Origin of the sequence: Nostoc sp., assembly GCF_036919575.1 — a bacterium.
GTDB lineage: Bacteria > Cyanobacteriota > Cyanobacteriia > Cyanobacteriales > Nostocaceae > Nostoc.
Window position 1 is genome coordinate 1 of record NZ_JBALBY010000109.1, and the last position, 57,671, is coordinate 57,671.

Annotated in this window: 52 protein-coding genes (1 of these 52 running past the window's edge); 29 read left to right on the plus strand and 23 right to left on the minus strand. The window is 41.9% G+C overall.

Annotated elements, in window-relative coordinates:
- The coding region (locus V7K27_RS28065; RefSeq protein WP_334951649.1) for a hypothetical protein at positions 1-212 on the plus strand (212 nt) is incomplete at its 5' end.
- Between the two features lie 97 nt (positions 213-309).
- Here the strand turns inward: V7K27_RS28065 and gor are convergent.
- The gene (gene gor / locus V7K27_RS28070; protein WP_334951650.1) at positions 310-1,686 is read right to left on the minus strand and encodes a glutathione-disulfide reductase; all 1,377 of its coding nucleotides are present in this window, start codon (positions 1,684-1,686) and stop codon (positions 310-312) included.
- Between the two features lie 559 nt (positions 1,687-2,245).
- Complete coding sequence (locus V7K27_RS28075) at positions 2,246-3,526, minus strand: FecR family protein (RefSeq protein ID WP_334951652.1); 1,281 nt, start codon at positions 3,524-3,526, stop codon at positions 2,246-2,248.
- Between the two features lie 714 nt (positions 3,527-4,240).
- On the opposite strand from V7K27_RS28075, the gene V7K27_RS28080 reads away from it, so the two are divergent.
- Positions 4,241-5,542, plus strand: coding sequence for a hypothetical protein (locus tag V7K27_RS28080; RefSeq protein WP_334951787.1), 1,302 nt, complete (start codon positions 4,241-4,243; stop codon positions 5,540-5,542).
- Positions 5,543-5,600: 58 nt separating this feature from the next.
- Here V7K27_RS28080 and V7K27_RS28085 read toward each other — a convergent pair whose 3' ends face one another.
- From V7K27_RS28085 to purL, 4 genes are all read right to left on the minus strand, one after another.
- Entirely contained in the window at positions 5,601-6,089 is a 489-nt protein-coding gene (locus V7K27_RS28085) for a pentapeptide repeat-containing protein (RefSeq protein WP_334951653.1), read from the minus strand.
- A 169-nt stretch (positions 6,090-6,258) separates the two neighbouring features.
- Positions 6,259-6,825, minus strand: coding sequence for a Uma2 family endonuclease (locus V7K27_RS28090; protein ID WP_334951654.1), 567 nt, complete (start codon positions 6,823-6,825; stop codon positions 6,259-6,261).
- 288 nt (positions 6,826-7,113) lie between these two features.
- The gene (gene purF, locus V7K27_RS28095; RefSeq protein WP_334951655.1) at positions 7,114-8,613 is read right to left on the minus strand and encodes an amidophosphoribosyltransferase; all 1,500 of its coding nucleotides are present in this window, start codon (positions 8,611-8,613) and stop codon (positions 7,114-7,116) included.
- Between the two features lie 395 nt (positions 8,614-9,008).
- The gene (gene purL / locus V7K27_RS28100) at positions 9,009-11,384 is read right to left on the minus strand and encodes a phosphoribosylformylglycinamidine synthase subunit PurL (protein ID WP_334951656.1); all 2,376 of its coding nucleotides are present in this window, start codon (positions 11,382-11,384) and stop codon (positions 9,009-9,011) included.
- A gap of 269 nt (positions 11,385-11,653) precedes the next feature.
- Between purL and V7K27_RS28105 the strand changes: the two genes are divergently transcribed.
- The gene (locus V7K27_RS28105) at positions 11,654-11,851 is read left to right on the plus strand and encodes a DNA-binding protein (RefSeq protein ID WP_334951657.1); all 198 of its coding nucleotides are present in this window, start codon (positions 11,654-11,656) and stop codon (positions 11,849-11,851) included.
- Positions 11,851-12,246, plus strand: coding sequence for a type II toxin-antitoxin system death-on-curing family toxin (locus tag V7K27_RS28110; protein ID WP_334951788.1), 396 nt, complete (start codon positions 11,851-11,853; stop codon positions 12,244-12,246). Before V7K27_RS28105 ends, V7K27_RS28110 begins: the two co-directional genes overlap by 1 nt.
- A gap of 580 nt (positions 12,247-12,826) precedes the next feature.
- Here the strand turns inward: V7K27_RS28110 and V7K27_RS28115 are convergent.
- The gene (locus V7K27_RS28115; protein ID WP_334951659.1) at positions 12,827-13,312 is read right to left on the minus strand and encodes an allophycocyanin subunit alpha-B; all 486 of its coding nucleotides are present in this window, start codon (positions 13,310-13,312) and stop codon (positions 12,827-12,829) included.
- Between the two features lie 72 nt (positions 13,313-13,384).
- On the minus strand, positions 13,385-13,564 hold the full coding sequence (locus V7K27_RS28120) for a hypothetical protein (protein WP_334951660.1): 180 nt from the start codon (positions 13,562-13,564) through the stop codon (positions 13,385-13,387).
- Between the two features lie 21 nt (positions 13,565-13,585).
- Here V7K27_RS28120 and rlmD point away from each other — a divergent pair, with 21 nt between their 5' ends.
- Positions 13,586-14,992 carry a 23S rRNA (uracil(1939)-C(5))-methyltransferase RlmD gene (gene rlmD, locus V7K27_RS28125; RefSeq protein WP_334951661.1) on the plus strand — a complete coding sequence of 469 codons (1,407 nt, stop codon included), beginning with the start codon at positions 13,586-13,588 and terminating at the stop codon, positions 14,990-14,992.
- Positions 14,993-15,382: 390 nt separating this feature from the next.
- A complete protein-coding gene (locus V7K27_RS28130; RefSeq protein WP_334951662.1) occupies positions 15,383-15,832 on the plus strand; it encodes an ATP-binding protein in 450 nt (149 codons plus the stop codon).
- Positions 15,833-15,919: 87 nt separating this feature from the next.
- On the opposite strand, the gene V7K27_RS28135 is transcribed toward V7K27_RS28130, so the two are convergent.
- Complete coding sequence (locus V7K27_RS28135; RefSeq protein ID WP_334951663.1) at positions 15,920-16,201, minus strand: DUF6439 family protein; 282 nt, start codon at positions 16,199-16,201, stop codon at positions 15,920-15,922.
- A gap of 132 nt (positions 16,202-16,333) precedes the next feature.
- On the opposite strand from V7K27_RS28135, the gene V7K27_RS28140 reads away from it, so the two are divergent.
- The 3 genes from V7K27_RS28140 (at position 16,334) to V7K27_RS28150 (ending at position 18,504) form a co-directional block, all read left to right on the plus strand.
- Positions 16,334-16,696: a hypothetical protein gene (locus V7K27_RS28140; protein WP_334951789.1), complete on the plus strand. Its 363-nt coding sequence runs from the start codon at positions 16,334-16,336 to the stop codon at positions 16,694-16,696.
- 102 nt (positions 16,697-16,798) lie between these two features.
- Positions 16,799-18,190, plus strand: a complete 1,392-nt coding sequence (asnS, locus tag V7K27_RS28145; protein ID WP_334951664.1) for an asparagine--tRNA ligase — start codon at positions 16,799-16,801, stop codon at positions 18,188-18,190.
- 83 nt (positions 18,191-18,273) lie between these two features.
- Positions 18,274-18,504, plus strand: a complete 231-nt coding sequence (locus V7K27_RS28150) for a DUF2281 domain-containing protein (protein WP_334951666.1) — start codon at positions 18,274-18,276, stop codon at positions 18,502-18,504.
- Between the two features lie 80 nt (positions 18,505-18,584).
- Here the strand turns inward: V7K27_RS28150 and V7K27_RS28155 are convergent, their stop codons facing one another.
- Complete coding sequence (locus tag V7K27_RS28155) at positions 18,585-19,382, minus strand: Rpn family recombination-promoting nuclease/putative transposase (protein ID WP_334951667.1); 798 nt, start codon at positions 19,380-19,382, stop codon at positions 18,585-18,587.
- Positions 19,383-19,617: 235 nt separating this feature from the next.
- Between V7K27_RS28155 and V7K27_RS28160 the strand changes: the two genes are divergently transcribed.
- A complete protein-coding gene (locus tag V7K27_RS28160) occupies positions 19,618-20,100 on the plus strand; it encodes a chemotaxis protein CheW (protein WP_334951668.1) in 483 nt (160 codons plus the stop codon).
- A gap of 83 nt (positions 20,101-20,183) precedes the next feature.
- Here V7K27_RS28160 and V7K27_RS28165 read toward each other — a convergent pair whose 3' ends face one another.
- Positions 20,184-20,747 carry a DUF2854 domain-containing protein gene (locus V7K27_RS28165; RefSeq protein ID WP_334951669.1) on the minus strand — a complete coding sequence of 188 codons (564 nt, stop codon included), beginning with the start codon at positions 20,745-20,747 and terminating at the stop codon, positions 20,184-20,186.
- A gap of 260 nt (positions 20,748-21,007) precedes the next feature.
- On the opposite strand from V7K27_RS28165, the gene V7K27_RS28170 reads away from it, so the two are divergent.
- On the plus strand, positions 21,008-21,181 hold the full coding sequence (locus V7K27_RS28170) for a hypothetical protein (RefSeq protein WP_334951670.1): 174 nt from the start codon (positions 21,008-21,010) through the stop codon (positions 21,179-21,181).
- 130 nt (positions 21,182-21,311) lie between these two features.
- Here the strand turns inward: V7K27_RS28170 and V7K27_RS28175 are convergent, their stop codons facing one another.
- Positions 21,312-21,728, minus strand: a complete 417-nt coding sequence (locus tag V7K27_RS28175; RefSeq protein WP_334951671.1) for a response regulator — start codon at positions 21,726-21,728, stop codon at positions 21,312-21,314.
- 199 nt (positions 21,729-21,927) lie between these two features.
- Positions 21,928-24,108 carry a polyphosphate kinase 1 gene (gene ppk1, locus V7K27_RS28180; RefSeq protein ID WP_334951672.1) on the minus strand — a complete coding sequence of 727 codons (2,181 nt, stop codon included), beginning with the start codon at positions 24,106-24,108 and terminating at the stop codon, positions 21,928-21,930.
- Positions 24,109-24,421: 313 nt separating this feature from the next.
- Here ppk1 and V7K27_RS28185 point away from each other — a divergent pair, with 313 nt between their 5' ends.
- The 3 genes from V7K27_RS28185 to V7K27_RS28195 all read left to right on the plus strand — a co-directional run bounded on the left by V7K27_RS28185 (position 24,422) and on the right by V7K27_RS28195 (position 27,831).
- Positions 24,422-25,975, plus strand: coding sequence for a sensor histidine kinase (locus tag V7K27_RS28185; RefSeq protein ID WP_334951673.1), 1,554 nt, complete (start codon positions 24,422-24,424; stop codon positions 25,973-25,975).
- Between the two features lie 209 nt (positions 25,976-26,184).
- On the plus strand, positions 26,185-26,673 hold the full coding sequence (locus V7K27_RS28190; protein WP_334951674.1) for a DUF2267 domain-containing protein: 489 nt from the start codon (positions 26,185-26,187) through the stop codon (positions 26,671-26,673).
- Between the two features lie 468 nt (positions 26,674-27,141).
- A complete protein-coding gene (locus V7K27_RS28195) occupies positions 27,142-27,831 on the plus strand; it encodes a hypothetical protein (protein WP_334951675.1) in 690 nt (229 codons plus the stop codon).
- Between the two features lie 320 nt (positions 27,832-28,151).
- On the opposite strand, the gene V7K27_RS28200 is transcribed toward V7K27_RS28195, so the two are convergent.
- Complete coding sequence (locus V7K27_RS28200; RefSeq protein WP_334951676.1) at positions 28,152-29,279, minus strand: tetratricopeptide repeat protein; 1,128 nt, start codon at positions 29,277-29,279, stop codon at positions 28,152-28,154.
- A gap of 104 nt (positions 29,280-29,383) precedes the next feature.
- Positions 29,384-30,007, minus strand: a complete 624-nt coding sequence (locus V7K27_RS28205) for a sigma-70 family RNA polymerase sigma factor (protein WP_334951677.1) — start codon at positions 30,005-30,007, stop codon at positions 29,384-29,386.
- A gap of 382 nt (positions 30,008-30,389) precedes the next feature.
- Between V7K27_RS28205 and V7K27_RS28210 the strand changes: the two genes are divergently transcribed.
- Positions 30,390-30,986, plus strand: coding sequence for a glyoxalase-like domain protein (locus V7K27_RS28210; RefSeq protein ID WP_334951678.1), 597 nt, complete (start codon positions 30,390-30,392; stop codon positions 30,984-30,986).
- 327 nt (positions 30,987-31,313) lie between these two features.
- Here the strand turns inward: V7K27_RS28210 and V7K27_RS28215 are convergent, their stop codons facing one another.
- From V7K27_RS28215 to V7K27_RS28235, 5 genes are all read right to left on the minus strand, one after another.
- Positions 31,314-32,954, minus strand: a complete 1,641-nt coding sequence (locus V7K27_RS28215) for an iron uptake porin (protein ID WP_334951679.1) — start codon at positions 32,952-32,954, stop codon at positions 31,314-31,316.
- 128 nt (positions 32,955-33,082) lie between these two features.
- Complete coding sequence (locus V7K27_RS28220; protein ID WP_334951680.1) at positions 33,083-33,712, minus strand: Crp/Fnr family transcriptional regulator; 630 nt, start codon at positions 33,710-33,712, stop codon at positions 33,083-33,085.
- A gap of 387 nt (positions 33,713-34,099) precedes the next feature.
- On the minus strand, positions 34,100-34,768 hold the full coding sequence (phoU, locus tag V7K27_RS28225; protein ID WP_334951681.1) for a phosphate signaling complex protein PhoU: 669 nt from the start codon (positions 34,766-34,768) through the stop codon (positions 34,100-34,102).
- Between the two features lie 28 nt (positions 34,769-34,796).
- Positions 34,797-36,119: a sensor histidine kinase gene (locus V7K27_RS28230; RefSeq protein ID WP_334951683.1), complete on the minus strand. Its 1,323-nt coding sequence runs from the start codon at positions 36,117-36,119 to the stop codon at positions 34,797-34,799.
- Between the two features lie 53 nt (positions 36,120-36,172).
- Positions 36,173-36,925: a response regulator transcription factor gene (locus V7K27_RS28235; RefSeq protein ID WP_334951684.1), complete on the minus strand. Its 753-nt coding sequence runs from the start codon at positions 36,923-36,925 to the stop codon at positions 36,173-36,175.
- A 712-nt stretch (positions 36,926-37,637) separates the two neighbouring features.
- On the opposite strand from V7K27_RS28235, the gene V7K27_RS28240 reads away from it, so the two are divergent.
- The 3 genes from V7K27_RS28240 to V7K27_RS28250 all read left to right on the plus strand — a co-directional run bounded on the left by V7K27_RS28240 (position 37,638) and on the right by V7K27_RS28250 (position 42,016).
- A complete protein-coding gene (locus V7K27_RS28240; RefSeq protein ID WP_334951685.1) occupies positions 37,638-38,621 on the plus strand; it encodes a hypothetical protein in 984 nt (327 codons plus the stop codon).
- A 53-nt stretch (positions 38,622-38,674) separates the two neighbouring features.
- Entirely contained in the window at positions 38,675-39,754 is a 1,080-nt protein-coding gene (locus V7K27_RS28245; protein ID WP_334951686.1) for a hypothetical protein, read from the plus strand.
- 567 nt (positions 39,755-40,321) lie between these two features.
- On the plus strand, positions 40,322-42,016 hold the full coding sequence (locus tag V7K27_RS28250) for an alpha/beta hydrolase (RefSeq protein ID WP_334951687.1): 1,695 nt from the start codon (positions 40,322-40,324) through the stop codon (positions 42,014-42,016).
- A 1,246-nt stretch (positions 42,017-43,262) separates the two neighbouring features.
- On the opposite strand, the gene V7K27_RS28255 is transcribed toward V7K27_RS28250, so the two are convergent.
- Together V7K27_RS28255 and V7K27_RS28260 are read right to left on the minus strand one after the other, a co-directional pair.
- Positions 43,263-44,597 carry an HlyD family efflux transporter periplasmic adaptor subunit gene (locus tag V7K27_RS28255; RefSeq protein WP_334951689.1) on the minus strand — a complete coding sequence of 445 codons (1,335 nt, stop codon included), beginning with the start codon at positions 44,595-44,597 and terminating at the stop codon, positions 43,263-43,265.
- A 69-nt stretch (positions 44,598-44,666) separates the two neighbouring features.
- A complete protein-coding gene (locus V7K27_RS28260) occupies positions 44,667-44,834 on the minus strand; it encodes a hypothetical protein (protein ID WP_334951690.1) in 168 nt (55 codons plus the stop codon).
- A gap of 714 nt (positions 44,835-45,548) precedes the next feature.
- On the opposite strand from V7K27_RS28260, the gene V7K27_RS28265 reads away from it, so the two are divergent.
- From V7K27_RS28265 to V7K27_RS28315, 11 genes are all read left to right on the plus strand, one after another.
- The gene (locus V7K27_RS28265) at positions 45,549-45,848 is read left to right on the plus strand and encodes a hypothetical protein (protein ID WP_334951692.1); all 300 of its coding nucleotides are present in this window, start codon (positions 45,549-45,551) and stop codon (positions 45,846-45,848) included.
- Between the two features lie 82 nt (positions 45,849-45,930).
- Positions 45,931-46,212 carry a hypothetical protein gene (locus tag V7K27_RS28270; protein WP_334951694.1) on the plus strand — a complete coding sequence of 94 codons (282 nt, stop codon included), beginning with the start codon at positions 45,931-45,933 and terminating at the stop codon, positions 46,210-46,212.
- A gap of 84 nt (positions 46,213-46,296) precedes the next feature.
- The gene (locus tag V7K27_RS28275; RefSeq protein WP_334951696.1) at positions 46,297-46,578 is read left to right on the plus strand and encodes a hypothetical protein; all 282 of its coding nucleotides are present in this window, start codon (positions 46,297-46,299) and stop codon (positions 46,576-46,578) included.
- 88 nt (positions 46,579-46,666) lie between these two features.
- On the plus strand, positions 46,667-46,948 hold the full coding sequence (locus V7K27_RS28280) for a hypothetical protein (protein WP_334951698.1): 282 nt from the start codon (positions 46,667-46,669) through the stop codon (positions 46,946-46,948).
- A 72-nt stretch (positions 46,949-47,020) separates the two neighbouring features.
- On the plus strand, positions 47,021-47,299 hold the full coding sequence (locus V7K27_RS28285) for a hypothetical protein (RefSeq protein WP_334951700.1): 279 nt from the start codon (positions 47,021-47,023) through the stop codon (positions 47,297-47,299).
- A 461-nt stretch (positions 47,300-47,760) separates the two neighbouring features.
- On the plus strand, positions 47,761-48,015 hold the full coding sequence (locus V7K27_RS28290) for a hypothetical protein (RefSeq protein ID WP_334951702.1): 255 nt from the start codon (positions 47,761-47,763) through the stop codon (positions 48,013-48,015).
- Positions 48,016-48,126: 111 nt separating this feature from the next.
- On the plus strand, positions 48,127-50,271 hold the full coding sequence (locus V7K27_RS28295; RefSeq protein WP_334951703.1) for a peptidase domain-containing ABC transporter: 2,145 nt from the start codon (positions 48,127-48,129) through the stop codon (positions 50,269-50,271).
- A 1,558-nt stretch (positions 50,272-51,829) separates the two neighbouring features.
- Positions 51,830-52,702 (plus strand): SDR family NAD(P)-dependent oxidoreductase, encoded by an 873-nt coding sequence (locus V7K27_RS28300; protein ID WP_334951704.1) that lies wholly within the window; start codon positions 51,830-51,832, stop codon positions 52,700-52,702.
- Between the two features lie 395 nt (positions 52,703-53,097).
- Positions 53,098-54,612, plus strand: coding sequence for a glycosyl hydrolase family 57 (locus tag V7K27_RS28305; RefSeq protein WP_334951705.1), 1,515 nt, complete (start codon positions 53,098-53,100; stop codon positions 54,610-54,612).
- A 476-nt stretch (positions 54,613-55,088) separates the two neighbouring features.
- A complete protein-coding gene (locus V7K27_RS28310; protein WP_334951706.1) occupies positions 55,089-56,246 on the plus strand; it encodes an FIST signal transduction protein in 1,158 nt (385 codons plus the stop codon).
- Between the two features lie 7 nt (positions 56,247-56,253).
- A complete protein-coding gene (locus V7K27_RS28315; RefSeq protein WP_334951708.1) occupies positions 56,254-57,333 on the plus strand; it encodes a sensor histidine kinase in 1,080 nt (359 codons plus the stop codon).
- A 231-nt stretch (positions 57,334-57,564) separates the two neighbouring features.
- Here the strand turns inward: V7K27_RS28315 and V7K27_RS28320 are convergent, their stop codons facing one another.
- Positions 57,565-57,671: the 3' end of a sensor histidine kinase gene (locus V7K27_RS28320; protein WP_334951710.1), read on the minus strand. Its footprint extends 1,252 nt past the window's final position; only the last 107 of its 1,359 coding nucleotides appear in the window; its start codon lies off the right edge, out of view — the gene reads right to left on this strand; its stop codon occupies positions 57,565-57,567.

Here is a 57,671-nt window from a genome sequence, read left to right on the forward strand (position 1 = left end):
TTCCGAGTTCAAAGGCTGAAGTTCCGAGTTCAAAGGCTGAAGTTCCGAGTTCAAAGGCTGAAGTTCCGAGTTCAAAGGCTGAAGTTCCGAGTTCAAAGGCTGAAGTTCCGAGTTCAGAGGCTGAAGTTCCGAGTTCAGAGGCTGAAGTTCCGAGTTCAGAGGCTGAAGTTCCGAGTTCAGAGGCTGAAGTTCTGAGTTCAGAGGTGGAATGAATACGAAACTTACCTTGACAGAGCTAGACTTTGGAGTTTGAAGTTATAAGTTTCTTTCTTAAACTCATAACTCATAACTCCTAACTCCTAACTTTTATTACCGCATTGTGACAAATTCCTCTGCGGCTGAGGGATGGATACCGACAGTGGTATCAAAGTCTTTTTTGGTTGCGCCCATTTTAACTGCGATCGCCACACCTTGGATAATCTCTGCTGCATTTTCACCAACCATGTGAGCGCCTAGGACTTTATCAGTGTTGCTATCAACTACCAACTTCATCATTATCTTCTCTTGCTTACCAGTCAAACTATGGTACATGGGGCGGAAGCGAGTGAGATAAATTTTTACGGCATCACCGATTTTTTCCCGTGCTTCGACTTCTGTCCAGCCTACTGTTGCGGCTTCTGGGTTAGAAAATATGGCTGTAGGTACAGTTTGGTGACTGAATTCACGGCGGTTATTCCCGAATTCACTATCGGCAAAGGCGCGGCCTTCACCAATGGCTACGGGAGTTAAATTAATTCGGTCAGTGACATCCCCAACCGCAAAAATATGCGGTTGACTAGTTTGACTATATTCATTGACTGCGATCGCACTTGTGGTAGGATATCCAAGCCCTTCGATAGAACTAGCGACAACATCAACCCCAGCGTTTTTTAAACCTAGTCCATCTACATTGGGAGTTCGACCGGTCGCAACTAAAAACACGTCGGCAATTATTGGTTTTTGGTCGTCCCCGGATAAAGTCAGTTTCAACCCTTCTGGTACGCGTTCAATTGTTTTTACCACATTATTCTTAATCAGCCGAATTCCGTGGTTTGTCATGCCCTCTTCGATTTCTATGCGAATGTCATCATCAAACCCGTTCAAAATCTTTTCACCTCTGGTAATTTGTGTCACCTCAGAACCCAAACCGCGCATAATACAGGCAAATTCTGTGCCAATATAACCAGCACCAATAATAACTATGTGTTTTGGTTGTTCTTTTAGATGAAAGATTTCGTTAGAGGTAATGCCATATTCCATCCCTGATAAATCTGGCTTTACAGGATACCCACCAACAGCAATTAAAATTTTGTCTGCTGTAACTTTGCGTCCATCAACTTCTACGGTGTGGGGGTCTACCAATGTAGCGCGACTAGGAATTAGTTCCACTCCCGCTTTTTCTAAAAAGCTGATGTGTAGTTGCGACAGTCGCCGAACTTCCTTATCTATAGATGTAATGAAATATTCCCAGTCAAACTCTACATTACCCACTTTCCAGCCATAGCCTGCGGCGTCACTGAACAGTCCAGGAAAATGAGAACCATAGACCATGAGTTTTTTGGGAACGCAACCGCGAATTACACAAGTGCCACCAACTAAATCATATTCAGCGATCGCTACTTTTGCCCCATAGCTAGCCGCCCGTTTGGAAGCCGCCAAACCTCCAGAACCCGCACCAATTACAAACAGGTCGTAATCAAAAGTCATAAATTTATGTATCTCTTTAGTAACAAGTTAGTTCCTGGGAACTTACACAGAATGCAATTGAACTATATAAGGATATCCGGTAAATCCTGTGTAAGTCCTGTCCTTGAATTAATCTAGCGTTAGCAGATGCTATCTCGTCGTAGGGAATATCACTTTTTGCTTTGGTGGCTGTAAAGGCAGTAGTTAAATAATTCGTAATTCGTAATTCGTAATTCGTAGAGACGCGATTAATCGCGTCTGTACTTTTGTGACGGGGATTTAGCCTGTCCTCAACAATGAGAAATCAACTGATGAGACTTTCTAATACAAGTTACCTCAGCAGTTTGATGTGGTTGATATTTCCGAATAGTCTGAAAGCAATACTGCTCGGTTTTTGGTGCATAGTCATTTGAGATCCCCCTTAGTCCCCCGATAAATTGGGGGAAAAATAAGGCATTTTTAGCCCCCCTTTTTAAGGGGGGTTGGGGGGATCGACTCAAAACCTACGCAGTATTGAGTCTGAAAGGGGTTGCTATTCCCGTTTCAGTGGGCGGTCTAGTACTTCGGTTCTGGGAGAGTTTCAGGTGGTTGGACGCACGACTGGAGGAATTACTGGAGTAATGACTGGAGGAATTACTGGAGTAATGACTGGAGGAATTACTGGAGAAATAACTGGAGGCTCGACTGGAGGAATTACTGGAGGAATTACTGGAGGCTCGACTGGAGGAATTACTGGAAGAGTGACTTCGACTGGAGGAATTACTGGAGGAGTGACTGGAGGAATTACTGGAAGAGTGACTTCGACTGGAGGAATTACTGGAAGAGTGACTGGAGGAATTACTGGAAGAGTGACTGGAGGAATTACTGGAAGAGTGACTGGAGGAATTACTGGAGGCTCGACTGGAGGAATTACTGGAAGAGTGACTGGAGGAATTACTGGAGGATTTACCGTCCTACTAGCGTTATTTTTCCCAGGACGCTGCTGAGTATTTGACAGGACTTGTCCTGCGTCTTCAAAGGAATTTAATAGGGAATTATCTTCAATAGGGTGGACTGGGGAATCGTTTGTAATAATGTGGTTGGTGGAGGAAGTTGAAGGACTAGTAGTTAGGTCTGCAAAAGATGGGTTTTCAACTACTCCCTGACCTGTTATTGGCGACTGTGCATTCAAAGCCGCAGCAGTTTCAGCTTGAACGCTAGCGATCGCTGGGTCGGACTTAGGCGTATGATTTTGTTTAGTCAAATCAAATCCCCGAACCAGATCGCTCATTTGATAAAAATTTCTGAGATCAAAATCGTATAAGCCCTGAAATTTGCCTTTAACTATAACCATCATCTGTCCTGCTTGCAGCACCTGAGTTTGAGAAGCTTCCTGATTAGAAACTTCAATGCCGCTATTTGTCAGCGCACCCACAATCGTGGTATCTGTTTGTTGGTTGTAGCGTACAAATAATGCTGAACCACGAATTGCTGCTGCTGCACTTGGCGTTTGTATGCGTGTTTGCCCCCTTCCAGGTGGGATAAGCAGCAATGCGGTTCCGTTTGATAGTCTAAAGCTGCGAGTCTTTGGTAAAAATTCAAATATTGCCTGTTCCCCAACTCGTGCCAAAGAGCCGTCATTAAAACGCAAGTCTGCGAGGGAAGCTCGACCAGTTGACAACCCATCCCCAGGAATCATTGCATCTGATTTGCGTGCAGGACGCTTCTTCTGTCTATCTCTGGGTATCAGTTGTACCAAGTTGCGGAGGTTCTGAATCTCTGCTCGCGTCAGAGGAGTTATGGCATTTACCCGATTTGGCAAAGGCAGTACTATAACTCCCCATAAACCAATCACTAATAGTGGAAAAGATTTATGAAACATAGTTTGAGAATTTGTGAACTTCAACTAATACCAAAAAAGTTAACGGTTTAAGCTATTGCTAATTGTTAGAGTAAGTTTTTTAGGTAAAATTGTTTGAATTTTAGTTGACATTTAATACATAAAATAGATAACAATTGAAGAAGAATTCAGAAGTCAGAATTCAGGAGCGGAGCCGGAGACTTCCGAAAGCTCCGGTCAGAATCAATCAGTCGGGGATTCAGCGCTGCATTGCGGTCTTGGGGTCTCCCCCGCCGCAGGATGCGCGAAGCGCTGTAGAGGAGCAACTTTGTAAGACAGACCCGGGACTCTCTTGTTGACCACTAAATTTTAAATTTAGTGGGGGTGCAAAAACGCCGATTATTCATCCGCCAGTCGTACAGAATTCATTCTGAATTCTGACTCCTGACTCCTGAATTCTGTTCGATAAACTATGTGTTTAGTTTATTTAAGTTTTTGTTCTGAAACTTACATTGTGTGCAATCAAGTCTGTGTCAGATTTCAAAGTTAGTAAAGTTCAGCAAAAATTGGATCGGAGCATCTCAATTTTGCAAAAAAATCTCGGACAAAATCCGAAAAGCAGCAATTTGAGTTTGTAGTCTAAGTATATACCTACAAAGCTAAAATAGATGCACTCAATTGTATATTCTGAGTCGGAACTTCCGATAAAGCTTGTAGGTCTACATTTGCCAAACGCGATCAATGCGATCTAACCAGATGCGACTCAAGAACTGGAAGAATTTGTTTTTTTGTATTTTTTTAGCGTCCAGTGGTGGAAGTTGGTGTTGCATTAGAGTAGATGCGGCAGAATCTGCAAATACAGATATTTGGCGTCCTCAAAATTTAGTAAGCACACAGTTAAATTATCAGCAGTTATGTCAGAAGTTCGAGCAAGAGGCAATTAACTCTTTGTGCAAGCAGGCCAGTGAGTCGCATCCTTTAGACTCGCAGATGCCGTTAAATCTGGCACAGCAAACACGAGAAATAACTCAAGCCCCAGGCACAACCGAAAAACCTGAAGATACTCAAAAGCAAGATGACCCGCCACAGCTAGAATCGCAGCCAAGTAATTTGCCTACATCTCCTCCAGACTCAAAAGAGCAACTATTAAATGCACCTGAGATAAATTACTCTCAAAGGCTAGAGAGGCTAATACAGCTGCTACGATCGCCAAAACTACCACCTGAGTCTTATAGCGATCGCGAATTGGGGTTGCGTGTGCGGTTACTACCCTTAGAACAGCAGCCACTCCCACCAACACAACAACCTGTAGTTCAGTTTAAACCCATAGGCTCTTTACAAGCCCGTGTAGGCTACTTCCAGACAAATAACATTTTTTCCTCAAATCATAGTCCAATAGAAGATGGTTTCATTATTTCTGGACTGACGTTAGCCTCTGCATATTTCCCTTTAGGATCTAAGACTTATTTAAACGGCTCAATTGATGGCAATCTGATTCGTTATCTAAATCAGTCACAATACCATTACAACCAAGTAAGATTCAATCTCAGTATTTACCAGCAGCTATCCCAGCGAATGTACGGAGAAATCAGTTGGAGCAATCAACAGTTATTTTATGCCAATAACAGCGATCGCCTGGATAGCTTTAAAGCAGGCGATCGCTTTTTAAATGAGAATTCCCTGGAACTGTCTTTGGGACGACGAGATCCCTTAACTCCAAAATTAACCCTAGATAGCTTTTACGAATTGAGTATAAATTTTGCTGATCCCCTAAGTCGTAATCGAATAATCAATTCCTTTTGGGTTTCTCTAAACTACTATTTGCAAAAGCCTCTCCAAGTTGGTATTGATTATCAGGGGAACTTCTCGGACTTTACACAGCGCGATCGAGAAGACCAATTCCATCGGCTATTCGGGCACTTAAATTACCAAATATCCGATACCACTAATATGAATGTGCAGGCTGGAGTGAGTTTAGGTAGTTCAACTGACGAAAACATTGACTTTGATGGCTGGTTCTTCAGTATTAATTACAATTTGCAATTAGGTCAGTTTTGATAAAAGTTAGGATTTTTATTTCAGTTTATTTTCTCAACTAGCGAGGGGAGCGATCGCATTAATTATTTCTAATACTTCCATCCCACATGATGGTGTGATCAAGAATAGCATCATTGACATCACCATCAGTACTACCCGTCAAGTTAGCATAGCTGAGGTTAGCCCCATCAAAAATAGCAGCCTCCAACTTGGCGTAGGAGAGATCAGCCCCAATCAACAGAGCATTCTCCAAAGAGGCGCTATACAGGTCAGCCCTATTTAGGTCAGCACCACTGAGATTAGCCCCACTCAAATCCGCACTCAGATGACTATCACTGAGATTAGCCTGTCTGAGATCAGTATTAATCATTTCAGTACCCTCGAAGTGAGTACCTACCAAACAAGCCCCACTGAGGTTGGCATCCATTAGGTTTGCACCATCCAAGTAAGCTCTACTCAGATTAATACCACGCAAGTCGGTTCTACTCAAGTTAGCGTTACTCAAATCAACTCTAGTAAAATCTCTATCTCCAGCAGCATAACGCCTGAGCAATTCCTCAGCATCCATACCTGAACTCCCGCATTAATTAATAACATCGGCTCACAAGATGATCTCTCCTCCAGAAGACTTGTCGCGTACATCTTTCCAAACCTCATCGGGATCTTTCACCTGTGTCCATCACTATTTATTAAAAATTGTGAATAGTAAGAAATTACGGCAATTCTGCGAACTTGTATTAAGTAAATAAAAGTGCGATCGCACAGTTAAAATCAGGTAATATCGGTGAACTCAATTCATCACCATTAAACAACGTAGCAACTAACTTTAAACTCGCTTGTTCGCGTCGATATACTTCCACCTGTTGCTTGCGCCAATCCACAATCCAATATTCTCTCACACCTCTTGCTGAGTAAAGCTTTAGTTTAAGTTCCCTGTCCCGCTTTTCATTTTCACTACCATCAGATAGCACCTCTACAATCAGTTCTGGCGCACCAGTCAAATGCCCGGCCTCGTCTAAAAGTAGGGGCAATCTTTCATTGCTAGCCCAGACAACATCAGGAATCACATTATCATTATCGCCAAAAATTATGCCTGGAGCAGTCACAACTTCTCCCAAACCAGTAGTCTGTGACCAATTATCCAAGGAAGTGCTAATTCTGACACAAGTTTTTTGATGATTCCAGTGAGGCGCTCTGGTCACAAATAAATCTCCGTCAATAATTTCATAGCGATTTCCGTTATCTGGAAACAATTCTAAGTCGGCGGTAGTCCAGCGCACTCTCTCAGATATCGGCTGGTTCATAAATCATCTCTGTTAGAGTATTTACCTATTTTAGCCTGAGTGGAAATTGAAAATTAGTTAATAGTGAGGAGTGAGGAGTTAGGAGTGGGTAGAGACGCGATTAATCGCGTCTGAGTTAGGAGTGAGGAGTTAGGAGTTATTATTCACTCTATGCTCCCCTCATTCCCCAGTCCCTAGTACAGCACGGCGTAAATAAGCCGCTCATTTTTAATGCCTGAAACCCTTGCTAAAACTTAATTACGAATTACGAATTACGAATTACGAATTACGCAAAGCGCTACTAGCTCCCTACACCACTACCTTTTCTAAGATCAGCTTAGAACGCTTGACTTGCTGAGGAATCGCTACGGGATAATCTCCGGTGAAGCAGGCAGAACAGAAACTATTGGTGTCTTCTCGTGTCGCTTCTAGCATTCCGTCCCAACTGAGATAGGCGAGGCTGTCTACTTCCAGTTGCTTGGCAATTTCCGCTACTGACTTGGTAGCAGCAATTAGCTGATCCTGAGAATCGGTATCGATGCCATAGAAGCAGGGATGAGTTACAGGCGGAGAAGAAATTCGCATATGTACTTCTACTGCACCAGCTTCACGCAAGGTTTTAACGAGTTTACGGCTGGTAGTACCCCGTACAATCGAGTCGTCTACGATGATCACTCGTTTACCTGCTAGCACATCTTTGAGGGGGTTGAGTTTCATGCGGATACCTGACTCGCGCATCATTTGCGTTGGTTGAATGAAAGTTCGCCCAACGTAGCGATTTTTAATCAGTCCTTCGGCGTAGGATACACCAGAAGCTTGGGAAAATCCGATCGCAGCAGGTATACCAGAATCAGGAACACCAAAGACAATATCGGCATCTACAGCAGATTCTTTAGCTAGTTGCCGCCCTAACCGCATTCGGTAGCTGTACAAACTCTCGTTGTGCATGACGCTATCAGGGCGGGCAAAGTAAATCATCTCAAAGATACACAATTTCCGCTCGGATTGTTGACTCCAATGATAGGAAGCCAAACCTTCTTCAGTAATCCAAACTAATTCTCCTGGTTCTACGTCTCGCAGGTATTCGGCTCCAATGATGTCTAAACCACAAGTCTCGGAAGCCAAAACGTAACGGAGTGGATTACCAGCCAAAGTGCCAATTACTAGGGGGCGAATGCCATTGGGGTCACGGACACCCATAACACCAATGGGAGTGCCAATGACTAAACTAAAGGCTCCTTTGCAACGGTGAAATGCTTGAGTTGCACCTTCTAGCCAATCTGCGCCAGCATTGACGGCTTCTGCGATCGCAAAAGCGATCATTTCTGAGTCTGTTGTTGTGACTAAGTTACATTTATTCTCAACCAACTCTTGACGCAGTTGCACAGTATTGACTAAATTGCCATTATGTGCGAGTGCCAATGAACCTAAACGAGTTTCCAATACTGCGGGTTGGGCATTAACTTTGCGGCTAGAACCTGTGGTGGAATAACGAGTGTGACCAACAGCAAGGCTACCAGGTAACTGATCCAAGATGGATTCATTGAAAACTTGAGACACCAAGCCCATATCTTTATGGAGATGTACTTGTGTACCCTCAAAGGTGGCAATACCAGCTGATTCTTGACCCCGATGCTGGAGGGCATACAATCCAAAGTAGGTCAGTTTAGCAACGTTTTCTCCTGGGGCGTAGATGCCAAAAACACCACAAGCTTCTTCTGGCTTGTCAGACTGATTTTCATGACTATTGATTGGGTTGTTGGTCTGATCGGGGTATTCATCCGAAGTGACAGAATGAATAGAAATCATGCTAGCTTTGCTCCTGGTGGGGGGGTCAATCAATTTTGGATTTTAGATTGACGATTTTGGATTGATCGCACCATAGTAGGGATGCGGCTTGGGATTTGAGACTGGCTATTTTAGATTTGTTTCGCCCACTAGGAGCAAGACATGAACCAGAAGCAACGCCACCAATCCAAAATCTAAAATTCCAAATCTAAAATCGGTAGTCAAGTCACTGGGATTATCTGGATAGATGGTGGTAGAGTTCTTAACAAATCTTTAACCATCTATTAAAACAGTACCGTAATTATGCTCAGAGACGTTAAAAAAAGAGTTAGGAGTTAGGAGACGCGATTAATCGCGTCTGTACTTAGGAGAGACGCGATTAATCGCGTCTGTACAGGAGTTATGCTTTATTATTCCTAACTCTTCACTTTCAACTCCGGCATGGCGAGACGTCTGGCGATCGCATGGGAATAGCGATCGCTGATATCTTCGATACTAACTTTGATTAAGGCTTGATTATCAGTGGTGAAAACCCCCAAATCCGTCTCAAAATTAGCAACAGTACCTAGTTTTTGCCATTCTTGACCGAGATGTTCCTGTAAATATGATTCCCAAATTTCTTGTTGTGCTGATGCTACAGAAACTAAAATTCTGGCACCACCTTCGGCAAATAGCACCTCATCGAGGCGGTTTAACTGCGTTGGTGCTATTTCTAACTTGATTTCGGCACCAAGGTTGCCAGCAATACAACATTCGGCTATGGCGATCGCCACTCCTCCCTCAGCACTATCATGGGCTGAACGTACCCAACCATTACGAATTCCTTCACGACAAACTTTCTGGACACGGCGTTCTAAGTCAAAATCTACCCGTGGCGGTTTTCCGGCAACAGTACCGTGGATAGTGGCTAAATACTCCGATGCTCCTAAACTGATTTGGGATGTCAGAGGTAATCCCAGAAGATAAATCACATCGCCGGATGCTTGCCAACCTTGACCACAAATTTTGGTTATATCGGGAATTAAGCCCACCATACCGACAACAGGAGTGGGATAAATGGGTTGTGGAATGCCTTGAGAATCGAGGGTTTCATTGTACAAAGAGACATTTCCGCCTGTAACTGGTGTTGCCAATTCTCGGCAACCTTCCGCCAAACCGCGACAAGCTTCTGCTAATTGCCAGTAACCAATCGGTTTTTCTGGAGAGCCAAAATTCAGGTTATCCGTTACCGCCAGAGGTTCTGCACCCACACAGCTAAGATTGCGTGCAGCTTCTGCCACCACTGCCTTAGCTCCTTCGTAGGGGTCAAGATAAACATAACGAGGATTGCAATCTACTGTGGCAGCAACTCCTGATTTTAGATTTTGGATTTGGGATTTTAGATTGGGGATTTGTTCTAGGGGGCGCAAACGGATAACAGCTGCATCTGCACCACCTGGGAGTATTACTGTATTATTTTGTACTTGATGGTCATACTGACGATATACCCAATTTTTAGAAGCGATCGTGGGTGTATCGAGCAAAGTTAAGAGAATATCATTCCAGCTTTGCAGGTGTCCTTGGAGTTCTATTCCAGCAGTTGTGCAATCAGGTAAGGAATCAGCAGTCCATTCCCAAGCTTGACGCGCATATTCTGGCGGTTCTGTCAATAATTCCCGGTGATATAGTGGCGTATTCTCCGCCAAAGCTTCAGCAGGAATTTCTGCTGCAATTTCACCCTGGAAGAAAATCCGCACGATCGGTTCAGCGATAACTGTACCAGCAACAACGGCTTGAAGTCCCCAACGGTGAAAAATATCGATTAATTCCTGCTCACGCCCCTTGTGAGCAACAAACAGCATTCGTTCTTGAGATTCCGAAAGCAGATATTCATAAGGAACCATCCCCGTTTCTCTGACGGGAATCTTATCTAAATCTAGTTCAATTCCCACACCGCCTTTAGCCGCCATCTCTGAGGTAGAACAGGTGATCCCCGCCGCTCCCATATCTTGTGCGGCGACAACTGCACCTGTCTTAAATGCCTCCAGACAAGCTTCAATTAATGACTTTTCCAAAAATGGATCGCCCACTTGCACAGCAGGGCGATCGTCTATTGACTGTGAACTCAATTCTGCACTAGCAAAACTCGCGCCTCCCATACCATCGCGCCCGGTGGTGGAACCAACATACAGCACGGGGTTGCCTAAGCCAGATGCTCCAGATTTGACGATTTCTGCTGTTTCCATCAACCCTAGTGCCATAACGTTCACCAGAGGATTACCAGAGTAAGCAGAGTCAAAGTAAACTTCGCCGCCAACGGTGGGTACTCCAACGCAATTACCATAATGGGCAATTCCTGCCACTACGCCTTGGAACAGCCTTTGCGTTTTGGCATCTTCTAGGGAACCGAAGCGCAGGGAATTTAATAGAGCAATGGGACGCGCACCCATTGTAAAAATATCTCTGAGAATGCCTCCTACTCCAGTTGCTGCACCTTGAAAGGGTTCTACAGCTGAGGGGTGGTTGTGGGATTCAATCTTAAAGGCTAGTTGGAGTCCGTCGCCCAAGTCTACAACACCAGCATTTTCACCAGGCCCCACGAGGATGCGATCGCCTGTCGTGGGAAACTGTTTTAATAATGCGCGTGAATTTTTGTAACAGCAATGCTCTGACCACATCACCCCAAACATTCCCAGTTCGGCTTTGTTAGGATGGCGTCCTAAGCGACGGACAATTTCTTCATATTCTTCTGGCTTTAAACCTTGTGCGGCGATTTCTCCACCGGAAAAGGCTGGTTTTGAGGTTGCAGTCATGGAAGTAATGCACTCTGGGGGGACAGAGCATTATTCTATCGATTTCTTAGTCACTAGACTTCTTGCATAAATCAAAAAAAGAAGCCCACCCCGCCTTTAACTTACGTCAAATTCTCCCCTCCCCGCAGGCGGGGAGGGGCTGGGGGTGGGGTGTTAGGGACTTTTGCAAGAGGTCTACTTTCGAAATAACCTTATTGACGCGGTTACGCCTAGAGGTTGACATTTTTCGAGTGCTAAAGTAATGGTATCTTCAAGCTTCATATTTGATCATGAACACCATTACCATCAAAATTCCCGATGAGCGTTTGTTGAAGCTGCAAGAAACTGCCAGTAACCTTGGCGTATCAATAGAAGAATTAGTGCTAATGGGTATTGAAGAAGTACTAAATAAACCAAACGCATCTTTCAAAGGTGCGATGGATTACGTACTCAAGAAAAACACTGAACTTTACAAGCGGTTGGCGTGATGCGCTATCTCACCCTAGAAGAGGTGTTGGAACTCTATCATCGCATAGTTGAGCAGTCAGGTGGATCGGCAGGTATTTCCAACATAGGTGGATTAGAATCAGCGATCGCTCAACCACAAATGACATTTGCTGGTGAGGAACTTTACCCTACAATAGTTGAAAAAGCTTCTGCGCTTGGTTTTTCCCTAATTAAAAATCATCCTTTCATCGATGGTAATAAACGCATTGGTCACGCGGCGATGGAAGTATTTCTAGTGTTGAATGGTTTTGAGATTAACGCAGCGCTGGACGAACAAGAGCAGGTAATTTTACAGGTTGCATCTGGTGAGTTAGGACGAGACAAGTTTACTGAATGGCTTCGTAATCGGATAGTACCAAAGCCAGACTTTCTATAAGTCATCTGAAAATAGGTTTGTGTTTAGGCGATGCCTACGGTGGTAACAGAGCTTTGTCGAAGTGCGGCAAGCTACGCACTTCTACTTTTCTGTAAATTGAAGCGCCATGTTTAAAGATAATTTGACTAAGTAATTTAACTGCAATTTATGAGACTATACCTTGCGGAAATATACTGAAACCCAGAGATTATTTGAGTATATGCAGTTTAGCTGTCACAATCAAGTGACGAGAATCACACTTATGTATGATTAGGATCGTCTCCCTGCGATCGCTAACTAGTGATAATTAATCATAACTGAACTCTAGCCGAGTCATTAATAGGGAACACACTTAATTACCGACAGCCTTAATCAAGGACTGTCGGTTTTTTGTATCTACATCTCATTTGAGCAATGCCCAATGCCCATAAAATTTCCCCACAACTGGTTGATAACTTGACAGAGATTTTGCCAGAGTCACTACCAAATGTGGGGAAGGTATGATCAAATTGGGGATCTTATGCCTAGCGAGTGCTAAGATATTGCACTCACTCTAGTAGACCGGAAGTATACTCGGAGAACAGCACACACTTTGTATCTATTAAGACATCGCTTGAATGATGTAATCAAAGTAAGGTGCTGCTTGAGCAGAGTCTTCCGCACTGAGTAAGCCAAGGGAGGCTGTTTTGAGGGAATTGATCGCCTCTACCATTCCAGGCACGGGAACGCCCAATGAATTGTACATTTCTCGCACGCCAATCAAACCAATTTTTTCAATTGGCTCTTTGTCACCGGCAAGCACGCCATAAGTAATTAGACGTAAGTACCAGCCAAAATCACGGATACATAGAGAGCGTTGGCGTTCTCCGTAAGCATTACCTCCGGGGGAGATAAAGTCAGGACGCTTCTGCCAAAGTTGTTTGGTTGCTTCCTGAACTATCTTTTTTTCGTTTTCGGCTAAGGTAGCCGCAATCCGTGTCCGTTGTACGCCGGTTTGCAAAAAGTCTTTGATATTTTTAAGTTCGCCACTGCTGGGATAACGCAGTTCGTCGTCGGCTTGGAGAATAACTTGGCTAATTACAGTCATGATGATTGAAATCACCTGAAATATTATCTGTTAGTTTAGCGAGTCGGAGGTACACAAGTGAAGAGATAGGAGCTACTTATGTATTGAACTTATCTGTTTGGGGGGAGTGGGGAGTGGGGAGTGGGGGAATGAGGGAGATGGAGGAGATGAGGGGGATGAGGGAGATGAGGGAGAAATAACCAATGCCCAATGCCCAATGCCCAATGCCCAATGCCCAATGCCCAATGCCCAATGACAAATGACAAATGACAAATGACCAATGACAAATAACTAATGACTAAAATAATTTGGCAACAGGGTGAATTAATTGAAGTGACGATCGCTAATCTGAGTGATACTGGTGATGGTGTGGGACGCGCTGATGAGCGTGTTGTGTTTGTCCCGGATGCTGTACCAGGTGATCGCGCGATCGTCCGCTTGGTACATGTTAAACCCAAATACGCCCACGGGAAGCTCCAGCAGCTATTGTCACCATCCCCTCACCGGATTAGACCTAGTTGTATTGTCGCTGACAAGTGCGGTGGTTGCCAGTGGCAGCATATTGATTATAGTTACCAGCTAGCAGCCAAGCAAAATCAAGTTATCCAAGCAATGGAGCGCATTGGCGGTTTTGTCCAACCACCGGTAGATGCGGTACTCGCCGCCCCTTCTGCTTTAAATTACCGTAACAAATCTACATATCCTCTAGGCATATCGGCAACAGGACAGGTACAAGCTGGATATTACCAAAAAGGTAGTCACCAATTAATTAACTTAAATCAATGTCCAGTCCAAGACGCCCGATTAAATCCTTTATTAGCCGAAGTTAAGCAGGATATTCAACAACGGGATTGGCAAATTTACGACGAACAGCGTCACCAAGGGAAAATTCGCCATCTCGGTTTACGCATTGGCCGACACACTGGGGAAATGTTGCTGACTTTGGTGGTGAAGGACTGGAATTTATCAGGAATTGAAACTCAAGCCCAGGAATGGTTAAAGCGCTATCCCCAGTTAGTGGGAGTGTCGCTCAATCGTAATAGCGATCGCACAAATGCTATCTTTGGATCAGAAACCCGTTGCATCGCTGGAGTCCCACACCTGCGTGAAAATTTTGCTGGACTGGAATTTCAAGTGCGCCCAGATACATTTTTCCAAGTGTATACAGAAACAGCAGAGGCACTATTGCAGGTAATTCAATCAGAACTCAATCTTCAAGGGCATGAGTTGCTAGTTGATGCCTACTGTGGTATTGGGACTTTAACTTTACCCCTCGCCAAAAAAGTACGTATTGCTAGAGGATTAGAAGTGCAACCAGCAGCAGTAGACCAAGCTATTTTGAATGCCCACCGCAATGGAATTGATAATGTGACATTTCAAGTTGGGGCAGTAGAAAAATTGCTTCCCAAAATGGACACAATACCAGATGTAGTAATACTCGATCCGCCACGTAAAGGGTGCGATCGCGCTGTCATCGACACTTTACGGCAATTGAAACCATCTCGGATCGTTTACGTCAGCTGTAAAGTATCTACCCTCGCCCGTGACCTGAAATTGCTTTGTCAAGATGGGCAATATACTATCACACGGGTGCAACCTGCTGATTTTTTTCCTCAAACTGCTCATGTTGAAGCTGCCGCCTTTCTTGTGCTATCAGATTTGGACAAGGGTAGTAATTCCTTTAAAAAAACTGAAATTTGAAATTTTTAGTCTACTGCATACTAAAGATGCTAAAATTAAATTAAGCTAAAAATAGAAATTCATTTTGTTTAAAGAAATTCAAGTTGCATAGGCTCTTAAAAATGTGAAATTGGATTGTGTAAATGACAAATCGGCAATTAACTAGAGTATGCCAATACTCTATTAAATTACTAGTATCTTTTTAAGATGCTGACCTCATTATCAAACTTATTCCAGCCGCTATATATCTAAGCAATCCCAACTCATAGATAAAGCCAATGCTCCCTAGCATTTTCAAAATTTAGTTTTAAAGACGCAAGTTTGAAGGCAGCATGACCACCTCAAGTTTTATCAGGGTGCCTGTAATAGCAAACTGATGTCTAGCTAACTGAAAGCTATGGGGTTTCTCTTGTGATTACTATTTCACTCCGTCCAGTTGGACGCTATTGGGGCACTATTAGTTTTGCCTCAACCCTCTATCTTTGTCCAATATTAGATTTATTGTTGGCAGAAATCCCAGCAAAGTTACAAGCAGAATTGCGGTTAGGACTTCAAGAAGCCCTAGTAAACGCCGCTAAACATGGCAATAATCTTGATCCCAGTAAAACAGTTGTAGTGCGTTTTTCCTTAATAGATAATCAATATTGGTGGATAATATCAGACCAGGGTAGCGGCTTTACTCCTTCATCTAGTAGTGATGAAGAGTCAACAGACTATCTGCCACCAGATGAGGCAGAAAGTGGTCGTGGTTTATCTCTTCTCCATCAAATTTTTGATCAGGTGCAGTGGAACCGCAAAGGCACAGAATTGAGGCTTTGTAAACAAATGGAAAATCGCCGGGGATTATCTCTGCGGCGATAAAAGGAGAGTGGGGAATGGTGAGTGGGGAGTGGGGAAAGTTATTAGTTGATTGATTTTTTATATTCCCTATTCACTACTCCCTACTCCCTACTCCCTACTCCCATGAGTCGGACAGGGAGGCGCAGAAATAGAACGATCTAACCAACCAACAGCTTGTTCTAATCTAGCTTGAGCTTCTTGTGGCTGATTCTTTAAAAGATACACAATCGCTGCTGCCACTTGTTCATTAGCGCGGGAATTGCGGTTAGACTTGAGGCGATGCCAATCGTTAGGGGAGATACTCAGCCTTTCCATGAGGACTTGAGCTATTTCCAGAGTACTAAGTTCATTCAGTTGACTGGTTTTCGGCAACTGGGTAGATTGAGACATAATTATGATTCCTTGGTCTTTTGTCCTTGGTCTTTTGTCCTTCGTCTTTTGTCCTTTGAGAAATTACCAATGACTAATGACTAATGACTAATGACAATTGGTTCACATTTAATCTTAGTTTACTACTTGTACATGAAGCCGTCTAAACAATCACAACCGCCAGGGGAAAATCCCGAACCAGATTTTGAACAAGAACTGGAAGAAGTAGAGCGATCGCTCCTATCCTTAAAAGAGCGGTATGATCAAGTGCAACGCGATCGCCAACAACAGGCACAATGGCAACAGCATCGGGATCAACTGAAACATAATAAATCTCAGACACCAGAAATCAAAGCAGAGTTACGGCAAATTCAACAGCAGTTGGAAATGCTAGAACAAAACTTAGAAAGCCAGTTATTTTCTTGGCGTAGCCTCAAAAAACCTTTCTGGCAAGTCGTCCGCTTTGGTGGAATGGGCGTTATCATAGGCTGGATATTAAAGTCTTATGCTGGGTAATCTCAATTTTGGATTTTAGATTTTGGATTTTAGATTGGGTTAAATCGTTAAGATTATTTAATATCCGTACTCCATACGTTGACGAAATACAAGTTGTAAAATATGGTAAATCGACGGATTGCAGAAATATTGCGAAGTGGTCAACCTGATGAGTCCCTCCAAGTTCAAGGCTGGGTGCGAACGAAACGCGAGTCCAAAGGGTTTGCTTTTATTGAAGTCAATGACGGCTCATCACTAGCTAATTTGCAAGTCGTCATTAATCAGGATTTGCCAGATTACGAAGCTACATTAAAAAAACTGAATACAGGTGCTGCTGTTGAGGTGACAGGGGTATTAGTGGCTTCTCTTGGTAAAGGACAGCGAATTGAGTTGAAAGCCGAGACAGTGAAAGTTTACGGAGAAGCTGATCCCGATACATATCCCCTGCAAAAGAAACGCCATTCCTTTGAGTTCCTGCGAACCATTGGACATTTGCGATCGCGTACTAATTCCTTTGGTGCAGTTTTCCGCGTCAGAAATGCTTGTTCGACAGCAATTCACCAATTTTTCCACGAAAGAGGCTTTTTGTGGGTACACACACCGATCATCACTGCTAGCGATTGCGAAGGCGCGGGTGAACTGTTCAGCGTTACCAGTTTAGATTTAAAGAATATTCCGCGCACAGAAAACCAAGCAGTAGATTACAGCCAAGACTTTTTTGCTAAACCCACATATTTAACAGTTAGCGGCCAGTTAGAAGCGGAAGTTATGGCGATGGCGTTTTCTAACGTCTACACTTTTGGCCCTACCTTCCGTGCAGAAAATTCCAACACCTCCCGCCACTTAGCAGAATTTTGGATGGTTGAGCCAGAAATGGCTTTTTGTGATCTAGAAGGCGATATGGATTTAGCTGAGGCGTTTCTCAAACACATTTTTAAATATGTATTGGAAACTTGCCCAGAAGATATGGAATTTTTCAATGAACGCATTGATAAATCTGTGTTAGCAACAGCCGAAAATATTATTAATAATCAGTTTGAACGCTTAACTTATACAGAAGCGATCGCACTTTTAGAAAAAGCTGATGTTAAATTTGAATATCCTGTAAGTTGGGGTTTAGATTTACAATCAGAACACGAACGCTACTTGGCTGAACAATTATTTAAAAAGCCTGCGATCGTTACAGATTATCCAGCGCAAATCAAAGCTTTTTATATGCGCTTAAACGACGATGAAAAAACTGTACGTGCAATGGATATTCTTGCACCTAAAATTGGCGAAATTGTTGGCGGTTCCCAGCGAGAAGAACGTTTAGAAGTTTTAGAACGCCGCGTGTTAGCGCAAGGATTAAACCCAGAAGACTTGTGGTGGTATCTCGATTTGCGTCGTTATGGTACTGTTCCACACGCGGGTTTTGGGTTGGGTTTTGAACGACTCGTACAATTTATGACTGGTATGGGAAATATTCGTGATGTGATTCCTTTTCCCCGTACACCGCAAAGTGCTGAGTTTTAGTTTACATTTTCTACCTGGCAATTGGAAATAGCCAGGTCTTTGACTATTGTGGATAAAGAGAAATCCAACAGAATATATTTATCATGAGTCTACAAGACCAAACCATTGGTAAAATCCGGCAAATGCCAGAATCTTTAGTTCAGGAAGTGAGTGATTTTATAGACTTCCTATTAATGAAGCATACCAGTAATAACTGGGAATTATGGCTTCAATTTAGTGAGTCGGTGGAAATAGTGGAATCAGATTTTTCTGACTCTTTATCTAATTTAGAAGATTATGAAGAACGCTTGGCGCGTGGGGAAATTCAGTGGTAGATATCACATAAAAACTTTGAAACCCGCGATCGCGGGTTTTGCTTATATAGCCACGTATTTTATAAAGCGATTAGTTAAAATTAAGATTTTTGAATCTCCTCTTGTAAAACTTGAATTTGCTCAATAGGTAATTCAGTAACTTGAGCAATTTGTTCTAAACTCATTCCAATTCGCAACAAATTTAAAGTCAACTTTCTTGTTGTTTCTGCTTTACCTTTGGCTTCACCTTCTACTTTGCCTTTGGCTTCGCCTTCTTCTAGGATTTCTTGATAAATGACTGATTCGCGCATAATCTCACTCCTAAAAATCTTCTTAATTACATCTTTCTTTAACACCAGACCTGCTAGAATGCTACTGGCAGCAGCTATATTTCTTTGTAGCTGGCGATCGCTAATTGCTTCAACTGCTTTGGCTACTTGAGTTAATACCATTGTAGGATCGTTTGTCTGACTTAGCACGGCAAAGGGTAATAAACCTGGAATGCTCATAAACCTGTCTGTCGGTTGTTCCCACAGACGTATTACCTCAAACTGATGGTAAGTGTTGTTTAATCTAAAACTGTTTTCCCTGACTAATTCTGAACTTGTTTTTCTCAAATAGATTACTATTTGACGCATTTCTTTGTTAGGAAAGCGGCGATAAACCCTAACCCGATAATCTAACATCCGAAAGGGGATAGCTTCATCAGGGTCGGTTTGAAATTCGGTATGTAGAACTAAATCATCAGATTGCAATAAGATTAATGAATCGGCGCGAATTGGTTCAGTTGATAATTCAGTAGGGCTAAGTTCTGTTAATTTAATCGGTGAACCTAGTAACCAAGTTGCTAAATCATCTTTGAAGTTTTCGGCAATGAATTTACAGATATTGTCATACATGGCAGCCTTAAAGAAAGGGTATATATAGCAATCCTAAATCATTCGTGAAAAGTTAGATCCCCGACTTATCAAAGAAGTCGGGGATCTGGACACTGAGAATTTTCACAAATCAGATAGGATTGCTATAGTTTTTAGAATATGCGAATATACCTGCAATAAATTTTCCATCACCGTAGGGTAGGCGTCTTGCATAGCCGACAAGGAATATAAAAGGTAGCACTGGAGGTGTAAATTAATGTTAATGTTACTTCTCAACATCGGGAATGAGCGTTATGCCATAGAAAGCCGACAGGTTGTAGAAGTAATACCACTTGTCCTGCTCAAAACTTTGCCCCACCAGCCTGAGTATATCGCTGGTGTTTTTAACTATCACGGACGCATTGTACCAGTAATCGATTTATGTCAGTTGATGCGTGGCAAATCCTCTTGTGAGTACCTGAGTACTAGGATTGTATTAGTCAATTATTGGGGGAGTAATAATCCAGAACTTGAGGCTTCCTATCTTTTGGGTTTGATGACAGAACAAGTTGTAGAAACATTACATAAGTCTGAGTCTGAATTTGTTAATTCCAATATCCAGATAGATACAGCGCCATATTTGGGCAAGATAATTGTAGACGAGCAAGGGATGATTCAGTGTCTTCGCATTGAGTACTTATTCTCAGAAGCACAGCAAGTCAATTTCTTGCCAGAAAGCGATCGCAATACTGGATTTTAGATTGGTCTAAAGACTCAATAGCCGAGGCTTTAATTCAGTGGTCTTAAATCAGTGGAGAGTTCAGGAGCTACGACTGATTTAAATTATGAATTATTAATCACTTTTTGAGTATTGATCAGCGCTAGCTCAACTGTATTTTCAGATGGCTGCGTTATTTGAATTTCTAATCCAGGTCCAAAATAGTTGGTCATTTTTTCCTGCTTTTTTTGCCACACATCAATTGGTATTAGCGGCGAATCAAATTCTAAAATTAGGGCATAGCCCCCATTAACTTCTGTTTCTCGCAACCCTGTGACTGTTGGCCGTTCCTGGTCTGTGGGACTCAAACCTAGAAAAGAAAGTGTTGTATCTAGATGAGCATCTTGACCGTAGCGATATCGGGTGATGTCTTGGCGAATTTTATTTTGAGTCTCAGTTGCTTGCTGCTGGCGCAGTATCAATGCTGACGGTGATGTAGTTTCGCTAAATGGTACTGGCTTAAGTTCATTAGCTTTCAGCGCCAGCCCTCCCAACAATAGAGGAATTCCGTAAAAAAATCCGACAAGATTGAGTGTGGCATTATTAGCAGCATAGGCGACAAAGCCAATGATGGTTAAGATGCCGCCGATAGTTAAACCGAGTGTTCCCAAAGAGATTTGGCGTAGCATGAGCTTAAATTAGTATAAATTATTAATACCTCAGTTTTATTATCATCGGCTATGACTAACAAATTAGGGAAGAATATTAACTTAAGTCAGTAAGTAGGTGGTATAAATAAAAAAATACTTAGATACCCGACTTCTCTAAGAAGTCGGGTATCTATCTCCTGAGCGTTTGATGTTTAATTAGGTTGAGCTACTTAGTGCCCCAGAATGTTGGATTTTGAGTTAACTTTAAATTTAGAGGTAGTTAAAGATGGGAAAAAATAATGGATATACAGACTATAAAAGAACGAATTCTCGCAGTTCAAAGTAAACGCGAGTACCTGTTAAGTCTACTGGAACAACCAAACCTGGGAACTTTGAGAGTTGACGTAAATCAGGCTTTGGAAGAACTGGATGAATTAATTGATGAATTTAGACGCACCATTCCGGTAGCGTAGAAATTATCAAAAATTGCGTCGGTTTAACCGTCAACTTCAGGCGATACCGACGCCACTCAGTATTATCACGTCCTCAAATCTCCAGAATTGAACTAAGCCTTAATTGGCGATCGCAACATAGCTGTATTATTTATCCTGGAACTGAAGCATCTCCTGCACGCTGACCTAACTGCCTAACTAAGGCAATAAGTTCGCTTGTAGGTATATCTTTCTTGCAAACGTCATCAAAGCTAGACATTGCCTTTGTCCCCTGAAAATTTACGTCTTCCACTGAGGAGTAAGCAAGTATTTGGGTGTTCGGAGATATAGCTTTAATGTGACTAGACGCACTCCAGCCATCCATGACTGGCATTTGTAAATCTAGAACAATTACGTCAGGATGGCAACGTTTAACCATTTCTATAGCTTCTTCACCATTACTGGCTAAACCTACTACTTGAATATTTTCTTGGCAAGAAAAAACCAATTGTAAGGTTAAACGAGTCAGTTCGTGGTCATCAACTACTAGAACACGCAAGGTAGAAAGCTCACAGGATAACATTAACATTGAGGGGAAAGACAAATTTATTCAGAATAACCTCTCCAGTTTATGGGAATAAGTGCCAGCACTTACTCTATCCTATGGTTGAATAACTTGTGTGAACCTAATCTTTGATTTAGTGGTTAACTTTCGTAGTGGCGAGTCCCAATCCCCCACTAATTGATTCTGAATTCTGAATTCTGAATTCTGAATTCTGCATTCTTCTTCAATCAATCAGGTTTGAGGCTACACCACTTGAGCGTAATGCCATATTCATGAGAATTTTTTGGGAATTAGCTTCTGGAGAATCATCATAGGGACGCCGTTGAATGTAAGTGCCATCGGCTTGTAATTCCCAAGCTTGGCGATTATCTGCGAGCATAATTCCCATGATTTCTTGCAAATCTTTAGCAATATCCGGGTCTTTAACTGGAGTAATTACTTCTACTCGGCGATCTAGGTTGCGGCGCATCCAGTCGGCACTGCCGATATAGATTTCCTCCTGTGTGTTGTTATGAAAATAAAAAATGCGAGAGTGTTCTAAAAAGCGACCGATAATGCTGATTATGTGAATGTTTTCACTAATGTCTTTGAGTCCTGGACGTAAACAGCAAACGCCCCTGATAATTAAGTCGATTTGCACTCCGGCGCGGGAAGCTTCATATAAAGTGGCGATAATTTCCGGATCGACTAGGGCATTCATTTTGGCAACAATGCGTCCAGTAAATCCATTTTGAACATTTTCGATTTCGCGGTGAATTAGTGCCAAAAAGCGATCGCGCATATTCACAGGTGCAACCAGCAACTCTCGATAAGACTTTTGCAGAGAGTATCCTGTCAAGAAATTAAATAAATCTGTGATGTCAGCACCCAATTCTTCACGGCAACTGAACAATCCTAAATCTGTATACAGCCGTGCGGTTTTGGGGTTATAATTACCAGTGCCAATATGCACGTAGCGACGTATCCGGTCTTTTTCCCGCCGTACCACCATGACGGTTTTACTATGGGTTTTCAGCCCGACTAGACCATAGACAACATGAACTCCAACTCTTTCTAGTCGTTTTGCCCAGTAAATATTATTCTCCTCATCAAATCGCGCCTTTAATTCCACCAGTACAGATACCTGCTTACCATTTTCGGCGGCGGCAATTAAGGCGTTGACGATGGGGGAGTCGCCAGAAGTCCGGTAAAGTGTCATCTTGATGGCTAACACATTGGGGTCATAGGCGGCATGGGTAATAAAGCGCACTACTGTAGCCGAAAAGGATTGATAGGGATGGTGTACTAGCAAATCCTTTTCCCGAATCACAGCAAAAAAGTCTTTTCCTTCGTCCGTCTCCACGACATCTGGATTTAAACTCGCTTCCTTCAGTCGTTGCAGACGTAATGGTACAACAGATTGGCGTGGTGGATCTTTGAGTTCTGGTAGTGGCAAGGACATAAAGTACATTAAATCCCGCAGTCCCAAAAGGCCGTCTACTTCGTAGAGATCAGTTTCTGTTAATTCCAAATCTTGCAATAAGCGCAATCGCACTGTTTCAGGAGTCTGGGATTGAATTTCTAGCCGGACTGGACTTCCACCCAGGCGCCGTTTTCGCAGTTCCTGTTCGATCGCTAATAACAAATCATCTGCGTCATCTTCTTCTAAGATTAAATCGGCATCACGGGTAATGCGGAACGGATGATATTCTTGAATGTTCATCCCTGGAAATAGAGATTCTAAGTTATGAGCGATCGCTTGTTCTAAAGGCACTCCCGTCCAATGGGCAGGTTTTCCCTCGTCCAGAGTTCCCAACTCAGGCGGTATCGGCAAAAATCGTGGTAGAACACTGGGGACTTTAACTCTGGCAAAGAATTCTTCTTCGGTGTCTGGGTTCTTGACGACAACAGCCAGATTCAGACTCAGATTAGAAATAAAAGGAAAGGGATGACTAGGATCAACAGCCAAGGGTGTCAAAACTGGAAAGACTTGTTCCTCAAAATAACTGTTGAGATGAGTCCGCTGTTTTTGATTCAAATCTATGTAATCTAGGATATGGATGCCATGATTTGTTAGTAGAGGTCGAAGTACTTGCTCAAAATGTTGGTGTTCTTTCTTAACCTGGGGACTGAGGCTAGACTGAATATCGTCTAGCTGTTGTTGTGGCGTGCGACCATCGGGAGTTAATAGGCTGACTTTCGCCTCTACTTGTTGCTTTAAACCAGCAACCCGCACCATGAAAAACTCATCTAAATTAGAACAGAAGATTGCTAAAAACTTCAGGCGTTCGAGAAGGGGCGTGCGATCGTCACAGGCTTCATGTAACACCCTGGCATTAAATTCTAACCAGCTTAACTCTCGGTTAAGATAATATTGTGGATCGCTGAGATTGGTGGGGGTAGCGCTTTTCTTAGATTTTGCCATAATGACCTAAGGGCAGGCAGATGTAGCCCATTGAACTGGGGGACAATAAACATATTAAGTTAAATGGTGCTTGAGCATAACCCTGAGGCGATCTTTAGTTGTACTGATTCTCTACCTCGCCACTAGTAAAGGACGGACATAATGCTTATAGGACTTATGCAATAACTCTCTGAAACTCTTATTCCTTTGCGTCCTTTGCGGTTCGTTTTTTCATAATTTTGCGTAGTTTATTTACAGAGAATCACACTTCCCTAAAATCACTAGAGTTAGAAAAGTGAGTTACTTGTAATGTAGGGATATTCAGTCAAAAAATATGTTTCAGGCTACTCGCCGCCGTCTGGCAATTTGGTATACTGCCGTGACTGCCGTATTACTACTACTGTTTGCCAGTGGCGTTTATTTATATGTCCGTAGTACCCTAATTGAGCGAATTGATGATACCCTTAACCATGTAGTGGAAATAGTCGAGCGATCTTTGGTGATTGAGCCAATCAACAACCATGCTGATCGATTCCGCATTAATGTAGAAGCTAGTTTTCGTGACAATACTGGCACTGTTGAAGATGACCACATTGACCTAGAGTGGTTTAGTCCGACTGGTAAGTTACTTTGGTCAACTTTATCCGAACCTTTAAATATTCCCATTCATGGCGATCGCACTGGTGAAACTGTGCGTGTAATCAAGGGAGAAAGTGAAAATTCAAAATTCAAAATTCCTAACTCCTCACTCCTAACTCCTAACTCCTCACTCCTAACTCCTAACTCCTACCTCCCCACTCCCCACTCCCCACTCCCCACTCCCCACTCCCCACTCCCCACTCCCCACTCCCCACTCCCCACTCCCCACTCCCCACTGTTATTACGCCAAGTCACACAACGGGTAGAAGTGAGACGGCAAGTATTAGGATATCTGCGTGTTAGTCATCCCTGGTTTGAAGTCACTAAACCCAGTCGCCAGTTAATTTTTGATTTGGCGCTAGGTATTGGGTTAATGGTGCTTTCTGTCGGCGCAAGTGGCTGGTTTCTTTCGGGTAAAGCGATGAAACCTGTAGATGAGTCTTATCAACGCCTCAAACAATTTACTGCTGATGCTTCTCACGAACTTAGAAGTCCGATTACTTTGATTCAAACAAATGTGCAAGTTGCCCTTGCTGACTTGGATTTAGCAGAGGTAGAAGCGACTACTTCTTTGCAGTATCGGCAACAGTTAAAGGTGGTGGAACGGTTAACGCAGCGTTTGGGTAAGTTAGTCAATGACTTACTGTTTTTAGCACGACAGGATAGTGGTATTAGCAAAGATACTTTTTCAGCTTGTCCGATGGATGCTTTGCTGATGGAGGTGGTTGGAGAACAACAATTGTTAGTCCCTGAAAAAGAAATCGCCCTTTCTTTAAACTTAGTTGATCCTCCCGCCTCCGAAACTAGTCCCGAATTACTAGAAAATTGGTTTACCCTTGTGGGCAATTGGGATCAACTGGTGCGGCTGTTCACAAATTTAATTGCTAATGCCTTGCATTACAGTTCAGCAGGTGGACGGGTGAAAGTTGAATTAGCGCGGATAGAGGGAATAAATCGCGTTTCTGGACTACGTTACACCAGCGCCCAATTGCAAGTTAAAGTCAGTGATACCGGGGTTGGAATTCCCACAGAAGCACTACCACGCTTGTTTGACCGCTTTTATCGGGTAGATCCGGCACGTACTCATACAACTGGGAATACAGCTACAGCGATCGCTACTGGTTCAGGATTGGGATTAGCGATCGCTCAAGCTATTGTCGATCATCACCAAGGCCATATTCAAGTTGAAAGTACTCTTGGCAAGGGTACGACGTTTACTGTGACTTTACCAATAACTCTTGAGTCTTAATTCGGCAAGAAATATTTGTTTCCTATGATAGATGTAGAAAAGTAAATAAATTTACTACTTTATATAACAACAGTTGCAATATTTAGCCATTTATTGAATTGCTACAGTTTGATATTTCTACTCTTCCTTATTTGTCGGAGTACTTGTAAATACTGCTATTTTATTTTGGCAAATATGCATCTATCAAGAATAATATTTTGGAGGGTTAAATGCCAACTTCTTCCAGTGAGATAAAGGAAAAAGATATACCATTTTTGGAAAAAGTCAAGGCTGAAAGTGGTTTGCCTGATCTTTACGATGCTAGGGACATCACCGAAGTAGTATTCCGAGTGATGCGCGACCTGATGACTACAGAAGCTGCTGACCGAGTTGAGGAAGAACTGCAAAAACCAGCCGAAATAACTGATGATAAATCGCTGCAAATGGATATTGCAGACCTGTGGCACGATACAAATCCAATTGTCGGATTTTTAAGTCGAGTGCGTCCACCTTGGCAAGGCCCTGGCATCTTTAAAATTAATAGCGATCGCTTTTTATTTCGGGTGGCAAATGAAGGAGGAATGCCACCAAATGTAGAACGCGAACAGGTAGTTAAGGCGGTGTTTTCTGCTACTAAAGACGAATTATCGCCAGAACGAATTCAGGAAATTGCTAGCTGGCTACCTGATAAAGTTCGCCAGCTTTGGGAAGAAGCTTAAAGAAGAATTCAGGAGTCAGAATTCAGAATTCAGAATCAAGACTTCGGCAGGTGTTACCCCGTTTTATTTTAATGATGATACAAATACGTTGGTAGGGGCACAGCAATGCTGTGCCCCTACGAGAAATCTATATGTATCAGGGTTTGTGTGAAATGGTGTTACCCTGAGCTTGTCGAAGAGCTTAGGGTAATTAAATAAATTCTGAATTCTGGCGACTGCCGTCTTTATTCTGTTTTATTAATTTTTTTGATTAATTTTGGGATTTATGACTAATGATTTAGCTTTTTCAGCCTTGGGGATAAAAAAGGTTCTGTCTAACTTTAGATTGTTTTCAAGCCTCTGGTTAGATACAAAAAATAGAGCTACTTGCTAAGGTTAAATATGTAAACTGACGGGTTAAGCCTAATTTAATTTACTGCTTTAAAAAACATTTAAGAGAGAAAAATCAAGTTTTTCTAGGAGTCAATTATGAAGTCTCAAAAATTTCGCAAGTCCTCTGAGTTATTTGGCGCTATTTGTGGGGGCTTACTGATTAGTCTGCCAGCAATTCCTCAAGCAATAGCACAACAATCTGCTCCCAAAGTTAACCCTTGTCCGAAGATTTTTTACGAAGAACCACATAATAATCAGGTTGTAGTGCCGCCGGGATGTCCTCCCAATGCGATAACACAAAGATTAGCTGCTCAAGGGCTTCTTCCTGTCTCTGCTACGCCATCACAAAGCCAAAGTCAAGTTCCAGTTCCAACAGAACCAGGCGTCACAACACCAGTCCCAGCCCCTGGAGATCAAAATCAACAGCCGATACCAGAGGGCGATTCCAGTAACCAACCACCACAAACCCCGATCGCTACAATCGCACTGAATAATGGTAAAGTTAATGTCAGGTTTGTGAATGACACTGCGGCTAATATAACTTATCAAGTGATTGGCGATACGGCACCGCGATCGCTACAAGGTAAGTCAGATGTAATATTGCAAGCTTTAAATGCACCAGTAACGGTGACATTTCAACGAGATGATGGCGGACAGTTGCTAGTGACTCCACAAACCTCTTCAGAACCAGGAAGCTTGGAAGTTAAATTTAATGAAGCCACCGATGCAGCACAGGGTAGAAGTGCTATGAGAATTGAAAAAAACGGTTCAGTGTTCTTGAATTAGTTAACTTAGAGCCGGGGCGAATTGAATTTGCGGCTACACAAACAAGATCTGGTTTATCCAATAGCTCAAAAAAACCTCACCCTGGTTATGCTACGCAAAACCTGTCCCTCTCCTTAGTAAGGAGAGGGATGTCCGTTAGGACAGGGTGAGGTTTTTCAAGATTTTGGGTAATTCGATGACTTGTGTTTACACCGTAGCCTTTTAGGAGAGAGGAATGCAAGTGAGGTGAGAGTGTATTGCATACAAACGAGCCGCAGCTACGCCCGTCGTAGACATCGCTATGGTTGCGGTTTCTAACCGCCCTTTTAACGTTAAGTTTACTAGTTCCGCCGAAGCATTTTACTTAGCTGATCCAGCAATTGCGTTTCTTGTTTGCTGTCTTCCAATGTCCGCGCCAGTATAATCGCCCTTTCGTAAAAATTGCGGGCAGTTAAGTAATTACCTTGCTGCTCGTATAATTGAGCGTAAGACTGAAAAGATTTTAATTCTTCTGGCAAACTTTGCAACTCTTGGGCGAGCGTTAAACGTTGCTCTAGTAAATCAAAAGCCCGTTCGTAGCGTCCTACAGCACTGTGAGCTTTAACTAAACCGTCAATTGCTCGTAATTCATTAGTGCGATCGCGGTTAGTTTTAGCTGTCTGCATTGCTACCCCATAAGTGGCAATGGTATCCTGATAATTTCTAGATGCTAAATAAGCATCTCCTAAATTATTTAGGGTATTTGCTTCACCGATGGCATCGCCAGTCTGACGACGGAAAATTAAAGCATTTTCATACAATTTAATCGCCTTGTTATAATCTCCCAACCTAGCTGCTACCAAACCTAAATTACTCAAAGATAGTCCTTCACCTTCAATATTTTTGACATTGTGAGCAATTGTGAGAGCATCTTCAACTGTTTTCCCAGCAGCAGCAAATTCGCCTTGTTGCAGCAGAAATGTACCGATATTATTTAGCACAAAAATCTGAGATTGGAAGTCTTGAGTATCACGAGCGATCGCTAATCCTCGCCGTAAAGAATCTTCCACCTCTTTTAAACTACCTAGCTGGACATAAGCCTTAGCAAGCAAATTGTAAGTCTGACCTTGTGCTTTCAAGTCGCCAATTGAGTGATATAGTTTTAATGCCCGTAAGCAAGACGTAATTGTTTTATCGGCATATCCTGAAGCGTATTGTTGTTGACCGATACCCAGCAAGCTGTCTGCTTCATCTCTTGATTGTCGCCCAACGGAACTATTTAAAGGGCGATGGAGTTGTTGTGTAATATCAACTGCACCCGCCGCGATCGGACTCAGCAAAAAAGTAAAGAGTAAAATACTGTGTAAAAGTACCTGGGGAGGAGAAATCGCCCGCCAGTTACTACAACTCTGTTGAGATGAGCAATGCACTGGCTTACCTACACAAATTAAGCCTACCTTTTGCCTGAGAAATACAAGCCGTTGTTTCATAAAAATTACCCGTAAAGTTGCGGGTTTAAGCAGAAGGTCTAAGAAGAAGTTTTAAGTTTTTAAATTGAAGACAATCAATATACGCGTTTATACTTAAGCGAAGATTAACTTAAATCTTCCCCAAAGTATATGGCGCGAATATCTGTGGGTAATTTATCCTCTAACATACGATAGCCTTCCTGGAGAGAATTGGCTACAACAGTTGGAGCGATCGCTTCTCCTTCGGCTTGCAGATAGGCAGCGATTCTAGTTTCGCTCCAGTGGAAAGTTTGAGCCATTAACACCATTAATCGCAAAACTGGTGGTAGTTGGTCTAACGCTTGTTCTACATAGCACCATAGTGGGGGCGAAGTCGCTTGCAGAGAATAATGAATTGCTTCTGTGGGTGGTAGTTTAATCTCGTTAATACAGAAAGCTGTCATATTAATTAACCAATTTTGCATGGTTAAGGCTTGCTCACCTGATTGAGAGTCGGTTAAATGTAGTCCACCGAGTTCGTAGTAGATATGCCGCCAGGTGAGGGCAAACAGATAATCTGCCTGCACAGGCGATCGCGCCGAATGCCGAATTAAGGTATAGACTATGGGACTATAGCGGCAAAAAATCACCGTAAAATACTTCCCTGCATCTGGATAACGCTGGAATAGAGTCAGTAGTTCATCGTCACTGTGATGAAACAGCGACTTCACCAGGGGGTGATTAGCTTCAGGAAAATGAGGAATTTGCACAAGCCTTTGAGTTGATAGTTGTTAAAATAGTTTTGGGAATTAAACTCCCGTAGTTAATCGCATAATATCTTGGTGTTGCCCAGTTTGTAGCTCAGACTCAGACTAATTGAGTATTGATAAAACAGGAGTCAGAATACAGAATTCACCAATTGTGAATACTCCAGCCATAAAGGGATAGAGTTTTAAGGCGAGAATATTTTAATTTTTTTCGCCCACCAGTGGCGAGGTTTTAACCAATATTCATCATCCACTCGTACAGAATTCAATTCTGAATTCTGACTCCTGAGTTCTGAATTCTTCTTATAAACTAGAAACAAGGACTTAATTTTAGTCTTAATCGACAATCATAAAATCGGCTCACTTATAGAATCCTTATTTGTTCATGGTTATAGCGGTTAGTGTGATATCGTTCCTGCTCAGTCCCCTGACATTAGGCTCCTTTCTGCCTTCCCTGCCCTTAGATAGCCTATTTTCCACCCAAGGCATTATGGTAATGCTGCTAGCAGCTTACGCTGGTGCCATGTGGATGTTCCTCACCAGTGCCCCAAAAGTACACACTGTAATGGTGTCAGATTTGGAGATTGCCCGACAGTTGTATGAAGGGCTGCTAGATTTGCCAGCAGCAGAGGTGCCATTGCACTACTACTACAACTACGAACAAACTATCGGCGCAACTGGCATTGATCCACTATATATGTCTACAGGGCCGAGCTTATCTAATAAAATGCTGAATAATGCCAATGATGGGCTGTGGTATCAATTGAAGAAAAATACCCAGCTACACATCATTACTGGCGCGAGTTTAGGTAGCAAAAATCAGCAACGCCACGTTTGTTTTGACCACGACTGCCTAGAAATGATTTTAATGCGAGTCGAAACGCGCGGTTTAAAATTCAAGATTCGTAACCAGAAGCCCCTGAATTTTTTGGTTAAGGACTATGAAGGGCGCGTTATTGAACTGGCTGAAGTAGCGAATTAGTCATTAGATTTGAAAAATATAAACAAAACCCCACTTAAAGGTGGGGTTTTGTTTATCTAATTCTGAGCTTTTAGGACTTACGCATTGACAGACATAACCAAATGTGCATTACCTCTCGTTACAAGGCTCTGCCTTGTAATGCTCTTGTGGGAGGGCTGCTGCCTCCCAGCGATCACATTCCCAGGCAGAGCCTGGAAACGAGGCACAGCAGATTTCAAGGAAAGTGAAGTACACAACGATTCCTCCCAAAGCGAGGTATAAACCCTGTTTTACTTCTGAATTCTGGATTCTGGATTCTGAATTATGCTGTATATTTCATCACCCCTTTTAGAAGGTGAAGGTAGTACGTAGAGTGCCTACATATTCAGTGTCGTTATTGTTGTTGTTCTCTGGATTGAAGATTACCAACAAACCAGGAGTGATTTGAATATTATCTGAAACCTTGTACTTGTAAAGACCCTCTAAGTGATAAGAAGTCCCAGAGTCTAAAGCACTACCTGTTTTTATGCTACCACCAGTAACTTGAGGTGGTTGACCAAAGATCAGACCCAAGACGTTGCCTTCTCCGCCAAAGTCTCTTAAAGCAAGTGTTGCACCATAGTACCAAACCTCTGCATCTTTCCCAGCATTAGCACCAGTTATAGCATCAGCAGTTGTATAGCCTCCCCAACCACTAAGAGCAAACTTAGAGCTAAGTTGGAAGGTAGCCTCTACACCGTAGTTGTTGGATTCGGTACGAGTGTTATTCCCAAAGGGATTGTTGGCAAAAGCACTACCTGTACTTTGGAAAAGGTTGTTGTTAACAGTATTGTTAACAAGATTAGTTTGATAAGTGCGGGCGTAGGTTAGACCAATATTAAAAGCTTTGCTGGGTTGGAAAGATAACTGACCAAAGATCGCGTTATCACCATCCAACAGCCCATTATTAAGGCTAGGGTCGTTAGCAGTCCTAGCTAAATAAGCACCGCTCAAGCTGATCGGTCCCTTAGGATTGAAGGTAACAGTTAAACCAGCGCCACCGGCACCTTGACGATAAATGGGGCTGAAACGTCCATAGCGAGAAAGGGCACCTCTAGCAGAGCTAGCAAAATCAGGGTTGAAGGTATTCACATTCTCCCATAACTCTCCACCAGTGGCATCAACTTTGACACGTACTGCATCACTAAAGTTGAAAGCATAGTTGATTTTATCGATTACAACAGAGTTGCCAGTGCCAGTAACACCGTCATAGCCCAAGCGGGTCATGTTAGTACCGCTCACACCAGCATTAGAAACGATGTTGCCAGCATTCAGACGGATTTGCAACTGGTCTTTACCAGTAAAACTGCTGAACAAGTTCAAACGAACGCGGTCAGAAAAAGTGGTGTTAGAATCCAAGTTTTGATTTGAATTACCAGCAGCAACTGCCCTATTTCCACCAAAAACATCAGACACATTGAAAATGGCTTCCCCAACCAACTTGGTGGTAGTAGAGAACTGATTAGCTTCCAACTCCGAAGTGCGGGCTTCTAGTCCATCGACACGACCACGCAAGGTTGCTAGTTCAGCAGAATATTCTTCTTGTAAGCGCTGTAAAGTAGCCAGGTCTTGTTTGCTGACCAAATCGGCTGTAGCTGTAGCAATCAGTTCGTTAACCCGGTCTAAACAGGCATTCAAACCTGCGGCAAATTCATAACGGGTCAAAGCACGGTTCCCGCGATAAGTACCGTTGGGATAACCTGCAATACAGCCGTAACGCTCAACTAGGGATTGTAAAGCTTGGAATGCCCAATCTGTAGGCTGCACATCCGAAAATTGCGAAACTGATGTTACCTGACCCATGTCGTTAGAATCTTGAGCTTCAGATAACTGGGCAACATTTGTTACCTGTTCGTTGACTTCAGCAGCTAAAGCACTATTCGCAACGAAAAATGTAGCAGCTACAACAACCGGACTAACCTTAAAAAGATTCCAGAATTGTTTTGTCATGTTTTTACTCTCACTCACACCTACAATAATCCAGTCATGATAAAATGCTTATAACACTTTACTTTCGGGGATTCTACACACAATCACAGCCATGATTATACCTTTATCCTGTGATTAATACAAGTCAATTAGCATACTGCTGAACTATAATTTTTAATTAATTTATTTGGTAAAGGCAAAATAATACGGCGTTTGTGACGTAAAACTGTTCCTTCTTCCTCCAACTGTTGTAGGAGCCGGGTAACTGTTACTCGTGTAGTATTTAACACTTCAGCAATATCTTGATGGGTAAGATTTAGATCAATTAGCTTGCCCTTATCTACATCACGTCCAAATTTTTCACTTAACCAGACTAAAAACTGCGATAAGCGTAGCGAAATTGGTTTTCGATGCACAATGCTTAGGAGATCCTCTGCTTGTTGAATATGAGACAACAAAGCATTAATATTTTGATGCCACAAATGATATGGCACAATGCTTACTTCCACGCCTGTGAGACATTCAATCTGGTAGGGCTTGACTCTAGACAAAGGATAGCCAATCAGATCCCCCACTCCCCAATAACCGAGAGTGATGAATGTTCCGTCTTCACTCCACGTTAAGGTACGAACTGCACCGCGATCAATACGCCAAAGCACGTCATTTTGAAGTGGAATTACTTCCCTACGGGTAAATATCTGCTGGGGCAATTGTCCGCTTAAAGCAGAGCTATTTGACACGTCAGAAGAGTTTGAAGTAGGACTTATGGAATACATCATTAACCGTAACTACATAATTATCAGGGAATCTCGCTATTTACAATGATTAAGAAACTCTAATAATTTGTATCAAATTTTACCTATGTTTCTGAAGTGTATTGTTCTCAATCAGAGCTAGAGACTAACTCAAAATCTTTTCATGGAAACAACTTCTGGTTTGAGGTATCTATCCGTGAGATAGAGTGGAATTTTTCAGTTATTTATCCGTTACTTTAATTGTGCAAGTTTAAGAAGAGGTAAGCTTTTAGTAAAATATTTAGTTAACTTATTTTTAATTATTTAGTATTTTCTGAAGACTAAGTAAGTATGTAGGCGCAAATAATTAGAAGATAGTAGGGTGGAATGGCGCTTACTTAACCTGGATTTAGTGGACTAATGAAGCGTCAATTAAGAGCGTTGACCGGTGACAATATATGCTACCCTTTGACCGATATTAGTGGCGTGATCTGCCATGCGTTCCAGGCAACGAATTGCCAGTGCTAGCAGTATAATTGGCTCGACGACACCAGACAGATCGCGTTGTTGGGCTAAAGTCTCATAAACGCGATCGTAAGCATCGTCAACAGTATCATCTAGGTGTTTTAAACGCCGTCCGCCGGCTTCATCGAAATCTCCCAAAGCCTTTAAGCTAGTTGCTAGCATCGCCTGGGCGTGAAGGGACATAGCTTCAATGTCGGGCATTGACGGATGAGGCGGATAAGGAAAAATTTTAATCGCAATCTCAGCTAAATCCTCAGCATAATCGCCAATGCGCTCTAAGTCTCGCACCAACTGCATAAAGGCACTTAAGCAGCGCAAATCTTGAGCCGTAGGCGCTTGCAGCGTCATAATCGCCGTACAGTCTGATTCTATTTGTCTATAAAAGCGATCAATCTTTTTATCTAATCGGGGAAGTTCTTCTGCTGCTGTTAAGTTACGAGCAAATAACGCTTGGTGACTGAGGCGAAATGATTGTTCTACCAAAGCACCCATGCGTAATACATCCCGTTCTAAGCGCCTAATGGCGCGTGCGAGTTGTGGTCTTTGAGGATTGGGACTATAATCGATAGCTTTCACACTTATTGTCTTAAAGGTGAAGATATTATTAACTATAGTCTTGGCTTAAGGAGTTCGCCATAATTTGACGAAATTGGAGTTGCATCCACGCACCACCAGTTTCTGGATGATTCATAGCTTTGATTGAACCACCGTGGGCGATCAGAATTTGCTCAACGATCGCTAAACCTAACCCATTGCCAACGATCGCGCCTATGGAGTTACTATCTTGGGGGGAATGCGATCGCGCTTTATCTCCTCGATAAAATCGCTCAAAAACATGGGGTAAATCTGCCTCAGAAAAGCCGACTCCAGAATCAATAAGATTTATTTCGAGAATTTGGTCAGCAGCATCGCCCCCATTATTCCTTGATATTATTTTTGCTTGGACTTCAATGCTTGTACCAGGAGGACTGTACTTAATGCTATTGTCTAGCAAGTTGAGAAAAACTTGGTAAATACGGGCTTTATCTGCCTTAATCCACAGATTTTCTGGGCCAGAATAAGAAAAAGACAGACTTTGACGCCCTGCCAAAGGTTCTAGTGTTTCCCAGACAGATGCAATCAGCGATCGCAATTCTACAGCTTTGGCTTGCAATTGCATATTTGGGTTTGCTTCCATTTGGGTAAGTTCTAACCAGCTTTGCACCAAGTTAATCAGTCGGTCAACTTCTTGCATTAGGCGGTTAACCCAGCGATTTAAAGGTGGTTCTAAGCGGTTTTGTAAAGTTTCTACAACTAAACGAATCGAAGTTAGCGGTGTTCTGAGTTCGTGTGCTAGATCAGAAAAAGAGCGATCGCGTACTTGATTTATATCTAATAGGGGTTGACGATTTTCTAAAAAGACTCCCACTTGTCCATTGGGTAAAGGCAAGCTAGACGCCCGCAAAGCCAGAGATTTTATTGTTGGCATCTCTGCCGCATCCTCACAAGATGGATGAAATACCCATTCTCCCATCTGTGGTTTTTGCGAATCACGAGTTTGCTCAATTAAATGGTCAAGTTCGTAAGACCGTACCAATTCTAGTAACAAACGCACCTGTTCTGGTTGCCACCTTTGCAGATACAAAATTTCCTGCGCCTGTCGATTACACCACAGCAGTTGATTTTCCTCATCCACCTGCAAATATCCCACTGGTGCAAAATCTAGCAGGTCTTGGTAAGTTTGCAACGACTGCTGCAAATCTTGCCGTTGCTGTTTCACCAGCGTTATTTCCTGCCGCAACCCAGGAATCAGCAACAGTCGCATCTTGTAAAGATGCGAGGTTAACGGTCGGAGTAAGCGCCCCAGGTAGCGGTGAAGTTGAACCTGCTGCCAAACCCAAAACCCAATGCCTACCGCTAAACCCAGAAAAAATCCCAATAAGAGCATTTGAGTTGTTAGTTTCTTGGTGACTATTAAAAACTAACAACTATCTAAACTAATTATCCGAACCTATAGCCAAAACCTCGTACAGTCACAATATATTCGGGATGACTAGGGTCTTGCTCTAATTTTTCGCGCAACCACCGAATGTGAACATCTACAGTTTTACTATCGCCGACGAAATCAGGCCCCCAAACCTGATCGAGCAATTGTTCCCGTGACCATACCCTACGAGGGTAACTCATAAACAGTTCCAGCAAGCGAAACTCTTTAGGGGAAAGACTCACCTCTTGACCACGAACCAGCACCCGACATTCTTGGGGATTCAAGGTGACATCCTTGAATTTTAATACTGGTACTTGTGGTAAACTACTTAGGCGTTGGCGGCGGAGTAAAGCGCGACAACGAGCCACTAATTCGCGCATACTAAAGGGTTTAGTTAGGTAGTCATCTGCTCCCACCTCTAACCCCAAAACGCGATCGGTTTCACTACCCTTAGCACTGAGCATTAAAATAGGTACTGGGTTTCCTTGATGACGCAACAAACGGCAAATATCTAGCCCATTGATTTGAGGCAGCATCAAATCAAGAATGACCAGATCAAAAGGAACTTCCCCTGAATTGGTTTCAAAACTTTTGAGATACTCTAGAGCAGACCGCCCATCGGGTGCAGTTATCACCCCATAACCTTCTTCTTCCAGAGCTACAGCTAGCATTTCCTGGATTAATTCTTCATCTTCTACTACTAGAATACGGCTGGTTTGTCCAATGTCCGTTCTGGCAGAATATTTGGTCGATTCACTGGTATACATTGATATCACAAAAGTCGGTGACTGTTCTTGTATCAATTAGGATGATTGAGTCTATTATCTCGCCTTACTGCAACCGCGCTTCTACAAGGGTTAATTCTTTTAGATTTTCTTTACAAAAAGTAATATATGCCACAGCACCCGCCTAAATCATAAATCACTATGGCTGTAATGGCACGCTTATAAAGCCCAAAGGCTTGTGTAGCCTCGTTAAGAGCCGGGAGGCTGGGAATGTATTCTCATAGGCTCTGCCTCTCGTCAAGTCCCTGGAGGCGGAGCCTCCGAGAATCGGTTCCCAGCCTCCAGGCTGGGAACCAGTCATTTTCTTTACAAAAAGTAATGTATGCCACAGCGGACTCCTAAATCATAAATCACTATGGCTGCAAGGTTTTAACAATAAAGAGCAGGTGATAGGGAAAGATATTTTCATGTGACGCAATTACATCAAGGATTGTCTTGACAAGAGCAGATAAAGTTGGGTATATTTACTTTAGTACAAAAGTACTATTACATCTCAAAGGGTAAACTATAACTGAAAAACAGAAAGACACTTATGTGGAAAAATCCTACCCCAACTAAGTGTCAGACTGGAATATTTCAGTATTTCCACTGAGCTAAAAATGTTGATTTCAAGGCTACCCTGATGTCTGCATAGGGTAGTCCTTGGTATGGCTTGCTACCCAATAAATCATTGCCTATTGAAGGGGGTTGGAAGATGAGTATAGTTGGAGTCAAGGACAGCAAACAACAACTAATGCAAGCATTTCAACAAATTATTATCCAAAGAAAAAAGCTGGAATCTAAAATAGCAACCAAACAAGAGGAAGCAGAAAAGGCAAAAAGTCAAGAAATTCTGCAAGCAGCTTCTGCATATACAGTTGATAGTATTGTCAAAGGTTTAGCTGATTTACAATTGGAGTTTGGCAGTATTCTCAACGCATTATCTGAAAAACTAGCTGAGGAGAATTCCAAGTTAGATGAATTGAACCGAGCTATAGAAATTGAAACTCAACGCCTAGAAGAGTTTCAACAAATCAGAGTTGTAGCGGATACTCTAGACATTTTAAGTCAAGAACACCAAGAAAAATTAAAAACCCTAGAACAAGATACGATCAGCAAAAGGGAAGCACTAGAGAAAGAAATTACAATCAGGCGGAAAGAATGGCAAAAAGAGCAAGCAGAGTATGAGGAAGAACTCCAAGCATATAACAATTTATTAGCCAAAGATCGCCAACAAGAACAAGAAGAATCTCAGTATAAGTTAGAAACTACTCGTAAACTCAATACAGACAGTTACGAAGCGATAAAACGCCAACAACAAAGGGAGATACAAGAAAATTCTCAAAATAAACAGAAAGATTGGACAGAACGAGAAAAGATATTCACTGAACGTCAACCACTCTTTGCAGACTATCAACAAAAAGTAGCTACATTTCCTAACGAACTGGAAGAAGCCGTTAAGAAAGCTAGGGAAGAGGCAATTAAAGAAACAAGCCAAAAAGCTAAAATTGAGGCTGATTTATTTGATAAAGAGTGGGAAGCTAATAAACAGAGTTATGAACTAAAAATTCAATCTCTGGAAGAAACAATTAAGAAACAATCTGAGCAAATAGAAGGTATTTCTGCTCAATTGCAAACTGCATTAAAACAATCACAAGATTTAGCGATGAGAGCTTTTGGTAGTTCTAATCCTAAATAGTTATGAGTTTGTAGCATCTTAATCATTTTTAATTCCTGAAGAGGAGGTTTGTTGTGGTGGTAAAAAAACCGACTGATAAGAATACTAAAGTAGAAATTCTTCAGGCGTATGAGGAGTTAGCACAAGAAAAAGCAACGCTGAAATTGCAACTCGATGAAGTTGGCAAACAAAACCAGTCTGGAACTAAAGAACAGCCTAAATTAGAACAAAAAACAGCTATGAATCAGCTTTCTAGTGTCCAAGAAAAGATGAATAATACAATTGAAAGCTTGGCGAAGATTCAATTAGGTTTTGGTAGTTCTGCTAATGAATTATCGGAACAGCTAACCACAAAAGCCTCTAAATTAGAAGGAATCAGGCGAACTTTAGAAGAAGAAATCCAACAATTGACACAGTTGCACAATTTGGAAATTTCTGATAATGTCCTGGATACTCTTATTCAAGCCTATGAAGATAATACCAAAGCTTATCAGGAAGAATATAGCCAGCGTTCTGAAGTGTTATTCCAAGAAATATTAGAGGAAAGGAATACTTGGGGAAAAGAACAGGAGGAACAGCAACGGGCGATAAAAGAACGGAATGAAAACTTGAATAAAACTCGGCAACGGGATGCTTCAGAGTATAAGTATAATTTAGAACTCCAGCGACAACTGGCAAGTGGCGAATACGAACAAGAGCAGAAAGCACTATATAAGCAACTAGAAGAATTACTACAAGAAACAGAAAAACAGTGGGCTGAACGAGAGAAAGCAATTTCTGAGAGAGAGAAACAATTTGAAGAATTAAAAGCGAAGGTAGAGGCTTTTCCGAAAGACAAGGAAGCAGCTATTAAAAAAGCTACAGAAGAAGGCAAAGGCATTGCCTACTACCAAGCTAAAGTCAAATCAGATTTATATTCTAAGGAAGTGGAAGGGCAAAAGCGTTTCTATGAACAAAGACTGCAATCTCTAGAACAAACTATTACTAATCAAGAGACGCGGATTCAAAATCTTTCTAAACAACTTGAATCTGCTCTCAAACAAGTTCAGGATTTAGCAGTTAAAGCTATTGAAGGTAATTCAAATGTTAATTCGTATCAGGCAATCAAAGAAATAGCTTTAGAACAGGCAAAAACTCAAGTTAAAAATAAATAAGCTGATTTCGGAAGAATTCAGGAGTCAGGAGTCAGGAGTCAGAATTCAGGAGTCAGAATTCAGAATTCAGGAGTCAGAATTCAGAATTCAGAATTCAGAATTCAGGAGTCAGAATTCAGTTGGGTATTCTGACCGAGAAAGCGGATGAATAATCGGCGTTTTTGCACCCCCACCAAAATTAAAATTTGGTGGGGGTGCAATCAGTGGCGGGTCTGAATCCGCTCCTGAATTCAGAATAGCTGAATTCTTCTTCAAGTCCCTGACTTACCTCACCCTCAATCCCTCTCCGATATATTGGAGAGGGAAGCTAGATGCCTATTTTGAGGCTCCAGCAGCCCAATCAGGAGCATTTTCAGCCAGAGGCTAGAAACAAGCTTTTCAATGGATTTTAGCCGAGGTTGACACAAACGCACAGATGTGATTTGCTCTCAACCCAGAAATTTAATTCAGTGCCGGTTATTGCGTATGTGCCAAACTATGGAGTAAACAGGAAAGCGGTTATAGATCCCGCCCCGCTTTCCTCCTCGCTCAAACTTTTTTGGCAGGGTTAGACAGTGGGTTTTTCTAATGAAAAAATTTTTGAGATATCTGGGTTTAGGTTTGCTATCTACGTTTTTCACTGCTACTCCCGGATTGGGAGCTGAACGTATTAGCTTTTTTTACCCTCCCTTCGGCGAATTCTACTTATCCGTGGACTCGCTAGAAACTTTTGCGAAAGTTGGTAAAATCGATCAAGACTTTTCATTTTATGCTAGTCGTGCTACTCCTCAACAACTCGCTCAACTGCGGGATCTACTCCAGCAACGCTTCAATGTCACTCCTACACTAGTATCTCAAGTTACCTACTCACCTGTAGGCGAGCAAGTGATGGAACAGCTGGGAGAATTACTCCTCACTGAGTCTCGAAAGAACGGCTTCTATGCCATACGTGCCTCTTTGATTTTGGCTGCTGCTGATCAAAACGGCTTAACAGTTGTGAATTTGCTGCGGAAATTTCCTAGCAATACTATACGGGTGAATTTTACACAGGGGTTAAGCATAGTTGATGATTTGTCGCAATTGCTTAAAAAAAAGGATGAAGTTTTTGCCTCTCTTCAAAAAGAAGCGATCGCAGAAGCAGCCAATTCCACAATTGAGTTCTCCAAACAACCAGATTTGCGATCGCCAGGAAAATTCCACTGGCAGAAAAAAACCTTTGAGCTAAATGACGTTTCTCGCGATCGCCGTCTCCCGGTAGATGTATATTTACCTGAAGGCGGTTCACAAAGCCAACCAGAAGCGCCATTTCCCCTCGTTGTCATTTCTCACGGTCTTGCTTCAGACCGCTCTAGCTTTGTCTACCTGGCTGAACATTTAGCATCTTATGGTTTTGCTGTTGCTGTACTGGAACACCCTGGTAGTAATGCCAAACGTTTTCAGCAATACTTTGCGGGTTTAGCAGGCCCACCAGAACCAGCGGAATTTATCAACCGACCTTTGGATATCAAGTATCTACTCGATGAACTCCAGCGTTTAGAAAAATCTGATCCCACCCTCCAAGGAAAACTCAATTTTCAGCAAGTTGGGGCGATTGGTCAGTCTTTTGGCGGTTATACTGTTTTGACTCTAGCAGGAGCAAATATTAACTTTAACCAACTCCGCCGAGACTGTAATGCCAATTATTCATCCTTTAATTTGTCACTCTTGTTGCAGTGTGAAGCAAGTAAATTACCCATAAAAAATTACGATCTCAAAGACGATCGCATCAAGGCAATCATTGCAATTAATCCCATTGACAGCTTAATTTTGGGTCAGGCTGGAGTCGGTCAAATTAAAATGCCTGTAATGCTGGTAGCAGGTAGTCAAGATATTTTCGCCCCACCCGTATTTGAGCAAATTCGCCCCTTCACCTGGCTTTCTGATCCCAATAAATATCTAGCTTTGATCGAAAACGCCACCCATTTTTCCGCGATCGCTGAACCTACTTCTCAAAACGGTGCCTTACCTGTGCCACGCGCTTTGCTGGGTCCCGATTCTGCTCCTGTTTATTCCTATCTCAAAGCCCTCAGCGTCGCTTTTTTAGAAACCCATCTCCTGAACCACCCTGAATACCGTTCCTATTTGCAGCCATCCTACGCCATATTCATCAGTAAAGAGCCGCTTAATCTCAGTCTTTTACAATCGTTGTCAGCAGATCAATTCAATCAAATTTGGAATGGGTCAATTCCCCAGTCAGTCAAACCATCAAATCTTCAACCTACCCCTACTCCTGGACATCTGTGAGAAGTTGATGTAATGGACTATGCCCAAGCGACCAAAACAAAACTCTGACCACGCACAAGGGGAAAACGTTGACTGTAACGCAGTTGGTGAACTTTTGTAAAGAATTGGCTGGCTCTGCGTAAAACTGATGAGCGGAACTGATAACTCATATAGACACTGCGCTGTCCAATTATCAGGCAGGACTTTTTTATGAACTTTTGTAAAGAATTGGCTGGCTCTGCATAAAACTTGTGCGCCGACCGTAAAGTAAGCAGGTACTAAGCTCTGGCGCGTCTAACTTGGACTTTTTATGGTCTAGAACCCTTATTGCAACCAGAACACTCTGGAAAATTAAAGACGCAACATCTTACCTTGAGGAACTTCGATAGTAAACAAGTAATGATTCTAGGTGAAAGTTCAACATGAAAAAATTGTTTGCATTAATTGAAAAAGAATCCTTACTATTTGCTCAATTACCCTTCTTTGAGTTTTTAGGAAATAAAAGCATTGATCTTATACAAAGATTATCTTTTGCTCCTTGTTTTGCATTTTTTGTCATGGGATATGGAGATTTCAACCAGTTTGTTTGCTTAGAACAACCAAGATTTAACCCAATTCCAGATATTGTTAACAAACAAATCCGTGAAGAAGAGAATCATTGGATATGGGTTTTAAAAAATTTAGAAGACTTTAATTTTAACCGATTCTTAAATTTCACTGACTCTTTAAAATTTAACTTGATTGAGCAGACAGTGATTTTTAGACAAAGAATTTACGAACTATATCGGCGAACTTTTCAAGTTAATCCCATTTATAAGCTAGTAGCTATTGAGTCGATAGAATCGATCTCGAATATTTTTTTATCAATAATTGCACCAGCCACTCAAAAATTAAAAGTTATTACTAATCGAGAGTATCCGTATTTTAAAAATCCTCATTTACTCGTTGAAAATCACCACAATATTTATTTTAATAAAACAAAAGAATTTATTGCAAGTATGCATTTAGCAGAAGATATTCGCAAGCAAGCCGGTGAATTAGTTAATAAAATTTTTGACCACAATATTTATTTTAATAAAACAAAAGAATTTATTGCAAGTATGCATTTAGCAGAAGATATTCGCAAGCAAGCTGGTGAATTAGTTAATAAAATTTTTGAACTGTTTACAGCCTTAGTAGATGTGCTTATTAATTTTGCTGAAAAATCTAAGATTAAACAATTATTAAATTGGAGGCGGAGTGGCTTTGACTCCGCTTCCGCATCTGCCTATAAATCTGTTAACAGCCTTGCTTTTCTCAGAATAAATGTTAGTAGAGTTTCTTTTTTGGAAATGATTTCCGCTGAAATTTCCATCCCTGCTTTAAGAGGATACGATTTATCGCCCTTTTTTAAATAAAGTTTCTGTCCCTCAATTGTCACTTCATAGTAAGGTGCAATTGGAATATTACTATTACCTTGAGATGTAATGGCGTCGGCACTAATATCTCTGACAGCACCTTGGAGGATTCCATAATCTGGGTACGGATACGCAGAAACCCGCATTTTTACTTCCCCCTCTGGACATTTTGTTACTTGTGCGACTTTACACAGCTTCACTTTACTAATATCAGAAGCTGCAACACGGGCTTTGATCACCAGAGGGGCTTTGTTGGGAGCAATTTGAGCGATTACATCCCCAGGACGCACAACTTGCCCAGCATTTCTTAATTCTAGTTTGAGGATAGTACCGGCCTCTGAGGTACGAATTACAGTTTTTTGCAGTTCCGTAAAAATTTGTTTAAGGTCTTGTTGAGCGCTGCTAATTTGGTTTTGGATTTCAACTTGACGCCTGATGATTTCCTCTTCCTCTTTGTTCAATTGAGCCAGGGTAGATTCACCCTTTGTCAATTCTTGAGCAATGCGTTCTTGGGCGATCGCCACATTAGCATCACTAGGATTCAGTCCAGCTTTAGCATTTTCCAGTCTAGCAGTAGCAGCTTTAAAAGCTTGTTCTTTTTCTTTAATTTCGAGAGTAGCGATCGCGCCTGTATTTCCCAGCTGCTCATATCCCTTGAGTTGCTGTCTAGCTAATTCAAGAGAGGCTTCTAATTCTTGTACTTCCGTCTGAGTAGTGATTTGCTTATCTTGATAGTCTCTTTTGTTGCGACTCAAGTCTGATTTTGCAGATGCGATCGCCTGTCGCATTGCATTAGACTCAGCAGCCATTTGAGCTTTTAGCGCTTTGAGTTGTGCATCGATTTGCGATCGTTGTAACTGATTCTGCTGAATAGTTCCGAGTATTTGGCTTTTTTTAGTTTGCAATTGGGAGTTGTCGATCAGTGCGATCGTATCTCCCTTTTTCACAACTTGATTTTCTTTAACCTTGATACTTATGATTGTTCCCTCAGCTGCTGCTTGCACTAACCGTATTTCTCCGGTTGGGCGGACAGTAGCATCAGCTTTCACTATTATGTTGTATTGAATGACACTAGCAAGTCCGAAGGCAGTGCCAACACTTCCAATTAAAAATATCCCTCCCAACCTTGTCCATATACTGACTGGCGGAAGATATTCGTCGTTTTCGACTAGGCGAAGAAAGTCTGCTTGGGGGTCAATTAGCATGAATTGTAAAAAACATTTTGTTTGTGTAAATAATCTAGCAAAAAAATCTACCTAGCGTTAGCATGACGACTAAGATTTAGGGATATCCAAAAAATAAAAGCCCTCTTCCGTTTCAATTATTTTTTTTGGCAAAACTCCCATAAGTTTGGCGTTTTCGCCCTCCAGGGCGAAAGCGACGGCTTTTGCTTTGATTAGTGATAAGTGCCTTGCCTGGATGTATTTAGTATGTAAATACAAGGTTTACATCCTGTTAAGTTTAAATAACAATTAGCGCACTTTAGTACGAACACCAAATCTTTATAATTTTCATCCAAAATTTTATCTCTTCTTTATTTATTTACAAAAGCTTTGTACAATAAATAAAGCTTTTTTCCAATCAATCAATAATTAAGCAAGCTTAAGCCTTTTTATATTAAAAGAAATTATATAAAATCAGAATACTGCTGTATACAATAATTCGCCGGAAAACATTTTTACATAAGGATACTTAGCCAAAGATGCAGAATCCCAGTTTTGAGTTCGATCAACCTATTTAAGTAGCGTTGGTATAAAAAATTTGTACGTTTACTTTACTATATCTTTAAATATGGGCATTATCGTTATTTCATCAGCATTAATACGTAATAAGCTTAAGTTATACATTTTGGGGTAAAATTCTGTTTTTAGATCGCCATATTTATATCAATGTATATTCACGTCTACAATTTCTTGAGAAATAAAAACTATTTTTAATTAATAATTTGTATAAACAATAACTATGTAGTATCAATGCTGAACAGGTGTAATACATAATTCTTAAAAAAATACTTGCTTGACCTTTAGAGCAAGAGTCGTATAATACATTTAAGGGAGCGAAAAAAGTAACTAAATATACGTTTTTTATGTTTATATTTATTACTTTGCAGTAACCTGACTTTAATCCCAACAATCAAGCAAGCGAAAACTAAAATTATGCAAAGCACATTGTTCACAACATTAACCGCCAACGAAGAAGCCAATCTGTCTGGTGGTAACAAGAAAAAGAAAGATCCTAAAGTTAAGTCCATACTTGCTAATCTAGCCGTTGCTTCGAGCGCAATTAACCAAGTAGGTGTTGGCGGCGACGGCGGCACGGCTGGTAATATCACTATCGGCGGCAAAAAATCAGGTGGTGCTGTGCTCGTTGATTCTCCTGTTAGCGCAAATGCAAACGGTGGAAGCGTAACTAACAACGCTACTTCCAACCCAGTTGCAGTTAATGCTCCTGGTTAAGTTAAAGTATTACGTGCCTCTGATGTGGCATCACTTCTTTTCAAGTATCAAACAAGTATCAAACTAAGTGAGAACTAAGATTATGCAAAGCACATTGTTCACGACATTAACCGCCAACGAAGAAGCCAATCTGTCTGGTGGTAACAAACCCAAGGACTATAAGGCAATCGTCAACGCTGCTTTAGCTTTGAGCACAATTAATCAAGTAGGTGTTGGTGGCGACGGCGGCAAGGCTGGTAAGATCACTATCGGCGGCGGCAGTGCACCTGTTGTGCTTGTTAAGTCTCCTGTTAGCGCAGATGCAAACGGTGGAAGCGTAACTAACAACGCTACTTCCAATCCAGTTGCAGTTAATGCGCCTTAGTGCGCCTGCTTAGATTAAAGTATTACGTGCCTCTGATGTGGCATCGCTTTTTTTCAAGTATCAAACTAAGTGAGAACTAAGATTATGCAAAACACATTGTTCACGACATTAACCGCCAACGAAGAAGCCAATCTGTCTGGTGGTAACAAACCCAAGGACTATAAGGCAATCGTCAACGCTGCTTTAGCTTTGAGCACAATTAATCAAGTAGGTGTTGGTGGCGACGGCGGCAAGGCTGGTAAGATCACTATCGGCGGCGGCAGTGCACCTGTTGTGCTTGTTAAGTCTCCTGTTAGCGCAGATGCAAATGGTGGAAGCGTAAAAAACAACGCTACTTCCAACCCAGTTGCAGTTAATGCGCCTTAGTGCGCCTGCTGAGGTTAAAGTATTACGTGGCGCTGATGTAGCTAGCGCCGCTTCTTTTCAAGTATCAAACTAAGTGAGAACTAAGATTATGCAAAACACATTGTTCACGACATTAACCGCCAACGAAGAAGCTAATCTATCTGGTGGTACCAAGAAGGACTATAAGTCATACCTCAACCTTGCCTTAGCTTTGAGCAAAATTAATCAAGTAGGTGTTGGCGGCGACGGCGGCACTGCTGGTAAGATCACCATAACCGGCGGCAGCGCACCGGTTGTGATCGTTAAGTCTCCTATTAGCGCAAATGCAAATGGTGGAAGCGTAACTAACAACGCTACTGCCAACCCAGTTGGGGTTAATGCACCTGATTAAGTTAAAGTATTACCTGGCGTTGATGTAGCGCGGCTTCTTTTCAAGTATCAAACTAAGTGAGAACTAACGATTATGCAAAGCACATTGTTCACGACATTAACCGCCAACGAAGAAGCCAATCTGTCTGGTGGTACCAAGAAGGACTATAAGTCATACCTCAACCTTGCCTTAGCTTTGAGCAAAATTAATCAAGTAGGTATTGGCGGTGACGGCGGCAAGGCTGGTAATATCACCATAACCGGCGGCAGTGCACCGGTTGTGATCGTTAAGTCTCCTATTAGCGCAGATGCAAATGGTGGAAGCGTAACTAACAACGCTACTTCCAACCCAGTTGCAACTAATGCACCTTAATGCACCTGATTTAGGTAAGATTATGAGGTTAGTAGAGCGGCAATAGTAAACGTAAAGACACGTTAACCGCGCCTTTACCAAAATGAATGACCGCACGTTAAACAATTTACTCTGTTTACCCAGGTGAAGCTGTTTTTGTACGGTAGGAAATTGCTAATTGACTTAATCCTAATCAAGTGATTAGCTCTTTCTTGAATTTGACTAATCCTAACATAGGTTTATTGCTACCCGCCTACTTTTCTTCAACAAACTTAACGAAATAATATTGATGGTTGCCGAATAGCAACCGTCAATATCATTATTGATATCAATGGCGCTTTTCCCTAAAGGTACTGCTCACCCTTGAGCAATCAAATAGCAAAACAAGCGCTAGCTGAGAAATCGACCATATCCATCTTGAATCCCAGTCGTTTTGTATAAAGTTCAAAACTCGTAATTAGCAACTTGGGTTAACTAGAATCATGAAAAGCACTCAAATCTTCTCAATGTTTATGTCCCTGACTGAAACTGAAGAAGCAAGCCTATGTGGTGGCAGCGTGTCATTTTCTAATGGGAATATTATTAAAGTCAAGTCATCACTTGCGAAACCAGGAGTAAAGAAACCAGCAGTTAAATCAACATCAACTACAAAAGTTGTGAAAAGTATCAAAGGAGGAGTAATTTCAGATAAAGCACTATCAGACTTGCTATCCCCCATAAGTTTTGGTTTGTTTTGATTGGTATGATAGTAAAACTAAACTGGTTGGTCAAATTTTTAACCACGCAGGGATTAAACCCTGCTATTTTTTTAGGTTTTGTCACTATGTTATTGGGTACTGGAGTGTGAAATGAAATACCAAGTTGTTACACAACATAGTGAAGAAGATTGTGGAGCTGCTTGTCTTGCTTCCGTTGCCAAACATTATCGGCGTAGCTTTACACTAAATCGCATCCGGGAAGCGGTAGGTACTGGGCAATTAGGAACAACATTGTTGGGATTGAGGCGGGGAGCTGAGGCACTTGGTTTTAATGCGCGTTCGGTCAGGGCATCAAAAGAAATATTAGATCGAATGAACCAAGCACCACTGCCAGCAATCATTCACTGGAAAGGCTACCACTGGGTTGTTTTGTATGGTCAGAAAGGCAAGAAATATATAGTTGCCGACCCAGCAGCTAATATCCGTTATGTCTCTAGAAAAGAATTAACGGAGGCTTGGTCAGATCAAGTAATGCTTTTACTAGAGCCAGATTCGGTTCGCTTTTATGCTCAACCGGATGATAAAGTTAACGGTCTTTGGCGCTTTGCGCGGCGTGCATTGCCTTATGGAGGCATAATATTCGAGGCTTTTCTCTGCGCTATAGTTATTGGTCTGCTTTCGTTAACGTCTCCTTTCCTACTTCAAATTCTAACGGATGATGTACTAGTTCGAGGTGATACCAAGCTTCTTGGTGGTGTGATTATTGCGGTTGTGGTGATGAATTTGGTGTCAAGTAGTCTGCAACTAGTTCAATCTAATCTGATTGCCAATTTTGCCCAACGGCTTGAGTTAGGGCTAGTTCTAGAATTTGCCAGGACAATCTTGCGGTTGCCTCTGACTTACTATGAATCACGTCGGAGTGGCGAGATTGTTAGTAGATTGCAAGATATTCAACAAATTAATCAGCTAGTTACTCAAGCAGTTATCAGTCTGCCTAGCAGCTTGTTTATCGGAGTGATTTCTTTGGGTTTCATGGTGTTCTATAGCTGGAAACTCACCTTTGTTGCTGTCGTTGTTGCTATTGTGATGAGTTTATCTACGGTGGTTTTCCTGCCTACACTTCAACAAAAAATCAGAAGTATATTGGTCTTAGACGCGGAAAACCAGGGCGTTCTCGTTGAAAGCTTTAAAGGAGCGCTGACACTCAAAACTACTACTGCCGGTCCTCAATTTTGGGAAGAATTCCAGAACAGATTTGGTCGGCTATCAAACCAAACATTTCGCACAATTCAGATTGGAATTATTAACAGCATCTTTTCTGGGCTAGTTTATGCTATTGGCAGCGTTAGTTTGATTGGTTTCGGCAGCACCCTCGTTATTAGTAAGGAACTCAGCATCGGTCAACTGCTGGCATTTAACGGGATGAATGGGAATTTTTTGGCATTCATCGGTGCTGTGATCGGATTTGTAGATGAATTCATGCGTGCGAAAACTGCCACGGAACGCTTAACAGAAGTTATCGATTCCACACCTGAAACTAAAGACGATGCTAACAAACCCTTTGCGAAAATTCCTAGTAATGCAGATATTATTTGTACAAACTTAAACTTTCACTACGCCGGCAGGCTAGAGCTACTGGAAGATTTTTCCCTGACGATTCCTGGCGGTAAAGTTATTTCCATAATTGGTACATCTGGCTGTGGAAAAAGTTCTTTTGCTAAACTGATAGCCGGATTATATACGCCTATTTCTGGCAACATTCGCATTGGTATTTATAATCTGCAAGACCTAGCCCTCGATTGTTTGCGGCAACAAATTGTTCTCGTTCCTCAAGATGCTCATTTTTGGAGTCGCACAATTGTTGAAAACTTTCGCTTAGGTTCTCCTCACGTTACCTTTGAGCAAATTGTCAATGCTTGCAAAATTGCTGAGGCAGACGATTTTATTAGTAAATTACCTGAAAAATATCAAACTGTATTAGGTGAATTTGGTTCAAATATTTCTGGTGGACAACGCCAAAGACTGGCGATCGCCAGAGCGATCATTAACGATCCACCAGTCCTGATTTTAGATGAATCAACTGCTGGACTCGATCCAGTTAGTGAAGCTCAAGTTTTAGATCAACTGTTATCCCACCGCAAAGGTAAAACCACGATCCTGATTAGCCACCGTCCTAGAGTAATTACCCGTGCTGATTGGATTGTGTTGCTTAATCAAGGCAAGTTACAAATTCAGGGGACTGTGGAAGATTTGCGTGCCCAACCAGGAAACCATTTAGATTTTTTAACTCCTTAATTAAGGGGCTAACTTTTCACGGTATCTGGAAAACCTCTCTCCTAAAAAGCTACGGTGTAGACACAAGTCTCTGTTGAGGCAATTTACGGTTTATCGAATAGCCCAAAGAAACCTCACCCTGGTTTTGCTACGCAAAACCTGTCCCTCTCCTTAGTAAGGAGAGGGATGTCCGTCAGGACAGGGTGAGGTTTTGTTCTGGATAATTCGATGACTTATGTGTACACTGTAGCATTTTAGGAGAGAGACTTTGAATTTGTCCCCTTCCCAATACGGGAAGAGGATTGGTGGGTTATACCGTTTTACTTTAATAATGATACAAATACGTTGGTAGGGGTACATCAATGCTCATGCGTGTCAACTTAGAGCCAGGGCGAATAGAATTCGCGGCTACACAAACAAAGTCCACCTCCGTGGACTAATACAAAATCAAGGGTTCTTAACCCACGGAGGTGGGTTAAGCCTCGTGTAGACGCGGTTTCTAACCGCCCTTTTCACGTTAAGTTTACACCAATGAGCATTGCTGTACCCCTACGAGAAATCTATATGTATCAGGGTTTGTGTGAAATGGTATTAGGTTTTTGGTGGGCTTTTCCATACAACGTGAAAAGTCAGAATTAAGGGGTAGGGCTATTTCTTTCTAGGCATAAACACATAGTTTGATTTATTCTTGCTCACTTACTTGCTCGTAGTTTTAGCTAGAGCAATCTTATTTGATTTGTGAAGATTGAAAGCTTTAGATCCTTGATTTCTTAGAGAAGTCGGGGATCTTGTTGTTGATGAATGATTTAAGTTTGCTACACACCAAGCAAGTCTCAACCATTTCCTTGATGAACTCAAAGCTAAAGCTAAACAAGTTACCATTTTTCCTAAAGTTTTAGCAGATAAATATGCCGTCCTAATTTGGATTAAAGATAATAATTTAACTCTCTTCTATTTTTTTTTAAATATCAATCAGAAACCTTGATTTTAAATAAAGCAGTAAATATACTACTGCATGTCTGCGAAATAGCTGAAAAACCTAAGTGTTGCAACCATAAACCAAAACCTATATGTATTTTTTGTTTCTTAGCTATGACTTGGAAATCACAATTCCCCAAAATTGGGGTTAATTGTCAGGAAATCGGGATATTTGTACTGAGGTATTAATAAAAACTTATTTAATAAAATCTTTTCCATATATATACTTGTGGTTAAGAACTATTAAGAAATCCTGATTAAAGAATATTGCAATAACTTGATTTAATTGCTAACGTGTGTATGACAACGATGCTGATGAGCGCTCGGATCTAGGAGAAATAAAATCTATGAGCTACGTGCATTCAGCCAAGTGTGTTAGGCTTTGACGGGTTAAAAAGGAGAAATTTCTGCCTCGTATAGACAATTATGAGCGATCGCAGATTAACCAAGAAATATCTCGTTGTTAAAGGCTTAGTTTCAGTTTGATTTGAATTGCAATTGATTATTTGTCTTACTTGTGCCGATAAGGGAGTGGCTGTGATTGTGTCGGTCGGCAATAACGAAGAGTTTGGTAAGACTTAGATTTTGGAGGATAAAACCAATGGAGATTCAAGGTAAAGTAGCCCTAATTACAGGGGCTTCCCGTGGGATTGGACGAGCGATCGCCCTCGAACTAGCGCAACTAGGCATTAAGCGGCTGATATTAGTAGCACGCGATCGCCAAAAGTTAGTTGAGGTAGCTAAGGAAATCGAGGCGATGGGAACAGAAACTGCGATCGTGGCATTAGATTTAACGCAGACAATTGAAGTGAATATCGCTGTTGCCCAACTATGGCGCAATTACGGACAGATTCACCTGCTAGTTAATTGTGCGGGAGTTGCATACCAAAGCTCGTTTTTGCAATCTAAAATGCCCCAAGTTCAAGAAGAACTCTCTGTGAACTTGTTCGGAATGTACAACCTGACTAGTCTGATTGCTCGACGCATGGCCAGCCAAAGACAAGGAACTATTGTTAATGTATCGAGTCTGATGGGGAAAGTAGCAGCACCGACGATGGCGACTTACTCCGCCACCAAGTTTGCAATTTTGGGATTTACCGAAGCCTTGCGGCGCGAACTAGCTGACTATAATATCCGCGTGATTGCATTACTGCCTTCCCTCACAGACACAGACATGATGCGCGACTTAAAATTATTTCGCTGGGTGATCCCCATGACTTCCCAGCAGGTGGCTAAAGCACTCGTCACCGGAATGCAAAATGATTCAGCAGAAATTTTAGTTGGATGGCAAAGTCATTTAGCCGTGTTGTGTCAACGCCTTGCCCCTTGGTTGCTAGAGCTAATTTTAAGAATAGCAACTCCGCCAGCATCAACAAAACAACAGCCTCGTGAAAGACTGAACAAGCTGATCCCGAAACTGAGTTTTTTGACGAGAATCCATCGTTTCGGCGATATGTTCTTGTCAAGAACATGATCTTTGACGCGATCCCACATACAGCAGAATTCAGAATTCAGGAGTCAGAATTCAGAAGTAAAACAGGTTTTATACCTGGCTTTGGGACGAATCGTTGTGTACTTCACTTCCCTTGAAATCTGCTGTAAGTTCTAAATTTTTTGAGGCGAATATCTGGGTAGACGGCCTGAGTTCGCGGTTACTGAAAATCACCAAATTACAGCAGTTTTCATGTATTTGAACCACATCTGTCGTAGGGGCACAGCAATGCTGTGCCCCTACCGCGTGGTCTATTTACCTGAAAATAGCTGTAAAAATATTATGGCTCAGGGTATCTATACTGAGCCAAGTGCTATTAGATACTCACGCAAATTTGATAGATATAATATATGTAACTTATTTCGGAGCAACCAGAAATGCTTTCCTTCCCGACAACTCTCACTCCTTTGCCCGAAATCATTGATGGCTTACCAAATATTTCTGGTTGGGAAACAGAGGTTCTCTCTGTAGTTAACCATGATCAACCAGTATTTTTACCAACAACCAATATCCGCTTAGAAGACGTAAATGCTGTGTTTGCGATCGCCTTACACATGCACCAGCCAACTATACCTGCGGGAAATGATGGTACACTGATCAGCAATCTGCAATATATGTTTGAACATCCAAATGTTGGGGATAACCACAATGCAGATGCTTTTGCTTATTGTTACAGCCGCATGGGAGACTTGATCCCCGAACTTGTAAATCAAGGTTGCAATCCCCGTGTAATGTTGGATTACTCAGGTAATCTTTTGTGGGGATTGCGACAAATGGGACGCGGTGATATTCTCGATAATCTCAAACGGATCACTTGCGTTAGCGAAGCTCCTCCTTCGGAGGCTCGCACATACCAACCTTATGTAGAATGGCTGGGTACAATGTGGAGCCATGCAGTTATTCCTTCCACACCCATAGCAGATATTAAATTGCAGATCATTGCATGGCAACATCACTTTGCAGCAATTTTTGGCTGGGAAGCACTAGCGCGAGTCAAAGGATTTTCGCCGCCAGAAATGCACTTACCAAATCACCCTGATGCTCTCTTTGAATTTGTGAAAGCGCTGAAAGAATGTGGATATCGCTGGCTACTTGTTCAAGAACATTCTGTAGAAACAATTAACGGTCAATCTCTTACTCATAAACATTTACCACATCGTCTGATTGCCCGCAATTCCCAAGGCGAAACAATTAGCATTACAGCCTTAATTAAAACCCAAGGCTCTGATACTAAATTAGTCGCCCAAATGCAGCCTTATTATGAAGCTAAAACCTTATCTAAACAACAAATCGGCAGTGTTTTTGTGCCACCAATAGTTAGCCAAATTGGAGATGGTGAAAATGGCGGTGTGATGATGAATGAATTTCCTAGCGCTTTTAAACAAGCTTGGTGGGATATGGTGAATAACGGGGGAGGAAAATCAGGTTTTGTCGGGATGTGTGGTACAGAATATTTAGAATTAATCGAAGCTGCTGGATGCAAACCTGAAGATTATCCAACTTGTCAGCCAGTGGGACAACATCAGATTTGGGAGCGAGTTTCACCAGACAATAGTCAACCGGAAGCTGTAGAGAATGCGATTCAAGAATTAAAGCAAATCAACTCTAATTTTCACATGGATGGAGCCTCGTGGACAAATCATATCAGTTGGGTGAAAGGATATGAAAATGTGTTGTCTCCTATGTATCAACTAAGCAGTTTATTTCATCAAAAAGTTGATAGATTACAGCAAGTTGACTCAGCAGAACCGATAACTAGACAATCTCATTACCGTAACGTTCTTCTACATAACCTTTTGCTGCAAACCAGTTGTTTTCGTTATTGGGGACAAGGTGCTTGGACTGACTATGCACGGGAAATTTACCAACGTGGCGAAAATTTATTGCCGTGAAAAGGGCGCAAACAATAGCCGAAAAGAATGATTTTCTTCTTAGAGGATGTTTGAAAAGTGTTTCGTTGTGACTTTAGGCACTTATTGATCCCCCCTAACCCCCCTTAAAAAGGGGGGAACCGGAATCAAAGTCCCCCAATTTATCGGGGGATTTAGGGGGATCTAAAACGTTTTGCTACCGAGAAGAGAACTTTTCAAACAACCTCTTAGGGGCAATTCATGAATTGCCCCTAAGAGGTTGTTTTGCGTAAGTTCTATTTCTCTTAGCCCAGGTCGGTGTGGCTGTTGTTTGTGTAGCCGCGATCGCGTCAGCGTGCCGGAGGCTCTATTCCATTGCCCTGGCTGTGGGGGAAAATAAAAAGTCGGGTGAATTGAGATTTAGTTCAAATAAGTGGGAAGACTAAATTGTAGGTTGCTAGGTGCTGCCTTCGGAATTGGATTAGCACGCTGATATTTAAACTTACAATGAGGTAGTTGTGTTTCGAGTTGTTGTTGGTCATAGTGACGATCCTGATTCTCAAAGTGCGATCGCTGAAGTTCTGCAAGAATGTAGCCGTTCCCTAGCAGGGTCAATTCCTCAAGCTGGACTTTTGTTCACTGCTATTGACTTTGACCATGCGTTAATTTTGCAATGCATCCAGAATGCTTTTCCCGGAATTGAGTTGATTGGTGGAACTACAAATGGAGAAATCTCCTCAATTCTGGAGTTTCAGCAAGATTCTCTAACCTTAATGCTGTTTGCTAGCGATGAAATGGAAATTCGGGCAGGTATTGGACGAGAAGCATCCAAAAATCCAGCCTTTGCAGCCCAACAAGCGATCGCCCAAGCCAAGGCAAAGAGTGCATCATTACCACAATTGTGTCTTACTTTTCCCGATAGTCTAACGAGCAATGGGGTCTTAATTTTAGAAAGTTTAAAACAAAGCCTGGGAGTGCATATTCCCATCATTGGGGGAATGACTGCCGATGATTATACCTTTGACAAAACTTACCAATTCTTTCAGGGTGAAGTGTTAAGTGATTCAGTTCCAGTGCTGTTATTTTCTGGAAAACTCCTATTTTCCCACGGAGTTGCTGGTGGTTGGACTCCCATCAGCCAACGTAGCCGTGTAACTAAAGTGGATGGCAACATAGTCTATGAAATTGATGGACAGCGTGCCTTAGATTTCTATCAACACTATCTCGGTGAAGAAAGATTTGCGGCCAACTATGCGATTCATGCCCTGGCAGTTTTTGAAGATCAAGATCATTTCTATTTGCGGGCACCCAATGGCTACGATCGACAGTCTGGTAGCGTCACATTCTTCTTAGATATTCCTGAACAGGCAGTTGTGCAAATTACTGATGCGACTCGTGACAATATTCTGTCAGCTTCTGAGACATCTTTGAAAAATGCTCTGGCTAATTATCCTGGTGTCGAACCAACAGCAGCGTTACTTATTTCCTGTGCAGCCCGGCGGCGAATTCTTGGGACTCTGGCCAGAGAAGAATATCAGCTGATCAAAAAGCACTTACCAGAAGCATTGCCCTGCTGTGGTTTCTATGCTTACGGTGAAATTGCTCCTTTGGTGGGCAAAGGTCAAACGCAATGTCATAATAAAACGTTTGTCACACTATTAATAGGGACAAAATGAGTAGTGTATGGATAACCAGGACTATTCCATACATATACAAGCATTGGAAAAGGCAAACCGCATCTTCCAAAAAAAGCTGGAACGCTGCAAAGCTGAACGCTGTCAGTTAGAAACTGACATTGCAACAAAGGAATTTTTACTTAAGAAAGTTATTTCTGATTTAGAAGACTCTCGGACAAACTTGCAGCACAGAAGCCAAGAGTTAGAAAATACATTAGATAGTTTGCATAAAATGCAAGCTCAAATGATTCAAAGTGAAAAGATGTCTGCTTTGGGTCAAATGGTAGCTGGGATTGCTCACGAAATCAACAATCCCGTTAGCTTTATTTATGGAAATCTCAGCCATATCAGCCAATACACTCATGACTTACTACGACTGGTAGAGCTTTATCACTGTTACTACCCCAACCCACCTGCTGAAATTCAAACGGAACGCAAAACCATCGATTTAGAGTTTTTGCAAAAAGACGCGATTATGGTATTGAACTCAATGAATATCGGGACGGAGCGTATTCGGGATATTGTGCTTTCACTGCGTAACTTCTCTCGTTTGGATGAAAGTGATTTTAAAGCCGTGGATGTTCATGAAGGCATCGATAATACTTTGATGATTTTGCAGCACCGCTTCAAAGCCACTGATAAAAGCCCAGAAATTCAGGTGATCAGAGATTACGGCAATTTATCCAATGTAGAATGCTATGCTGGACAGCTAAACCAAGTATTTATGAACATTTTAGTAAATGCGCTCGATGCGCTGGAAGAATTTAATACCAAACGAACTTATCAAGAAATCCAGCTTAATCCCAGTCGGATCGCGATTAGTACTTCTGTTGTTGATTTGCAATGGGTGAAAATTGCGATCGCAGACAATGGATCTGGAATTCCCGAATCGATTCAAAAACAGATTTTCAATCCCTTCTTTACAACAAAATCTGTCGGTAAGGGAACAGGAATGGGAATGGCTATCAGCTATCAAATCATCACCGAAAAACATGGCGGTAAGTTAGATTTTTTTTCGATGCCTGGAAAAGGAACGGAGTTTGTGGTTCAAATTCCTATCCAGCAGCAAGTTTTGTCAGTAATTTAAATAATTCGTAATTCGTAATTTAGAGGATGTTTGAAAAGTCCTCTTGTCGGTATCAAATATTTTTTTACCCCATCCTAACCCTCCCCGATAGATTGGGGAGCCACTGCGTTGGGCGGGCAATGCCCGACTTGAAGCATGTGGCGTGAGGGAACTAGATTTTCCGGTTTCCACCCAATACATCGGGGGGATTAAGGGGGGTAAGAATGCAAATAAAGTCGAGCTTAGAATCAATCAAACTAAAGGCAATAAGATTTCAAATTCAGTACCTATACCAATCTGTGAATTAAAACTCAATTTTCCGCCATGTCTCGCGGTGATAATTCGATAACTTACTGCTA

Coding starts and splice junctions, on each gene's coding strand:
- gor (WP_334951650.1), bottom strand. CDS start 1,686: ATGACTTTTGATTACGACCTGTTTGTAATTGGTGCGGGTTCTGGAGGT.
- V7K27_RS28075 (WP_334951652.1), bottom strand. CDS start 3,526: ATGTTTCATAAATCTTTTCCACTATTAGTGATTGGTTTATGGGGAGTT.
- V7K27_RS28080 (WP_334951787.1), top strand. CDS start 4,241: ATGCGACTCAAGAACTGGAAGAATTTGTTTTTTTGTATTTTTTTAGCG.
- V7K27_RS28085 (WP_334951653.1), bottom strand. CDS start 6,089: ATGGATGCTGAGGAATTGCTCAGGCGTTATGCTGCTGGAGATAGAGAT.
- V7K27_RS28090 (WP_334951654.1), bottom strand. CDS start 6,825: ATGAACCAGCCGATATCTGAGAGAGTGCGCTGGACTACCGCCGACTTA.
- purF (WP_334951655.1), bottom strand. CDS start 8,613: ATGATTTCTATTCATTCTGTCACTTCGGATGAATACCCCGATCAGACC.
- purL (WP_334951656.1), bottom strand. CDS start 11,384: ATGACTGCAACCTCAAAACCAGCCTTTTCCGGTGGAGAAATCGCCGCA.
- V7K27_RS28105 (WP_334951657.1), top strand. CDS start 11,654: ATGAACACCATTACCATCAAAATTCCCGATGAGCGTTTGTTGAAGCTG.
- V7K27_RS28110 (WP_334951788.1), top strand. CDS start 11,851: ATGCGCTATCTCACCCTAGAAGAGGTGTTGGAACTCTATCATCGCATA.
- V7K27_RS28115 (WP_334951659.1), bottom strand. CDS start 13,312: ATGACTGTAATTAGCCAAGTTATTCTCCAAGCCGACGACGAACTGCGT.
- rlmD (WP_334951661.1), top strand. CDS start 13,586: ATGACTAAAATAATTTGGCAACAGGGTGAATTAATTGAAGTGACGATC.
- V7K27_RS28135 (WP_334951663.1), bottom strand. CDS start 16,201: ATGTCTCAATCTACCCAGTTGCCGAAAACCAGTCAACTGAATGAACTT.
- V7K27_RS28140 (WP_334951789.1), top strand. CDS start 16,334: ATGAAGCCGTCTAAACAATCACAACCGCCAGGGGAAAATCCCGAACCA.
- asnS (WP_334951664.1), top strand. CDS start 16,799: ATGGTAAATCGACGGATTGCAGAAATATTGCGAAGTGGTCAACCTGAT.
- V7K27_RS28150 (WP_334951666.1), top strand. CDS start 18,274: ATGAGTCTACAAGACCAAACCATTGGTAAAATCCGGCAAATGCCAGAA.
- V7K27_RS28155 (WP_334951667.1), bottom strand. CDS start 19,382: ATGTATGACAATATCTGTAAATTCATTGCCGAAAACTTCAAAGATGAT.
- V7K27_RS28160 (WP_334951668.1), top strand. CDS start 19,618: ATGTTAATGTTACTTCTCAACATCGGGAATGAGCGTTATGCCATAGAA.
- V7K27_RS28165 (WP_334951669.1), bottom strand. CDS start 20,747: ATGCTACGCCAAATCTCTTTGGGAACACTCGGTTTAACTATCGGCGGC.
- V7K27_RS28170 (WP_334951670.1), top strand. CDS start 21,008: ATGGATATACAGACTATAAAAGAACGAATTCTCGCAGTTCAAAGTAAA.
- V7K27_RS28175 (WP_334951671.1), bottom strand. CDS start 21,728: ATGTTAATGTTATCCTGTGAGCTTTCTACCTTGCGTGTTCTAGTAGTT.
- ppk1 (WP_334951672.1), bottom strand. CDS start 24,108: ATGGCAAAATCTAAGAAAAGCGCTACCCCCACCAATCTCAGCGATCCA.
- V7K27_RS28185 (WP_334951673.1), top strand. CDS start 24,422: ATGTTTCAGGCTACTCGCCGCCGTCTGGCAATTTGGTATACTGCCGTG.
- V7K27_RS28190 (WP_334951674.1), top strand. CDS start 26,185: ATGCCAACTTCTTCCAGTGAGATAAAGGAAAAAGATATACCATTTTTG.
- V7K27_RS28195 (WP_334951675.1), top strand. CDS start 27,142: ATGAAGTCTCAAAAATTTCGCAAGTCCTCTGAGTTATTTGGCGCTATT.
- V7K27_RS28200 (WP_334951676.1), bottom strand. CDS start 29,279: ATGAAACAACGGCTTGTATTTCTCAGGCAAAAGGTAGGCTTAATTTGT.
- V7K27_RS28210 (WP_334951678.1), top strand. CDS start 30,390: ATGGTTATAGCGGTTAGTGTGATATCGTTCCTGCTCAGTCCCCTGACA.
- V7K27_RS28215 (WP_334951679.1), bottom strand. CDS start 32,954: ATGACAAAACAATTCTGGAATCTTTTTAAGGTTAGTCCGGTTGTTGTA.
- V7K27_RS28220 (WP_334951680.1), bottom strand. CDS start 33,712: ATGATGTATTCCATAAGTCCTACTTCAAACTCTTCTGACGTGTCAAAT.
- V7K27_RS28230 (WP_334951683.1), bottom strand. CDS start 36,119: ATGCTCTTATTGGGATTTTTTCTGGGTTTAGCGGTAGGCATTGGGTTT.
- V7K27_RS28235 (WP_334951684.1), bottom strand. CDS start 36,925: ATGTATACCAGTGAATCGACCAAATATTCTGCCAGAACGGACATTGGA.
- V7K27_RS28240 (WP_334951685.1), top strand. CDS start 37,638: ATGAGTATAGTTGGAGTCAAGGACAGCAAACAACAACTAATGCAAGCA.
- V7K27_RS28250 (WP_334951687.1), top strand. CDS start 40,322: ATGAAAAAATTTTTGAGATATCTGGGTTTAGGTTTGCTATCTACGTTT.
- V7K27_RS28255 (WP_334951689.1), bottom strand. CDS start 44,597: ATGCTAATTGACCCCCAAGCAGACTTTCTTCGCCTAGTCGAAAACGAC.
- V7K27_RS28265 (WP_334951692.1), top strand. CDS start 45,549: ATGCAAAGCACATTGTTCACAACATTAACCGCCAACGAAGAAGCCAAT.
- V7K27_RS28270 (WP_334951694.1), top strand. CDS start 45,931: ATGCAAAGCACATTGTTCACGACATTAACCGCCAACGAAGAAGCCAAT.
- V7K27_RS28275 (WP_334951696.1), top strand. CDS start 46,297: ATGCAAAACACATTGTTCACGACATTAACCGCCAACGAAGAAGCCAAT.
- V7K27_RS28280 (WP_334951698.1), top strand. CDS start 46,667: ATGCAAAACACATTGTTCACGACATTAACCGCCAACGAAGAAGCTAAT.
- V7K27_RS28285 (WP_334951700.1), top strand. CDS start 47,021: ATGCAAAGCACATTGTTCACGACATTAACCGCCAACGAAGAAGCCAAT.
- V7K27_RS28290 (WP_334951702.1), top strand. CDS start 47,761: ATGAAAAGCACTCAAATCTTCTCAATGTTTATGTCCCTGACTGAAACT.
- V7K27_RS28295 (WP_334951703.1), top strand. CDS start 48,127: ATGAAATACCAAGTTGTTACACAACATAGTGAAGAAGATTGTGGAGCT.
- V7K27_RS28300 (WP_334951704.1), top strand. CDS start 51,830: ATGGAGATTCAAGGTAAAGTAGCCCTAATTACAGGGGCTTCCCGTGGG.
- V7K27_RS28305 (WP_334951705.1), top strand. CDS start 53,098: ATGCTTTCCTTCCCGACAACTCTCACTCCTTTGCCCGAAATCATTGAT.
- V7K27_RS28315 (WP_334951708.1), top strand. CDS start 56,254: ATGGATAACCAGGACTATTCCATACATATACAAGCATTGGAAAAGGCA.